The organism is Lysobacter antibioticus HS124 (assembly GCF_000336385.2).
In the GTDB taxonomy this organism is placed as follows: domain Bacteria; phylum Pseudomonadota; class Gammaproteobacteria; order Xanthomonadales; family Xanthomonadaceae; genus Lysobacter; species Lysobacter firmicutimachus.
The window spans coordinates 1-56,312 of record NZ_HG424466.1 but is presented as its reverse complement, the minus strand read 5'-3'; the positions used below and the strand labels follow the sequence as shown (position 1 = coordinate 56,312).

Sequence of the window (56,312 nt, the reverse complement as noted above, 5' to 3'; positions counted from 1 at the left end):
GATCGGACGCGGACGCCGGCGGCAGCGGAACTGGCTGACCGGCGCCCCGCGGCCGATCTAAGCGGTCGGACCGTTCGGCTTACTTGAACGCGTTGAGCACGGTCAGCAGGCTGGTCAGGTTGTCGGACACGCCGGTCTGGGCGACCTTCTCGGTGGCGCCGGCGGCGGCGGTCGTGTCGACGGTGTAGATCTGCATCACGCCCTGGTTGGTCGCGGCCTGCGACAGCGTGTTCTGCTGCTGCTGCGCCGAAACCGCGTTCTCGAACAGGATGCTCGTCGAGTGCGCCATCGACTGGTAGATCGAGCCCATCGCGAAGGCGGGCGCTTCGCCGATGACCTTGACGTTGGACTGGGTGACGGCATCGGTGATTTGGTCGTTGACGGCGGTCGGGAAAGCCATGGTGAACTCCTTGAAGTGGTGTACGGCCCATGCCGTACGTTGGTTAGTAACGAAACGTCTATCGCGTTGTGAAGCCGATCATGGCGCCTTGCCGGCGTTGTTTTGATTGTTGTTCGGATCGGTTTTCGCGGCGGTTTTCGCGTTGTCGCTGCCGCCCTTGCTCGCCGGCTCGGATCGCGACGGCTCCGAGGGTTCGGTGCCTTGCGGCAGCAGTCCCTTGCTGCGCGCGGCTTCGATGACGGAATGCAGTTGCTGCGCCAGCGGCGCGAACTGCTGCTGGAAGCAGGCGTCGACTTCGGCGCGGATCAACCGTTGCAGCTGATGCGCGAACTGCGCCAGCGGCGGCTGCGCCGATTCGTCGCCGACCCGCGGCTTGGGCAAGCGCAGGTCTTCCAGCGAGGTGGCGCGTTCGACCGCGCCGAGAATATTGGCTTCGGCCTCGCGTTCGGAGCGGGTCGCGCTGCGCACGGTTTCCTGGGTTCGATTGAGGCCTTGCTCGATCACCTTCTGGATCCGCTCGCGCCCGGCCTCGACCACGCTGGCGGTCTTGGCCTGGACGATCCGCCCCGGGTCCGGGGCGCGAGGCGGCGGCGCGCTCGAGGCGCTCAGCAGGTTCGCGACCTGGCGGCATTTCTCGGCGTCCAGGTCCAAGTCGAACCATTTCTGCGCGAACACGCCGATCTGCCGATCCAGTTCGCTCGGCGGTTCGGCGGCCGGCACGGACGCGGCGGCGGCCGCGACGGTGGCCGGATGCGGCGCGGCCGCTGCGGCCGGCCGGGCGGTCAGCTCGGTACGCGCCATGTCAGTGCAGCCTCAATTGCGTGGCCAGCCGCTCCAGCGTCGCGCGCATGTCGGGCTGGCGCAGGCGCGCGAGCACGGCTTCGGCCAGATCCGTATCGGCCAGATCCGTATCTGCCAGATCCGCACCGGCCGGCCTCGCGGCAGGCGGCGCCACGCAGGCGGGCGGTGCCGCGGCGTCGCGCAGCGGGTCGAACAGGCCCTCCAGTTCCATGTGCAGCAGGCAGTGCAGATTCTCGTCCATGGCCAACTCCGGTCTTACAAGGGATTCGATACGCAATGCGGTTGCCGATCAGGCCGGCGCGGCGTTGCGCGTGACGGTGACGGCCGACGCCGGCGCCTTGTAGCCGGCGATGGCCACGGTGCTCGTGCGCGCGTCGGTATTGGCGGCCAGCGGGCCGACGCTGGTCTGCCAGTAAGCCGCCGCGACGGCACCGACCAGCTGCTGCAGTTGCGCGCCGACCTGGCTCTGCGCTCCGGCTCCGGCATCGAGCGGCACCAACGCATAGGCCAGCAACAGCACCGTGCGCAGGAAGGCGTCCTGTACGTCGGCATGCGTCGCGCCCTGACCGCCGCTGGCGAGCAGGTAGGCGCGCCAGTTGATGAACAGGTTCAAGGCCCGCGCCAAGGCGTCGAACCACAGACTGCGCAGGGCGCTGTCGCCGACCATCGCCTCGACCAGGGCGGCGAACGCGGCATAGCCCTGATCCGAGCTCAGGGCCGGGCCGATCGGCGCCAGCGCCGCGGCCAGCATCGGCTGCAGCACGTTCTGGCCCTGGCTCAGCAGGTCGGCGAGCGAATCGGAGCCGCGCACCAAGTCCATCAAGGCATCGATCTGGGCCGGTTCCAGCGCCTGCAGACCGGTGAACGCGAGCCGGTCGCCTAGAGCTTGCAGCGCATCGGTATCGACATAGCCGGGCCGGACGCTCCCGCTCTGGCCGATGCAGGCCGGCGCGCCTTCGTCCAGGCGGGTATCGAATGCGAGCAAGGGGTACCTGGCCCCGACGTAGCCGCGGTAATGGCAGGCCTGGCCGAGGCGGAACCCGAACGGGAACTGCGCTGCGGTCAGGGTCGCGTAGGCGCTCTGCGGCGTCGATGCGGGCGGCAGCGAAACCGCAGCGGCCGGCAAAGGCCGATCCAAGGCCTGGCACAACGCCATCGTGTCGCGCCGGCCGGCTTCGGCGACCAGACCGCGACTGCGTTCGCTGCCGGCTTCGTAGCGGCGCAGGATCAGACCATCGATGCTCAGCGTGGTGGCGCCGAACAACGTGTCGAACACGCCCAACGGGGCGATGTCGGCGCGCCCCGGGGCCAGCGCGGCCGATATGCGATCGGCATAAGCCGCGTAGAAACCGGCGTCGGGCAGACGCGGGGCATAGGCCATGGCATAGCCGATCGCCGAGCGGTTGTCCGCGGCCAGGCCGGCGCCGTCGGCGCAAGCGATCCTGTTGCACAACTGCAACGCGCGCGCATCCGCGGCGGCGCCGAAGCATTGGGACAGGCTCGTCGACTGCGCAGCGAGGAAGTCCAGCCAGACGCGATAGTCGCCGACGCCGCAGCCGCGCAGATCGATACCGATCGCCTCGCTCAGGCCGGGGTCCTGGAACACCGGCAGGACGCGTGCCCGCAACTGCTCGGCCAGCCCGCCCGGCCCGGCGCCCGGCGCGACCCGCACCAGCAACTTGTAAGCGGTCTGGCGGACGCCGTTGTAGGCCGCCACGACCGCATTGGCCGCAGCGACCTGATCCGGGTCCACGCCGATCTGGGCATGAGCGATGCCTTGTTGCTCCAGGCTGCGCAGGCTCATCGCGATCCATTGCATGTAGCGCGATTCGCCGCCGGGCGCGACGCGCAGGCGCTGCAGCGCGAGCGAGCGCATGCGGCAGGCGTCGTCGAGCGGCGTGTAGACGCCGGCATCGTAGATGCGGCCATTGAAGTAGCTCAACGCCGGCGTCAGCGATCGCAATGCGGATGCCGGAGCGTCGTTCCGCGCCATCCGTTGCAGTCGCTCGAGCGCGCGGCGCACGCTGCGATACAGCACCGGATCGGTCGCCGACGCACCACCGAGCGCGTCCAGCCCCAACGGACCGACCAGGCACTGGCAGGCGATGTACAGGTTCTCCGCGGCGCACTCGCCGCGCCGATAGTGCCTGCGATCGGCGCTGGCGGCCAGCACGGCCAGGGGATTGCGCCGTTCCATCGATTGCAGCGCCTGGACGAACAGCGCCAACGTGCCGTGCGCGCGCTGCCGAGCATCGGCGCCGCCGCCGAACAGGCCGAGCAGCGACAGCGGCAATCCCTGCACGACCTCGACCGTGGTCTGGACCTCGGTCTGGCTGCCGCCGTCCCGGCGGCGATAGCTCACCGGCAAGATCAACGACGCGCTCGCGCTCACGCCCGGCGCATCGACCGGCAAGATGGCGTCGAGCCGGCTGCCGTAATCGAAGCGGTAGCGCGGCAACTCGATCGCGGGCAAAGCGAAATAGGCCATGGCCGGGTCCTGTCAGAGCGCTGGGCGCGTGGCCTAGGCGCTCTTGCGGTTCTGCAGCAGCGAGGAGTACTTGGAAATGCTCTGGTCGATGCGGTCGATGGCGAAGCTGGCCGACTCGGCCTCCATCGCGCCGGATGCGGCGGCGACCGCGGCGGCCGCGCCCATGAGGATCTCGGTGGCGAGAATGCCAAGCGCGTCTTCGGCGGCTTTTTCCAGTTGCCCCTCGACCAGATCCTGGGTCAGCTGCTTCATCAGCATGCCTTGCGCCGCCAGGGTGATCTTGCTGATGCCGTCGAAATAGCCGGCCGCCGACTGCGCGACCAGGCCCGCGGCCTGGCTGATCATCATGTCCGGCGCCGTGGCGATTTGCGCCGGCGCGTACGAGGCGGTTTCGGCGTTGGTGAACTGCACCGCCTGGACGATCTGCGGGTTCAAGGAGTCGGTCGCAGGCGGCGTCGCAGCCTCGCTTTGCTCGACGGCGCGATCGCGCGCCATGGTCAGCGGCGACTTGGGCGTCGCACCGCCGGTCGAACCGCCACCGGAGCCTGAACCGGCCGCCGAACCGCCGCTGTTGCCGCCGCCGCTGTTGCCGCCGCCGCTGCTGCTCGCGCCACCGCTGCTCGCGCCGCTACCGCTCCCGGCGCTGGCCGCCGATCCGCCGTTCGTGCCGGCGGCGGAAGCGGCGCCAGCGGCGCCAGCGGCGGCCGGATTCGCGCCGCTGTCCGTCGTCGCAGCCGCCGCGGGCGCAGCGGCCGCTCCGGTGGCGGCCGGCGCGGCCGCAGCGGGCGTCGCCGCAACCGCAGGCGCGGAATCGCTCGCCGCCGTCGTGGCCGCCGCCGGCGATGCCGGTGCGGCGGTCGTCGCGGCGGCCGCGGGCGCAGCGGGCGCCGGCGGCGTCTTCTTCTTGCCGAACCATCTCATCGCTGCTCTCCCGCGTTATCGGATCGCCACGGCGAATGCGCGCCGGGCCGGCGCTGCGCGCGTCACGACTTCTCCCCGATCGACATGATCAGCGCGACCGCCTTGGACACCACCGCCGTCGAGATCTGGTTCAAGGCCTGTTGGCTGTACACCGCGTTCTGCAGCGAAAGCCCAGCCGAATGGCTGGATACCTGGTACAGCGAAGCGATCGCCTGCGCGGGCGCTTCGGCGACGACTTTTACGTTGGTCTGGGTGACTGCATCGGTGATCTGCGAATTGACGGGGGTTTCGGGAGCGGCCATGAGCCTGTCCTTGATCGGTCGGTGGAGGAAACGTCTGCAGGACCGACGTCCTGAGCCGCATGACGGTGTCGCGTGGGTCTAACGGGAGGAACGCAATCCCCGGCGGCCTGTGAAGCCGGGCCCAAGGGATGCGTCCGGAATCGGGGCTCGGGCGCGGATCGGCCTCGCCTCAGTCGCCGACCGCGGTCCGCAGCCGGTTGCGCAGCAACTCCACGCGCTTGCGCGCCAGCGGTTGGTTGATGTGCAGCCGCGCGGCGATTTCCGGGTAAGGCAGATCGTCGATGAAACGGTAGGCGAACAGCCGGCGCTGCTCGCGGCTCATCTTCGACACCGCCGCGATCACCCGCTCGAGTTGTTCGTCGAGCTCGAGCTGTTGCAACGCCGATATGCCGTCGTGGGCGAAACCGGCCGCGTCGTTGTCGATGTCGCGGTTGCGGTCGAACACCTCGCGGTCGCGGTTGCGCTGGCGCACGCTGTCCAGAAAGACATGGCGCATGACCACGAACAGGATGCCGCTGGGGTCGGTGATCGTCTGCGGCGAATTGCGCATGAACAGCCACGCCTTCATCGCGGTGTTGCCCAGCAGTTCTTCGGCGCGGTCGCGCTGGCCCTCGGCGAACCGCCGCGCGCGCGCTTCCAGCTCCGGCAAATTCTCGCGCCAGGCGATGGTGAACATCGCGTCGGCGGCGGCGTAATCGCCGAGTTCTGTTTCGTTACGTTCCATCACTCGCCTCTCCTGTGTCGAGCACGTGAGGCGAGTCTGGTTAGGGGGTCGGGGGATAGCTGTTACTTGGGTGACACGCGCCTGCCGGCTCCGGCACGGAACTGCGTACCCCGTCGCGGTACGCGATTTCCATGCGGATCGAAGTCCGCCGTCGACGCGCGTTCGCGCGCATTCGCGCGGCGCGCCGGGCCCGCGCGCGCCGCGGCGCGCGCGTGCGCACAAACCCGTCGCGCTTCACGCAACGCTTGTGTGGTGCGGCACGGCGTACCGCGATCGCAGTGCGGCCGCGACGGCGCGGAAATGCAGCGCCCCCATCGGCAATAAGATCGGCGCCGGCCGGGCCCGCGCGGCTTCGCTGTCGCGCTCAGGCGGCGCGAGCGGCCCCCGGGCCCAAGCCGACGCTGCGCATCGCGCCGTCCCAGCCCCAGGTAACGATGCAACAGGCGGCCACGACCAGGCCCCAGGTCAGGCTGCCTTCGGGCAGCAAGTCGACGCCGGCGGCGAACGCCGTCCACCATTGCGCGCCGCCGAGCGCAGCCGTCGCCACGCCGGCGAGCCCCAGGCCGGCCAGCAGCCCCTGCTGCAGCCAGCGCTCCAACCGGTCGCTGTTCTGCGTCGCCGCTTCGACGCTGCGCGCGACCTGCTGGGCGAAACCATAGGGAATCGGCTCCATCACCGGCGCACGCAAGGCGCGGCTGAGCAGACGATACTGGGCCAGGCGCGGATCGTCGGCGTCCATCGGCGCGCCGTCGCGCTCCTCGCGCATGGCCCGCTCCTGCAATCGCCATTCGCGGGCGACGGCCGGATCGCGGGCATCGGAAGGATCGACAGGGGGCTGCGTGCGGTTCATGCGAATTCTCCCAACCGGGCTTCCAGGCGCTGGCGCAGCCGCGCCCGGCTCCGGAACAGGTGGCTTTTAATCGTACCCTCGGCGAGGCCGGTCATCGCGGCGATCTCGCCGATCGGCAGTTCTTCCAAGTGATACAGGGTCAACAGGGTGCGTTGCAGGGGCGGCAGGGCCTCGATCTCGGCGTGCAGGCCGGCGGCGATCTCTTCGTCGGCGCAGGCTGCCTCCAGGTCGAAGCCGTCGCTGACGCTGTCCAGCGGCGACAGCGCATCGTCGTCATCGGCGACCTCCACGATCGGAATCCGCTTGCGCTCCAAGTGGCGCTTGGCCACCGAGTAGGCGACCTGGCCGATCCAGGACTTGAGCGGACTCTCGTGACGGTACTGGTGCAAACACTGGTGCACCCGCAGGAACGCCTCCTGGCACAGCTCGCGGGTATCGTCCGGGTGCCGCACCATGCGCTGGATGATGTGCCAGCACAGGCCCTGGTACTCGCGCACCAGACGCTCGAATGCGCCTGGGGCGCGCTCGAGCACGGCGGTCACCAGCAGGCGGTCGGGATGGTCGGATTCACCGGTCATCCGATCAAGGATGCGGACATGGCGGGATCGGTTGCAGTGACGTCGATACCCGGTCAAATATGACACATAACATACCCAAGACGTGACGTCGGGCGTTTCCCGGCCCGCCGGATCGGCTGCAACCGACTCCGGCCCGGCCGTATCTCTTGCTCCGAACCCACCCGACCCACTGCCGAGGCACCCCATGGATCTCGAAGTCCTGATTCCGATCACCCTGTTCATCTGCATCGTCATGGCGATCAAGATCGCCGTCGAGGCGCGCTTCCGCAGCAAACTGCTGTCTACCGGCGGCGCCGACGAACTGCTGCGCTCGATGGCCCGCGACGAAGACCAGCGCCGCCGCCACGGCGCGCTGCGCTGGGGCATCGTCCTGGTCCTGCTCGCCGCCGCATTCGGCGTGATCGAGGCCGCCGGCTGGCGCGAGGTCACCCCGGGCATGGTCGCGGTGCTGCTGGCTGCCTGCGGCCTGGGCAATCTGGCGTACTACTTCATCTCGCGCCGGCTGGGCTGACGCGACCGCCATCGCAACCGGACCGGACCGCGGTCGCCGCTTGCCGCGGTCCGTCCGAAAATCGCTAGGCACTCGGCAGCGCCGCGGCGATGATCGCCGCGTCGCCCGCCCGAGAATGCCGCATGCGTCCGCCGTCGCCGTTGCTCGCCCTCTTGCTTTCGCTCGGCCTGGCGATCGGTGGCGATGCCGCCGCCGCGCCGCCGCCGGACCGGCGCATCGCCCTGACCGTGGACGACCTGCCCTGGGTCCCGCTGCCCTCGATCGCCACCGCCGACGCCTTGCCCGGGCATCGGCGCCTGGTCGCCGCGATCGCGGGCGCGGGCGTGCCGGTGGTCGGCTTCGTCAACGAAGGCAAGCTCGAGGACCGCGGACAGATCGAGGCCCAGCGCCTGCAGATGCTGCGCGACTGGCTCGACGCCGGCGCCGAGCTCGGCAATCACAGTTACGGTCATTCCGATCTGCATGCGGTGGGGCTGGAGGCCTATCAAGCCGACATCCTGCGCGGCGAGCGCCGGCTCAAGGCCCTGGCGCGCGAAAGCGGCCGCCCGGCACCGCGCTGGTTCCGCCATCCGTATCTGCGCGCCGGCCGCAGCGCGTCCGACAAGGCGAAGCTGCAGGCCTTTCTTAGCGAACACGGTTACCGCATCGCCCCGGTGACGGAGGGCAACTCCGACTGGATCTGGGCCGGCGCCTACCTGCGCCTCGAGCAGCGCGGCGACACCCGCCTCCAGGCGCGCCTGCGCCGCGACTACCTGCGCCACATGGGCGCCAAGCTCGACTACTACGAAAGCCAGTCGATCGCCCTGCTCGGCTACAACCTCCCGCAGGTGTGGCTGATCCACGCCAACCTGCTCAATGCCGACACCTACGGCGACTTGATCGCGATGGCGCGCAAGCGCGGCTACCGCTTCATCGGCCTGGACGAAGCGCTGCGCGACCCCGCCTACGAACGCGCCGACGCCTATTTCGGCCCGGCCGGCCCGAGTTGGCTGCACCGCTGGGCGATCGGCGAACGCAAACCGGCAGCATTCTTCGCCGGCGAACCGCGGACACCGGACTGGGTGCTGAACCTGGCCGGGGTGGAGTCGGAATAGCCCGGCGCGTGCGCGGGAACGCGCTGCCCTCCTGATTCCGGGCCTGCATCCCCCGAGGGCCAAGGTCGAGAAAGGTCCGTGCGCTCTGCCGGCCTTCCCCGCCGCCGTCACCCCCGCTCCAACGCCGTGCGCAGCACCGGCAGCGTCGTCACGTCGTCCACGCCCTTCAGCGCCGCGACCCGTTCGCGCAGGTCCGCCAGTTCGCCGGGGCCGACGGTCTCCACCAACACCATCAGATCGATCTCGCCGGCGACGCTGTGGATCGAACGCACCTGCGCCAGTTCGACCAAGGGCGGCACGACGTCGTCGCAGCTGAAACCCTCGCCATAGCGCAGCAGCAACCAGGCCCGCAACGGATCGCCGCCGCTGCCCAGGCGCACCGTGTACTGGGCGATCACCCCGGCCGACTCCAATCGCTGCATGCGTTCTTGCACCGAACTGCGCGCCAGCCCCACCGCTTTGGCCAAGGCCACGGTCGACAGGCGGGCGTTGTCCTGCAACAGGGCGATCAGTTTGCGGTCGGTATCGTCGAGGATCTTCATGGTCGCAACGCAGGGCGCCGTCGCAAGTCGCGCCGGCCGGCCCGGCATTTTGCCGGGTTGAGACCGGCCTGTGGGAGCGCCCACAGTGGCCTCCCGTCCGCGCCACGCCCCAGCCCATGGAGACTCGCCCCATGTCCGACCTCGCTCATGCCGCCCTGATTCCGATCGACGTGCAACGCGGCTTCGACTACGCGCCGTGGGGACGCCGCAACAATCCGGCGATGGAAGCCAACGGCCGGCGCCTGCTCGCCGCCTGGCGCGAAACCGCTCGGCCGCTGATCCACGTCCGCCACGACTCGATCCTGCCCGATTCCACCCTGCACCCCTCGCATCCGGGCAACGGATTCCGCGACGGCTTCGAGCCGCGTGCGGGCGAGCCGTTGGTGACCAAGTCGGTCAACGCCGCCTTCATCGGCACCGACCTGGACCTGCGTCTGCGCCGCCTCGGCGTCGACACCGTGGTCCTGTTCGGCGTCAGCACCGACATGTGCGTATCCACCACCGCGCGAGTCGCGGCCAACCTTGGCTACCGCGTCCTGCTGGTCGGCGACGCCTGTTTCTGCTTCGACCTCGTCGATGCCGACGGGCGCACCGTCGATGCGGATACCGTCAGCCGCGCGCACTTGGCGACCTTGCACGCCGAATTCGCCGAAGTCTTGGACACCGAGACGCTGTTGTCGCGGCTGCGTTCCGACTGAGCCTCGCGGATTCGACGGGAGCGCCGCGAAATCGAATTCGATGGCGCAGCGCACGCCGGAAACCGACAGCCGTCGGCTTCCGGCTCACCCTTCATCGCCGTCCGAACGGCGATCGGCCGATGCGCGCGATGCACATGCAACGCCGCATCGATGCGCGCATCGCACCGCGTGCATCCGTTCGTGCGGCGACGAACGGTCTTGCATAACGAATTTCTCACGAGTATCGTGCGCCTCCATCGTCCTCGCGACGCAATCGCCAACGACCGCCTTCCCATGCTCAATCATTTCGACATCGCCAAGCAGAACGCGCCGGGGCCGCTGTGCCACGCGTCGTTCGACTGCGCCTCGTCGAAGCGCGGTCGGCAGCAGGAACTGCACACGCCGGACTGACTCCCATTCGCCATGGGAGATCGGTCGCTCCGATCTCCCGAGGAACGCGAACGCCCTCGGACTAACGCCGGGGGCGTTTTCGTTTCGGCGTTCGCAAAGGGATTTCACGAAAAAGTCGGAAACGGCTGGATTTTCGCCACTTCTTACGTTCCCCGAAGCATCCGAGAGGAAAGGGGACAGGCCATCGAGGCGCATCAGCGCCGTGCTCCGGTGCTTCGGCACGGGCCGTGCGTAGGGAATCGCAGAACAAGGGCGCTTGCGCCCGAACGCATTGCCGCCTGGCGACAGGCGGCAATACGAAGCATCCGCAAGGCAAGGACTACAGCGGCACGGGTTCTCATCCCGTCCGGTGCGCGCGGCTGTGCCGTGGCGTATGCCGAAGTCCGAGCCGGGATGTTTCTCGACGACGCTAGCTCAACGGTGGAGCAGCGGCGCAAGCCGCGGATCATCGGTTCGAATCCGATGCGTCGCCTTTCGGATATAGCTCAGTGGGTAGAGCGACAGCTCAATTGCTGTTGGTCGCGGGTTCGACTCCCGCTGTCCACCGTCCTTTCACGACGGCTTAGAAACAGGAACGAAAGTTCCGCACCAGGAAACGCCCCCCGCGGCGTTCCGCAGCGCGCCGCCGGCCTGGGGCGCAACGGAACCCCGCAACGGCGACGGCGCCGGACCCGCGTCCTCGACGCGGCCTCCGGCGCGGCGCCTGCCGCAGCGACAGGGAACGTCGCCGCGACCGGCACGCACCGGCCCCGCAGGCAGCACGCGGGTTTCGCGCCGACGGCGTCGGGGGCGTTTCCACTTATTCGGCGATACGCGCATGCGCATCGCCCCAACGTCCCGGCGACGAACCGATTCGGTCGCCACGGATGCCACCACGGATCGGATCACCGGAACGACAAGGAGACATCGCATGTTCTGGAACAAGAAGGTCGTGGTCGGCGATGCCGAGCGCGTCTTGGTTTACCGCAATCGCCGTATCGAGCGCGTGCTCGGCCCGGGCGTACATAGGCTTCGCAACTTCGGCAACGGCCTGGAGCTGGTCGCGCACGCGATCGCCAACACCGCTTACGCCGGCAACGACGGCGAGGCGTTGATCGCCGGCCTGCGCGAGCGCCTGTACGAGGACTTCGTCCTGGCCGACATCGGCAGCGACGAAGTCGGCCTGATGCTGCGCAACGGCCGCATCGCCGATGTGCTCAATCCCGGCACGCGCCGCCTGTACTGGAAGGGACTGGGCGATATCCGGGTGCGCGCGATCGCGTTGCAGGACGGTCTGGAGATCGAGCGTGAGCTCGTCGACGGCCTGCGCCAGATCGGCTGGCTGGAGCGCGTCGCCGTGTACGGCAACGTGCCCTCCGAGTCCGCCGGCCTGCTGTTCGTCGACGGCAAGTTCGTGCGCGAGCTGGCGGCGGGCGCGTACGCGTTCTGGAACCTGCGCAAGAACGTCGCGGTCGAGACCGTGGAGCTGCGCGTGCAGGCGATGGAAGTCTCGGGCCAGGAGCTGTTGACCCGCGACAAGGTGTCCTTGCGGGTCAACCTGGCCGCGAGCCTGCGCGTGACCGACCCGGTCGCCGCGCGCACCCGCGTCGCCAAGTACGCCGAGCACGTCTACCGCGAGCTGCAGTACGGCCTGCGCAAGGCGGTCTCGGCCAAGACTCTGGACGAACTGCTGGGCGACAAGGCCTCGCTCGACGCCGACATCTTCGGCTACGTGCGCGGCCAGGTCCGCGAGTTCGGCATCGAGGTGCTCGGCGTGGGCGTCAAGGACGTGATCCTGCCGGGCGAGATGAAGGAGATCCTCAACGGCGTGGTGCAGGCGGAGAAAACGGCTCAGGCCAACGTGATCCGCCGCCGCGAGGAGGCCAACGCGACCCGCAACCTGCTCAACACCGCCAAGCTGATCGAGGACAGCCCGGTGCTGATGCGCCTGAAGGAGCTCGAGGCGCTGGAGAAGATCACCGAGAAGATCGACAAGTTGACCGTGTTCGGCGGTCTGGAGGGAGTCATGAAGCAACTGGTCAGCCTCAAGGGCCATGGCTGAAAGCAGGACCGGACGGCACTGCCGTCCGGATTCCGATAGCGCCGGGGTCCTAACCCCCCAACGCACGCCGCTCCCACAGGAGCGGCCATCGTCGTCGTGCGCCCTGGCGTCGCGACGGCTTCTATCGGAATAAATCTTCTATGCGAAACGATATGTACGACCGGATACTGCAACGGAGCCGGCCAGTCGGCTGCGTGCGGCGCAAAAACCGGGCGCCGCGCGACATCGAGCAACGGCCGGCGAGAGAACCGTTGGGCCATCGCCTGCCGGGCTTGGACCGGCGCAGTCTGCGGCCGTTGCAACGCTATCTCGAAAAGCAGGTCGGCCGAACCTGGGACGAGGTCTACAGCGACCTGTACCGCCCGCTGGACCGCCGCGACCGATTGCGGCGCGACATCGAACGCAGTCTTCCCGATCTGGTGGCTGCGACTACGGTGCGGCGAGATCGGGGCGTGTATGCGCTTTGCTCTTGGTACGGCCTTCGTCCGCTGGCGGAGATCCGCCAGCGTCTGTACGTCGATCCCGACAGCGGCCGACTGCTGCGCAATCAGCCGGCGCTGGACGCCGATGCGCAGCGGCGCCGCGCGCGGAATCAGAGGTTGCTCGAACAGCGCGTCGGGTGGCAGCCGGAGTTCCGAACTCTGGGTGCGATGACCCAACTGCATCGAATCGATGGCATCTGGTACGAAGTGCGGCTGGCCCAGGTGCCGTCGCCGGCGCCCCGCCCGGCGACGGGCGCGCGCTCGCGCAGCATGAAGCAGGCATTCGCCTACGACATGCTGTTGCAGCAAGCGGTCCATCGCTGCAACGGCGCGCGCTGCAGCCGCTACGGGCGTTGCGACCTGTACGCCTGCGAGAAGCGACAGCTGAACCATCGGGAACTGGTCGAGCATCGATTGAAGAACGACACCGCACCGGAAATCTACGACGCCTACTTCCGTTGCCGCCCCCGGCGACGGCCGGGCAAGTACCGCGGACCGATCCGCGCCGGCGGTCGACACAAGGAACACTGATATGAGTACATCAAGCTACGAACTGCTGCACGCCGAAGAGGGCTCGGTCCCGGTCAAGGGCTGGGTACGCGGGGTGACGGTCGACGAAGGAGCGCGGCGCCAGTTGCGCAACATCGCCGCCCTGCCCCACGTCGGGCCCTGGATCGCGGTAATGCCGGACGCCCACCTGGGCAAGGGGGCGACCGTGGGCTCGGTGGTGCCGACCCGCGGCGCGATCATCCCGGCCGCGGTCGGCGTCGACCTGGGCTGCGGCATGGCCGCGGTGCGCACGACCCTGCGCGCCCAGGATCTGCCCGACAGTCTGGCCAAGCTGCGCTCGGCGATCGAGCACTGCATCCCGGTCGGCAACGGCCGCGGCGGCGAACACCGTCGTTTGCCCGACAGCCATGCCACCCGCCTGGCCAAATCCGGGCTGGCGGCGCGGCTGGATGCGATCCACGCCAAACACCGCAAGCTGCGCACCGACAAGCTGGACAAGCAGATCGGCACCCTCGGCGGCGGCAACCACTTCATCGAGATCTGTCTCGACGAGGCCGGCGCGGTGTGGGTGATGCTGCACTCGGGGTCGCGCGGCACCGGCAACTTGATCGGCAGCTACTTCATCGAGCTGGCGCGATTGAAGCTGGAACGGCGCGTGCTCGGCTTCCATCTGCCGGACAAGGACCTGGCCTTCCTGCTCGAAGGCGAGCCGTTGTTCGAGGACTACGTCGAAGCCGTCGGCTGGGCGCAGGACTACGCTCGCCACAACCGCGAGGCGATGATGGAACGAGTGCTGCACGCGATGCGGGTCCAGCTGCCGAAGTTCCAGTTGAAAAAGACCGCGGTCAATTGCCACCACAACTATGTCCAGCGCGAGGAGCACTTCGGCGAGTCGTTGTGGGTGACCCGCAAGGGCGCGGTCAGCGCCCGTGAGGGGGAACTCGGCATCATCCCCGGCAGCATGGGCGCGCGCAGCTACATCGTGCGCGGCAAGGGCAACGCGGACAGCTTCCACAGCTGCAGCCACGGCGCCGGCCGACTGATGAGCCGTGCCGAAGCGCGGCGGAAGATCACTCTCAAAGACCATCGTGCGGCCACGGCCCACGTGGAATGCCGCAAGGACGCGGCGGTCATCGACGAGTCGCCGGCGGCGTACAAGCCGATCGAAGCGGTGATGGCGGCGCAGTCCGATCTGGTCGAGGTGGTCCACACCTTGCGCCAGGTGGTCTGCATCAAGGGTTGAGCGCGCATTGCGCTCGCGGCGCCGTCCGTTCGGGCGGCGCTTTTTTCGCGTGCGTGACGAGCCGCACATCGATTCAGGATGCCGCGCACCCGTGGTTCAGATTCGCATCGCAATGCGCGCGTGATCCACGCCGAAATGAAAGCTTTCGGCGTCGCCGCTTTGCGTGTTTGCGACTGAGTTCGCGCTCGCTGTGTGCGTTGGCCGGATTTGGCCGCGCTTATCTTCACGTAAAGACGATATTGTTCGGATGCAAGAGCAATGCCAACGGATTTCGCCCATGACGCATACGGATGTCGATTGGCTCTGTGCGGCACCGCCGCGACGGTCGTACCAAGGCGCCGGTCCGGGCGGCGGCGACTGCATTCCTCACCGGGTGCGCGAGTTGGCCATCGCTTACGGCTTGGGCGCGCGAGCGCATCACGGCGAGCGTCATTGGGAAGATATCTGCGATCAGCTCGCTGTCGGCTGGGAGCGCCTGTGCGGGCGCGAACCGGTGCCGTGGGCGCAGGTCGAGTCCGATGTCGAAGGCGCCTGGCGCCTGGTCCAGACCGGCTGAGCAGCGCCGCGCCGCCGCCTAAAATCCCCGCCGGCGCGTCCCTGCGCGGCGAGCGGCACATCCGCTGATCCGCGTCGAGAGCGGACCGGGTCGAGTAAAGCGATGCGTGCTGCGTCGGCGCGGTCAGGCCCTTGCCGGCTGCGACCGGCGCCATGACCACTTCAGATTGACGCCGAGCGTGCCGAGCACGATCAGCGCCACGCCCAGGCTCTGCACCGGCGCCAGCGCATGGCCGTAGATCAGGTAATCCAGCAGCAGCGCGATCACCGGATAGATGAAGGCGACCACCGCGATGGTCGCGACCTGCAGGCGCGGGTACGAGGAATAGAACAGTACGTAGCACACGCCGCTGTGGATTAGGCCCAGGCCGGCCAGCCAGAACCAGTGCGCGCCCGGCTTCCACACCGATGCGTAATCGGCCAACGGGGCCAACATCGCCACGCCGACCAGGCACTGGATCAGCACCACGGCCAGCGGCCGCTCGCGGCTGATCTTGCGCGACAGCAGCAGCGAAGCGCCGCACAGGATCGCGGCGACGAAGGTCAGGCCGACGCCGATCAGATAGCCGCTGCCGGCGTTGTTCCAGAGTTTGAACGGATCGGCCGAACACAGCACGCCGACGAAGGCGATCGCCGTCCAGCCCAGGTCGGCGGCGCGGGTGCGTTCGCCGTAGAACAACGCGGCCATGCCCAACACCACGAACGGAAAGAAGTGGTAGACCATGGTCGCCACGCCGATCGACGAGCGTGCCATGCCGGCGAACAGGGCGACCCAGTTCAGCACCAGCAACACGCCGCTGACGATCGCCGAGCGGATCAACGCGCGCTCGCCGAGCAGGCCACGGAACAAGCCGCGCGCGCTGCCCCAGGCGATCAGGAATACGCAGCCGAACACACAGCGAAACAGCACCGCGGTGATCGCGTCCTGGCCGCTTTCGTGCACGAACACGCCGACCGAGCCGATCAACAGCTCGGCGACCAGCAGTTGGATCAAGGCGCCGCGCGAATCGGCGGCGGGCGCGACGGTAGCGGCGACGGTGCTCATGGGCAATGGACGCGGCGGATCGTGGGAAGGCCAGGGTAGGCCGACGCTGCGGACCGATACAGATTCAGTTAGGATCGATTTCGACCGGTACAGATTTGCCTCTTTCCCCTCTCCTGCTTGCGGCGACCGCAGGAAATGCGGAGCGCAGAGGGCCGGGTCGAGGGCGGCTCAGCGGCGCTGGAATTTTCGGCCTCTACCGGTCCTCACCCCACCCCCGCTCCCACAAACGGAGACGGCTTTGGCTCTCGCAAGGTTGACGATGTCCCAGGACCTGCTCTACGAACGCCTCGCCGAGCGCATGCGCCGGCAGATCCAGCGCGGCGTGCTGCGCGCCGGCGAACGCCTGCCTTCGCTGCGCCGGCTTGGCCGCGATCAGCGAATCAGCCTGGCGACCGCGGTCGAGGCTTACCAGCAGCTCGAGCGCGAAGGCCTGATCGAGGCCCGTCCGCGCTCGGGCTATTACGTGCGCGCGGCCAGCGCGCCGGCGCCGCGCGCCGGGCGCATGCGCCACCTCGCGCGCGCGCCGATGCCGGTGCGCAACCCGGCCCTGCTCGGCGTGCTCGACGTGCAGGCGCGCCACGACTTGGTGCCGCTGCACTCGGCTTCACCGGCGATGTCGCTGCTGCCTAACGCCGCGCTGGCCGGCTCGGTGACGCGCGCGCTGCGCCGCGATCCCGACACCGCGCTGAACTACGCGCCGCCGCAGGGCTTGCGCCCGCTGCGCGAGCTCATCGCCCAGCGTTACGGCCAATGCGGGGTCGACCTGGACCCGGACGAGATCGTGATCACCGCCGGCGCGATGGAGGCCATCAGCCTCACCTTGCGCAGCCTGACCCGCCCCGGCGACATCGTGATCCTGGAAACGCCGACCTACCACGGCCTGCTGCAGGCGGTCGCCGCGCACGGCCTGCGCGTACTGGAGATCCCCAACCGGCCCGGCATCGGCATCGACCCGGCGCATGCTCGCGAACTGCTGGAGCGGCACGCGGTGCGCGCCGCGCTGCTGATTCCCAACTTCAGCAATCCGCTCGGCAGCCTCACCAGCGAAGCGGCCAAGCGCGAACTGGTCGCCGTCTGCGCCGCGCACGGGACCATCGTGATCGAGGACGATCTGTACGGGGAGTTGGCCTACTCCGGCGAACGGCCCTCGCCGATGCGCCGCTACGACGACGGCGAACATGTGGTGGTGTGCGGCTCGTATTCGAAGATGCTCTCGCCCGGTCTGCGGGTCGGCTGGATGACCGGCGCCCGCCGCACGGCCGAGCTGCTGCGCACCAAGAGCTTCTCGACCGTGGCGACCGCGGCGCTGCCGCAAATGGCGCTGGTCGACTACCTGGCCCGTCACGACATGGAACGCGGCCTGCGCCGGCTGCGCCGCGCTCTGGCCGACAATTCCCTGGCCTATCGCCAGGCCGTGCTTGAGCACTGGCCCGACGGCACCTGCGTCGCCGAACCCGCCGGCGGACTGACTCTTTGGGTGGAACTGCCCGAACGGGTCGAAGGCCAGGCGCTGTTCGAAGCCGCGCTGGCCGCCGGCATCGGCATCCTGCCCGGGCATCTGTTCTCCAATCGCGGCGACTATCGCCATCATGTCCGGCTCAGCTGCGGCTATCCCCTGAACGACCGCATCGATGCGGCGATGCGCTCGCTCGGCGATATCGCCAAACGGCTGGCGCGTTCGCGCTGAGATCCGCGCAAAGAAAACGGGCCGCGCATGGCGGCCCGTCGGAATGCGCGGCGCGCTGCGGCTCAGGCCGACAGCAGGTTCGGCAGGAATTGCTCCAGCGCCGCTTTCACCTGATCCACGGTCAAATCCGGTTGCGAAATCGCGCGCATCGCCAAGCCTTCGATCAGGCTCTGCAGGATCAGCACGCGAGTGGCGACCTGATCCTGCGGCACGCCCAGGCCGCCGTCCTCGCGGCTGCGCGCGAACCAGGCCGCCAGATCGGCGCGGAACACCCGGTCCGAGGCATGGGTGGCCGCGGCGATCTCAGCGTCGCGGGTGGCCTCGGCGGTGAGTTCGAGGAACAACGCCGCGCTGGTAATGTTCGGGTCGTTGGCCTGCCACTGCTGGAACACCTCGGCGATGCCCGCGACCAGGTCGCTGGTCGCGTGCAGCTTGGCGATGTCCGAACGCGCTTCTTCCAACTGGCGCTCGATGATCGCCAGGATGATGTCGTTCTTGCCCTTGAAGTAGCGATAGATCAGGCCGGCGCTCATGCCGGCCGTCTCGGCGATGTTGGCCATGCTGGCGGCGTGGAAGCCGTGCACGACGAAACATTTCTGCGCAGCGACCAGAATGCGCTCGCGCTGGGCTTGCGCGCGCGCTTCGGCCTTGGCGGTGGGCTTGCCCGGAGTGCTCATGGGCTGCGCTCGTTCCAGCCACCTCCGAGCACCTTGTACAGAGTCACCCGGTTGGCTTGTTCGGCCAGACGGGTCGACACCAGGCCCTGTTGCGCGGCGTAGAGCGTGCGCTGCGCGTCGAGCTGATTGAGGTAGCTGTCGCGGCCGGCCTTGTAGCGCGCGGTCGACAACTGATCGGCGCGGGCGGCGGCCTCGACCAGCGCTTCCTGGGCCTGGCGCTGCTCGGCCAGGGTCTTGGTCAGCGCCAGCGCGTCGGAGACGTCGCGAAAGCCGGCCTGGATCGCCTTCTCGTACTCGGCCAGGGCGATCTTCTGGTCGGCCTTGGCCGAGGCCAGGCCCGCGCGCAGCTTGCCGCCCTGGAAGATCGGGATATTGACCACCGGGGTCACCGACCACACCCGGGTATTGCCCTCGAACAGGCCCGACAGTTCGTTGCTGCCGCTGCCGAGGAAGCCGGTCAGGTTGATCGAGGGGAAGAACGCGGCGCGCGCCGCGCCGATATTGGCGTTCTGCGCGCGCAACAGGTGCTCGGCCTGGAGCACGTCGGGTCGGCGCAGCAGCACCTCCGACGGCAGGCCGGCCGGCAGCGCGGCCAGGCCGGTCACGCCCTCGGTCAGCTTCTGCGGCAGCAGCGCCGGGTCGACCTGTTCGCCGACCAGCAGATTGAGCGCGCTGGTGTCCTGCGCGACCAGCCCGGCGTAGCGCGCCGCATCGGCGCGCGCCTGTTCGACCTGGGTGCGGGCCTGGCTCAGCTCCAGCCCGGATACGGCGCCGAGCTCGCGCCGCTTCTGGGTCAGATCGTAGGCCGCCTGCTGGTTTTTCAGCGTGGCCTCCGACACCGACAGCAGTTCGCGGTCGGCGGCCAGCGTCAGGTAGGCGTTGGCGACTTCGGCGATCAAGCTGAGCTGGGCGGCGCGGCGGGCTTCTTCCTGGGCGAAGTAGCGCTGCAGCGCGGCCTGGCTGAGGCTGCGCACGCGGCCGAACAGGTCGAGTTCGAAGTTGGCGATCGAAGCGCCGGCGGTATAGGCGTCGGTAACGTTCTGGTTGTCGCCGCCGGTGCGTTCGAGCCGCGCGGTGGCGTTCAGCGCCGGCAGCCGGTCGGCGCGCTGGATGCGGTACTGGGCACGCGCCTTCTCGACGTTGAGCACGGCCACGCGCAGGTCCCGGTTGTTCTCCAACGCGCGACCGATCAGGTCTTCCAGGTTCTGGTCGACGAAGAAATCGCGCCAGCCGATGTCGGCCACCGCCGCGCCGCCGGCCGCGGCGGCCTCCTGCGAGGCCGCCGGATCGGAGCTCAGCGGCTGCGCGCCGACGAAGGACGGGGTGGTCGGCGGCAACGGCCATTCGGCCGGGATGCCGGCCTCGGCCGGCGGCAGCTTCGGCGCGAGGCTGACGCAGCCGGTGCCCGCCAGGGCGACCGCGATCGCCAGAGCGTGAAGGGAGAACTTACTCATGGCTGTGCGCTCCTTCCGCGGCCTGCGCCGAGGGCGCGTGCTTCTTCTTTCTGACGAACACTTTTTCCACCACGACGAAGAACAACGGCACGAAGAAGATGCCGAGGAAGGTGCCGACGACCATGCCGCCGAGCACGCCGGTGCCGATCGCGCGCTGTGCGCCGGAGCCCGCGCCGCTGGCCAGCGCCAGCGGCAGTACGCCCAGGCCGAACGCCAGCGAGGTCATGATGATCGGGCGCAAACGGTCGCCGACCGCGGCCAGGGTGGCCGAGATCAGGTCCATGCCCTTCTCCAGGTTCTCCTTGGCGAACTCCACGATCAGGATCGCGTTCTTGCTCGACAGGCCCACCGTGGTCAGCATCGCGACCTGGAAGTACACGTCGCGCTCCATGCCGCGCAGCCAGGTGGCCAGCACGGTGCCGAGGATGCCCATCGGCGCGATCAGCAGCACCGAGGTCGGGATCGCCCAGCTTTCGTACATCGCCGCCAGGCACAGGAACACGATCAGCAGCGACAGCGTGTACAGCAGCGGAGTCTGCGCGCCGGCCTGGCGTTCCTGGAACGACAGCCCGGTCCATTCCAGGCCGATGCCTTGCGGCAACTGCGCGACCAGCTTCTCGACCTCGGCCATGGCCTCGCCCGAGCTCACGCCCGGCTTGGCCTCGCCGTTGATTTCCAGCGCCGAGACGCCGTTGTAGCGCTCCAGACGCGGCGAACCGTACTCCCAGCGGGTGCTGGCGAAGGCCGAGAACGGCACCATGTCGCCCTTGTCGTTGCGCACGTACCAGCGGTTGAAGTCGCTGGGCGCCATGCGGAACGGCGCGTCGGCCTGGATGTAGACGCGCTTGACCCGGCCGCGGTCGACGAAGTCGTCGATGTACTGGCCGCCCCAGGCCGCCTGCAGGGTCGAGTTGATGTCGGCGATGTTCAGGCCCAGGGCCGAGGCCTTCTGGTTGTCGACATCGACCCGGAACTGCGGCGTGTCTTCCATGCCGTTGGGACGCACGTTCTGCAGCAGCGGGCTCTGCGCGGCCATGCCGAGGAACTGGTTGCGCGCGGCGACCAGCGCATCGTGGCCGAGCGCGCCGTTGTCCTTCAGGTAGAACACGAAGCCGTTGGAGTTGCCCAGTTCGAACACCGCCGGCGGCGCCAGCGCGAACACGAACGCGTCCTTGATCTGCATGAAGTTGCCCATGGCGCGGCCGACCACGCCGTTGACGCTGTTGTCCGGCATCGGCGTCTTGCCGAAGCTGGTCAGCCAACGCCAGCGGTCGCCCCAGGTCGCTTCGCGCTCTTCCCACGACTTCAGCTGCGAGAACGCCATGCCGGCGTTCTGGCCGTTGCCGGCGAAGCTGAAGCCCTGCACGGTGAACAGCGAGTCCACGGCCGGATCGTTGAGGAACTGATCCTCGACCTTCTTGAGCACTTCGCCGGTGCGTTCCTGGGTGGCGCCGACCGGCGCCTGGACGATGGTGAACAGGAAGCCCTGGTCTTCTTGCGGCAGGAACGAGGACGGCAGACGGAAGAACATCACGCCCATCAGCACGGCCATCGCCGCGAACACGGTCATGAAGCGGCCGGCGCGGGTGACGATGCCGTGCACCACACCCTGGTACTTCTTGTTGCTGCGGTCGAACTTGTCGTTGAACCAGCCGAAGAAGCCCTTGTCGGACGCATGGTGGCCCTTCTCGATCTGCTTGAGCATGGTCGCGCACAGCGCCGGCGTCAGCACGATCGCGACCAGCACCGACAGGCCCATCGCCGAGACGATGGTGACCGAGAACTGGCGGTAGATCACGCCGGTGGCGCCGCCGAGGAAGGCCATCGGCACGAACACTGCCGACAGCACCAGGCCGATGCCGACCAGGGCGCCGGTGATCTGGTCCATCGACTTGCGCGTGGCTTCCAGCGGGGTCAGCCCCTCCTCGCTCATCACGCGTTCGACGTTCTCGACCACGACGATGGCGTCGTCGACCAGCAGGCCGATCGCCAGCACCACCGCGAACATGGTCAGCATGTTGACCGAGTAGCCGAACAGCGCGAGCAGGCCGAAGGTGCCCAGCAGCACCACCGGCACCGCGATCGTCGGGATCAGGGTGGCGCGGAAGTTCTGCAGGAACAGGTACATGACCAGGAACACCAGCACGATCGCTTCGAGCAGGGTCTTGACCACTTCCTCGATGGCCACGCGCACGAACGGTGTGGTGTCGAACGGGGTGACCGCCTTCAGCCCCTTGGGGAACGAAGGCTTGAGCTGCTCCAGCTCGGCCTGGATCGCCTGCGCGGTGGCCAGGGCGTTGGCGCCGGTGGCCAGCGAGATCGCGATGCCGGTGGCCGGCTTGCCGTTGAAGCGGGCGATGGTGCTGTAGTCCTCCTGGCCCAGTTCGACCCGGGCCACGTCGGACAGCTTCAGCACCGCACCGTTGCCGTTGGCGCGCACGACGACGTTCTGGAACTGCTCGGCGGTCTGCAGGCGGTCCTGCGCGGTGATGGTGGCGTTGAGCTGCTGCCCCTTCACCGACGGCGTGCCGCCGAGCTGGCCGACCGCGACCTGGGCGTTCTGCGCGCGCAGGGCGGTGATGATGTCGTTCGGGGTCAGCTTATAGGTGTTGAGCTTGTCCGGGTCCAGCCAGATCCGCATCGCGTACTTGGTGCCGAACAGCTGGGTGCTGCCGACGCCGTCGACGCGGGCCAGCGGATCGACCAGATTGGCGGCGACGTAGTCGGCGATGTCGGCACCGTTCATGCTGCCGTCCTCGGACACGAAGCCGATCACCAGCAGGAACGCCGAATTGGCCTTGGACACGCTGACGCCCTGCTGCTGCACGATCTGCGGCAGCAACGGCGTGGCCAGCTGCAGCTTGTTCTGCACCTGGACCTGGGCGATGTCGGGATCGGTGCCGCTCTCGAAGGTCAGGGTGACGCCGGACTGGCCGTCGGACGAGCTGGTCGCCGACATGTACATCAGCCCGTCGATGCCCTTCATGTTCTGCTCGATGATCTGGGTCACCGAGTTTTCCACCGCCTTGGCCGAGGCGCCGGGATAGGACGCGTTCACCGATACCGTCGGCGGCGCGATGGTCGGGTACTGCGAGATCGGCAACTGCGTGATCGCAATCGCGCCGCCGATCATGATGATGATCGCCAAGACCCAGGCAAAGATCGGGCGATCGATAAAGAACCGTGCCATGAAATTCTCCGATTACTGCTGCGGCGCGGCGGCGGGCGCGGCGGCCGGCTTGGCCGGTTGCGCGCCCTTCTCGACCGCATCGACCGGCATGCCGGGGCCGATCTTCTGCAGGCCTTCGACGATCACCTTGTCGCCGGCCTTCAGCCCGCCCTCGACCAGCCACTTGTCGCCGATGGCCTGGCTGACCTGCACTTCGCGCGGCTCGACCTGGCCCTTGGCGTTGACCACCATCGCGGTGGCGGCGCCCTTGGGATCGCGCGACACGCCCTGCTGCGGCACCAGCAACGCGTTCTGGCGCACGCCGGTACCGAGCTGGGCGCGCACGTACATGCCCGGCATCAGGAGGTTGTCGGGATTGGGCACCACCACCCGCAGCAGGAAGCTGCCGGTGCCTTCGTCGACGGTGACTTCGGAGAACGCCAGCTTGCCGGCGTGCTCGTACGGGGTGCCGTCCTCGAGCAGGATGGTCACCGGCGTGCTGGCCTCGGTCAGGGTGCCGGCGGCGATCTGCTTGCGCAGGGCAAGCAGTTCGGCGCTGGACTGGCTGATGTCGACGTGGACCGGATCGAGCTGCTGCACCACCGCCAGCGGCTCGGCTTGATTGGCGGTGACCAGCGCGCCGGCGGTGACCGCCGACTTGCCGATCCGGCCGCTGATCGGCGCGGTGATGCGGGCGCGGCCGAGCACCACGCTGGTGCTCTGCACCTGGGCGCGGCCGGCGGCGACGTCGGCGCGGGCCTGCTTGAGCGTGGCGGTGGCGTTCTCGTCGTCCTGCTTGCTGACCGCGTCGATCTTGACCAGTTCGGTCGAGCGGCGGGCATTGAGCTGAGCCGAATTCAGCGCCGCCTCGGCGCGCGCCAGCGTCGCCTTGGCGCTCTCGGCATCGGCGGCGTAGGTCTTGTCGTCGAGCTGGTACAGCGGCTGGCCGGCCTTGACCAGACCGCCCTCGGTGAACAGGCGCTTCTCGACGATGCCGTTGACCTGCGGCCGCACCTCGGCGATCAGCGAAGCGCTGGTCCGCCCCGGCAGCTCGCGGGTCAGGGTGATGGTTTCCGGCTTCAGGGTCACCACGGTGACCTGACCCTTCTGGCCGCCCGGGCCACCGGGACCGCCCTGCTGGTCGCCGCCCCCACCGCAGGCGGCGAGCGCCAGGCAGAGCACGGAAACGGTGAGAATTGCCTTATAGGACATGGACTTGCGCGACGGCATGGGGGAGCCTCAGGTCGTTAGTGCGGCCAGGACGGACCGCGGGCACATCATAGAATGAACGATCATTCTCTTTTTTTGGGCGCGCGAGGTCAACCCGGCAAGGGCCTTTCGGGCTTGCCGGATGCGGGGTTTTGTTTCACATGGCGTCGACGCGGGTGGCGCCGGCTATGGACCGGCGCACCACCCCGAGGGGTAGGAGCGGCGCGAGCCGCGACCCCACATACCTCAATCTCGCCGCGCAGCTCTGCTGCTCCTGTAGGAGCGGCGTGAGCCGCGACCACCGAAGCACCGCAATACCACGTCCCCATCCGAAGCCACGTCGCGCACCAAAGACGATGCGCCCCCCACCGCGGCCCGACGCAGCCCCATCATTCCCGCCGCCCCGCCGCGACTCATGACCGGCGGAAATCCCGCGGGACGCCGCGCCTACGGGAACCGCCGTCATCCCACGCAACCGGCGGCCATCAACAACGGCCGCATGCGCAGAACCGATCCCGAATCCGCTCCAGCATCGGCCCCTCTCCCGGCGCACCGGCAAGCACGACATACACAACCCCGCGGTCCGCAAGCTCGTAAGCGGACAGCGTCATGGTCCGCCTTCCCCCTGCCCTAGTCTCATACACGCCGGAATCGATGGATATCAAATCGGCCCCCAGGCGCTCGGGCTTCGCGATCTTGCGAAAGCCCGGGTAATAAGGGTGCAGATCGACCGTGAGGCTGGCCCTGCTGGCGCCCACCCGGATCTCGCCCTGGGTCGCATCGATGCCATCGCGCAAGGAAACGGCGACCGGCTCGGAAGTCGCGATGCAAAGAGAGAACTGCGGGCTGACGACGTGCGTCTGGCTGGGATCTGCAGTGCAACCTGTTACCAATGCCATCGACAAAATCGCAAGAACCAGAGCGAGACACTTCTTCACAAGGAAAGCCCCCCTAACCCCGTGCTGCTTTCAGCTTCCATACCGCCTCTCTTGAAACCGATCTCCGCCTGCTACGCCGAGCACCGGCGCGATCTCACCCACGCAACCAATACCAAGGCAAGAGACAGAAACGCTATTGCCCATCTGGCCGGAGTCACTTCATTCAGCAAGATAGTCAGCGCCGTGCCAACTGCCATGAAGGCCGATGAGTGTGGATCGACCGACGCGATGGCGATGCGCATGGCGCCCGTGAAAGGGATCAGGAGCATGTAGCAGATGCACAGCCATATGGTCACCAGCCCGGCAGCTAGAGCCGTGACGTTCCGTGCAAGTAGGCAGACTGCCAGCGCAATTGCAGCCATGCCTAGGACGAGAATCAGAGGAGCGTTCATTTATGGCGTCCGAGGAGACTCAGGAAACCCCACGGGAAGCGAGTTCAAGCCAGCTCAACGGAAAGGTCGCCATGACCGGCTTGCAGCGCTACCGCCGCAAGCCCATGCTGTGCGCTCACATGCCAGAAGAACATCCACCGAACACTTGAACAATCGGAGCTTCCGAGGCGACAACCAGAGCAGACTTTGTTTCATCACCGCAGCCGCCGAGATGGCTGTAGAGAACCAACGCCTGACCGTTAGCCAGGAAGACAGAATACGATCCTTCGATGTCGTCCTTCTTGGCCCTCAGCAAGAAAAATCTCCGCCCCACCAGCCGATTTCTCGCCGAGGAGAAAAGCTCGATATCGCCCTCGAGCCCAACAACCTTCGAATGCCTCAGCAACTCGATAGCCTTCGACAGTTCGCTACCGCCCACTTCAACATAGGCCGATGGCTTGAGCTCATTCGCTTCCAGCGGAATTGGCGCACCGTGAGAGGACAGCCAATCAATCTCGTTGGAAGCAGCAGATTCAGCACTCCAGGGCAAAGACGAGCATCCACTCAACACCAGAATCGCCACCATGACAGCGAACGTTTCTTTTATATGCTGAACCATCCTAGCCTCACTGCTTTCCAACAAAGACTAGACAGGAGCCCTAACCGAAGGTGTTCTGATCAGTTATCACTTATCCCATTGACACAACCCCGATAGCTCTCTGATTCAAGATTCACCGACCATCGACCTGCCGCCGCATCTTGCCCAGCAGTTCATCGCGTCTATCTGACGACGGCATTCTTTCGACTGCCGCAATCGAACCCTGCTGCCGTGCGGGACTCATCGCTTTAAACGATGCCAAGTACTTTCGTTCTAGCTCCTTGTTACCTTCGAGCGCTCCGACCAGTGAGTAGTAAACTTGCTTCTCCGACTCACCATTCCGCGCAGCTTGCTCATACGATCCGGCCGCGTCCGTAAGGACTGCTGCACTAGAGCCATCACATTCATCACATGTACTGGTCGGCGCCCACCAGTAAACCCAAGTGAAGAAGATTGCGATCAAAATCAAAGCACCCGCTAGATATTTTCTCATATCTGCCTTCCGGATAGATAAACCTTCCAACCGCCGTCGGCATAGGGAATCACCGATCGAGTAAACGGAATTCTGATAGTTCTTTTAGGGCCGAGATCTTTCTCACCCCGAGTAACTGTCGGCGAATCTGCACCTCTAACAAACGTGTCTAGAACTTTCGACAGCTCCCTGGCGATATTATCCTCACCTTGAGCAGTGTTGCACGCATTGAGCTTGATAGGCATGCCAGGCTGCCATAGCCCACTTGCACCAATGAGATTTGCCAGCTCATAGGCATCCATATTTGCGACCCTCTTCCTGTTTGCATGAGCAAACACCTCAAGCCTGCCTGCAATATCCGGAGCAGCTACCGCAGCCGCATAATTAGGATCATCCGACGGCAACAAAATTAGTTTGGCCAAGCCAAATGGATCAGCGAACTTTAAAGGACTGTCGGCGACGTACGTGTAAGTGCTTATCCCACCCTCTAGACCGATCGGATCGCTCTGTACATACCGCCCGCTAGTCGCATCGTAATCCCGGAAGTAGTTGTAATTCAGCCCCGTAGCCGCATCGAACCGCTGCCCCGGGAACCGCAGATCGAACACGAATGCGGTGCCGTCCTGGTCCGGATCCTGGTTCGGCGCATCGTTGCCGAAGGCTTCGCCCTTGGCGTTCCAGCTCCAGATCGCGACGTTGCGCTCCGCATCGATCACCGCGCGCGGGGTGCCCAGGTGGTCGGGCTGGACGTAGTGCAGCTTCTGCGTCGTGCCGGCGCCAGTCAGCAGGCCGACCGGCGCGTCGTTTAGCCACACGGCCTGCTGTTGCGCCGCGCCGTTGGCGTCGTAGTCGCCGATCCAGTGGCCGGCTTCGTCGTACAGGGTGTAAACCGCCACCGCGCCGCTGGCGCCATTCGTAGCCGCGACCCGCTCGCCCCTGGCGTTGTAGCGGTAGCTGCGGTTCACGACCCCGCCCGACTTGACCTGGCTCATGCGGTCGTTGGCGTTGTAAATGAACTCCTTCGCCATGCCGCCGATGCTGGTGGTGTTGCCGACCGCGTCGTAGCCGCGGGCCACGCCGCCGACATCGGTCAGTCGGTGACTATCGGCTGGGTAGCCGTAGGTGGTCGTCGTGCCGGCGCGCTGCAGGCTGGTGCGGTTGCCGGTGGCGTCGTAGCCGTAAGTCTCCAGCGCGGTGCCGGTGGGGCCGTCGCGGGTGGTCTCGAGCCGGCCGAGGGTGTCGTAGTCGTACTTGGCCAGGAAGGCGCTGTGCAGGCCGTCCTTGAGCTCGGTCAGCTCGCCGGCTTCGTTGTAGCCGTAGTCCAGCGACAGACCGCCGCTAGCGGCATCGAAGACGGTCTTGGCGCGGTAATCGAGGTCGTAGCTGCGGCTGAGGCTGCGGCCGTTGCCGTAGGTCCAGCCGGCCACCGGGCCGAACGGCCGGTAGCTCGCGCCGGTCAGCAGCGCGGTGCGGGCGCCGCCCGCGGGCGTGACGTGGACCTGGGTCACCCGGCCGCCGGCGTCGCGGGTGTAGTCGGCGACGGCGCCGTCCGGGTAGGTGAGCGCCTGCAGGCGGCCGGCCGGGTCGTACGCGTAGCGCAGGGCGAAGCTGCGGCCGTCCACGGTCTGCAGCTTGCGCGTCACCCGGCCGAAGCGGTCGTAGCAGTACTTGAGCGCGGTGCCCTCGGTGCGCATCGCGGCGACCTGGCCGACGGCGAAGGTTTCCCCGGTCGCGCACTCTGGGTTGACGCTGTCGTAGTCGTACTCGACGTCGTTGCCGCCGCTGCCGTAGGAGATCGTCTTCGGCCGGCCCAGCGCGTCGTAGCCGTAGCTGTGGGCGACGGCGTCGTTGGCGTCCTGCTTGCTGGTCAGCTGGCCGGCGGCGTCGTAGCCGTAGATGGTGACGCCGGTGTCCGGGCTGGTCAGCCGGATCTGGTCGCCCAGGCCGTTGTAGCCGTAAGTCGTACTCAGGCCCTTGGGGTCGACGACCTGGGTCAGGCGATCGTTGGCGTCGTACTGCAACCGGGTTTCGACGGCGAGGCCGTTGACGTCTTGCAGGGTGCGCACCAGGCGATCGAGCGGGTCGTGGTCCTGGTCGGTGACCCGGCCAAGCGCATCGGTGGCCAGGTTCGGGTTGCCGCGGCTGTCGTAGGTGAAGAAGGTGGCGTTCTGGGCGGCGTCCTTCACCGCCTGGACTTCGTCGAGCAGGTTGAACACGCGCGAGAACGAGCGGGTGAGCGTACCGTTGGCGCTGCGGGTGTCCTCCTGGGTGCGGTTGCCGCGGCTGTCCAGGGTGTAGTGGATCGTATTGCCGGCCTCGTCGGCGACGTCGGTCAGGCGCCGGGCGGCGTCGTAGGTGTAGGCGAGGTAGGCACCGTCGGGCAAGGTCACTTTCTTGACCAGACCGGTCGGCCAGTAATCGACGCGCACGATCCGGTCGTCGGCCTCGCTGGCGTCGTCGGCGCCGCGGGTCTTGGCGGCGGCCAGCCGGCCGCGGGCGTTGAACTCGTAGTCGGTGCGCACGCCGTTGCCGTCGCGGGCCGAAAGCGCGCGGCCGGCGCCGTCGTAGCGCAGCACTTCCACCACGGTCTGGCCGAGTGCGTTCTCGACCTTCCACAGGTCGCCCTTGCGGTAGGCGCAGGTCGCCGGCGCCGCCGCGCAGGCGGCTTCGTCGTGGGCGTAGTAGTAGTAGCGCACGACATCGGCCACGTCGCTGCGCGGGCCGTCCACGGACAGCGGCAGGCCCGCGCGCGGGCAGGCACCGGCGGCGATGTCGGCCTGCTCGCAGTAGCGGTAGGCGGTGATGCGGGCCGGCAACTGGCCGCTGGGATCGATCTGGCTGGCGGTGAGCGTTTGGCCGCGGTCGTTGTAGGTCCAGACGCTCTTGGCGACCAGTTGGCCGTTAGCGTCGAGCCGGCGACGCTCCAACGGAACGCGGAAGCGGGCGTGCCAATCGGTCTGGGTGGTTCGGCGGTGGCCGGCGGTGTCGTTGGCCGCTTCTACAGACTGCGTCAGCAGGCCGCGCGCGTCGTAGTCGACGTCGTTGACGACGCCGTTGTCGTCGATGCGGTCGTAGCGGCCCGCGGCGTCGTACACATACTCCGTCTTGCGCGGCGCGCAGCCGGGGCACTCGGTGACGATCCGCCACGGCACGATGCGACCGTTGGCCGAGGTCAGATTGAGTTTCCGCTTCGCACCGGAGGGCAGGCCGATGGCGGTGTAGGCCATGTAGGTCCGGTTGCCATCGCGCTCGTAGTCCGCGCTGTACTGGTCCAGCGACCCGGCCAACTCGGTGCCCAGGGCCAGATCCCAGTTGTAGTGGGTCGAGGAGTAGCGCACGCCCGACTCGTCTTCGACGCCGGTCAGGGCTCCCCAGCGCGTAGTGCTGGAGCCCATGTAGCCGGCCTCGTCGTACCGGTACTTGACCGTGGAACCGTCCTGGTACTCTACGGTTTCCAGGCGGTTCTGCGCCGTATACGAGAACTTGATCGCTCGTCCGTCCGGCAGGTTGAGCTGCGAGATCAGATCGGCGGCGTTGTAGTCGAAGCCTAGCGTGCGGCCGGCGAAATCGCGGACCGTCTTCAGGCGGCCGGAGGCGTCGTACTCCAGGGTCTGCCGAAAGCCTTGCGGGTCGCGCAGCTCGGTCAACAGCCCGGCCGCGTTGAAGATTTCGAAATGACCGTCTTCGTCCTGGTACTCCCAGCCGTCGGCGAGCTGGCGAAGACGGTGATCGTTCCCCGGGTAGGAAGTCCAATACTCGCCGGATTCCGGCTTTTTGAAGTAGGCAATCTTGCCGTCGGGACGCGAGACGACGAACTGGTCCCTCAGGCTCCAAAATTTCCATAGCGCCCCACGGCTACCGTAGTTGAAAGTACGGTTTCCGCCCAAGGTGAACGAATGGGGCGGCAGCGGCGCCGGTGGCAACAGATAATTATAGGTCCAGGAAAACTCGAGCGGAAATGGGCCCTCGCCGCGGTACTCGACCTTGGACTCGAATTTATTGCCGTTGCCCGCGTTGATCGGATCGCCGAAGCATTGACCCGGGCACTTTGGCGCACCCGCATTCTTTGACGGCTGTGCTATCTGGCCCGATCGAAACGAACCGTAATACCAACTGTCTCCGTCACGAAGCCAGCCGGCATCGTAAGCGCCTACGCAGTGTCCCGATCCGCTATACCCATGCGCCTCAACAAAATCCTGGCAAGCCTGCTTGGCCTCAGCTTCCGTGGCGCACGTTGCTTCCACCTTGCGATGCGTCGGATATATGCTGTAGCTATATTCCTCCTCACATGCCAACGCAGGCCTGGGCAGAACCAGCAGAATCAAGCAAAGCCCAAGCAACAAACCCCAAGACAGCTGCGTACGAAACAAATGCCGAGCTTGCATGGCGAAGCCCTCCCTGGCGCCAAAGATCGGGAGAATTTGACACGTCGCGTGAGGCCCCGCAACCAATCCCGCTTGGCACATTAGACGCCATAACACCGTGCGAGTGCGTAGGCCCGGCCGTACGCAACTGGGCAGCCGAGGCCGCACGACTTCAGCGGGTCAGCCAAGTCACGATTCAGCGATACGGGTTGTAGGTATAGACCGGGCTGCTCGCCTCCGGGATGCGGAAGTAGTTCGCCGCCAGCGCGGCCGGATCGCTCGCCAACGCGCCGCGAGCCGGAACGTCGTCTTTGTCGTCCCAGCCCCAGGGCGCGTTGGCCGCATTCGCCGTGCAGCCGATCGCGCCACTGCCGCAACCGCCGCTCTTGTCGCCGGCGAAGTTGCCGTAGCCGGAGAACAGCCAGGTGTTGTTGCGCTGTTCCCATAGCCCACCCGGCTCGAAGATATCGATCAGCTTGTACTGGACATGGCGATCATCGGGGCCGGACGGTACTTCGGCCACGCTCGACGAGGGGTAATAGATCACGCCATCGCCGCGGATGTCATAGGCCGGCCACGCCTTGAGCCCATGCCCCTTGGCCTCTTGTGCGGTGACCGGATGCGGCAAACCCTGGTGAGCCAGGAAGGACAGCGTGCCGTCGACGTTCTCGGCATTGCCGGTCCAGTCGCTGCCGGCCGGAACATAGGAGAAAAAATCGGTATGGGCGACGGTGACCGCGGCCTTGAGCCGGCCATAGGTCGACCCGTCGCGGGCGATCGCGAACATCACACCCTCGGCATCGTTCTCGTGCTCAGTGTCGAAGAACGAGTCGGTCCAGTCGCGCGGATGAAAGAACAGGTAGGTGATGTACCAGTGCGTGGCGGTTTCGACCACCGAATAGTAAGCATGCGCCGCCAGCGGGTACGCCGCCTGGCCGGCGTGATCCCAGTTGTTGCGCGCGTCCAGGTCGCCATCGAAGTCGTAACGGGCAATGTAGTCGGCTGCGCCGCCGAGCGCATGCGCGCCGGTTTGGTCGACATCTTGGTAGTGCACCGGCGCCCAGCGCTGGGCCAATACGGCGCGGTCGGCGGCGGATTGCGCCGATAGCGCGAAGGCGGGATCGGCGAACACTGCGCACATCGCGGCCATCGCGGCCGTCGAAACGGAAGCAAACCGGACCGCCATCGCGACTCTCCTTGCGGGGGAAAGCCCCAGCATGGCCGCGAACCTGTGGCAGGAATGTGGCAAGCGGCGCAAAGGCAACCATGCGCGCCCCTTTCCCGTCTCACTTTAAAAAAAAAGGCTGGCGGGCGATGAACCGGCTGGCAAACGAGGGGGGGGGCGCGGCCCGGAGGCCGCGACGACGATGCTACGCAGCGCCATGCCGACGCACAAGCCGGCATACGCCGGGGTTCACGTCGCAACTCGCTCGCGCCGTGTGCCGCACGCTCGCGCGCGGCGTCTTATCAAGTGGCGGATGCCGCCGGCATCGCCGCGATCTGGCGCAAGGCCGCCTCGAACTGCTCGACCGGCTGTCCGCCCTGGATCAGGTGGCGGTCGTTGAGAATCACCGACGGCACCGCGCGTATGCCCTGGCTTTGGTAGAACCGCTCCTGCTCGCGCACCTGCGCCGCGTACTCGTCGGACTCCAACACCTGCCGCGCGCGCTGCGCGTCCAGGCCGACCAAGGCGGCGACAGCGGTCAGCACCGATGGCGAGGATACGTCCTGACCATCGGTGAAATACGCCTTGAGCAAGGCGTGCTTGAGCGCGCGCTCCTGCGCCGGGCCGACGGTGCCGGCCCAATGCAACAAGCGGTGCGCGTCGAAGGTGTTGTAGATGCGGTTACGGGCGTTGAACTCGAATCCCAGCGCGGCGCCGCGCTGGCGCAAGGCCTCGCGATTGCTGGCCAGCTGTTCGGGGCCCAGGCCGTACTTGTGCGCCAGATGCTGATCGACGTCCTCGCCTTCGGCGACCATTTGCGGGTTGAGTTCGAACGGTTGGAAATGCAGATCGACCTGGATCTCGTCGCCGACCCGCGCGATCGCCTGCTCCAACGCGTTCAGACCGACTGCGCACCAGGGGCAGACCACGTCGGAGACGAAGTCGATCTTGATCCGCGGGGGCGTGGATGCGGCGTGGCTCATGCTCGAACTCCGTACGCGAGGCTGTCGGGAAGACTCCCACGATGCGGCCGCGCCGCGGCCGGTTCAATCCGATGACGCTCGCATGCGCGGATCGATGCGTTCCATCGCCATCGGACTGCAGCCCGCATCGGCGCGCCTTCGGGGTGGATTTCACGTGGGCCTCACCGGACTTTGCCGCAACTGACCGTTGCTGCCGCAGCTATGGCGCGCACCTCGTGCGGCGCCCACACTGTCGGTCCGCGAATCCCCGCCGCGCGCCTTCGCCGTCCTGTTCGCACCTGTCCGCCACTTTTCGCGCTCGTTGCGCGTTTCCGCTTACTCCATCCCTACATGAGCGCTCCCGCCGTCTCCGCCACCGCCGGTTCCTCCGCCCGTCCGCTATGGCAGGACCGGGCGTGGGTACTGGCCGGCATCGTGCTGTCGGCGTTCACCCTGCGCACCGCGGTGACCTCGCTGACGCCGCTGCTGGAGGCGCTGGGCCACGAGTTCGGTTTCGGTTCGACCATGACCGGCGTGTTCGGCATGGTGCCGACCGCCGCATTCGCCTTGTTCGGCGTGGCTACGCCGGCGTTGGCGCATCGCATCGGCCTGGAACGCGCCGCCCTGCTGGCGATGGCGCTGGCCGCGGCGGGCCTGTTCGCACGCTCATTGGCCGGCGGCACCTGGCCCTTGCTCGCCGCCTCGGCGGTGGCGTTGGCCGGCATGGGCATCGGCAACGTGGTGCTGCCGCCGTTGGTCAAGCGCTATTTCGCCGACCGCGTCGGTACGCTCAGCACCGCCTACATCACCGTGTTGCAGCTCGGCACCATCCTGCCCGCGCTGGCCGCGGTGCCCCTGGCGCAGCAGGCCGGCTGGCGAGTCTCGCTGGGCTCCTGGTCGCTGGTCGCGGTGGCGGCCGCGCTGCCGTGGCTGGCGGTGTTGTGGCTGGAGAAGCGCGGCGACTCGGCGCAGGCTCGCGCCCTGGCCGACACGCACGATCGCGCGGTGCGCAGCGGCGACGAAGCGCCGGAACTGGCCGCACCGCCGGCGCCGAGCGCGCGCGGCCGGGTGTGGCGTTCGCCGGTGGCCTTGGGCATGACGTTGATGTTCGGCATGACCTCGCTGATCACCTACTCCATGTTCACCTGGCTGCCCAAGCTGCTGACCGAGGCCGGCGGCAGCGCAGCCCTGGGCGGCAGCATGGTCGCGCTGTTCTCGACCCTGGGCCTGGTCGGGGCGCTGTGCATTCCCTCGCTGGCGGTGCGCATCGCCAATCCGTTCCCGCTGGTGATCGGCTTCCTGCTGTGTTTCCTCGGCGGCTTCGCCGGCCTGTTGCTGGCGCCGATGCAGCTGACCTTCCTGTGGGTGGCGCTGGTCGGCCTGGGCCCCAGCACCTTTCCCTTGGCGCTGACCCTGATCAATCTGCGCACGCGCACGCCGGCCGGTTCGGCGGCCCTGTCGGGCTTCATGCAAGGCCTGGGCTACACCGTCAGCTGCCTGGGCCCGCTGCTGTTCGGTTGGCTGCACGACCTCAGCCACGGCTGGTCGTGGCCGTTCGCGATGCTCGCCGCCTGCCTGCTGGTGCTGGGCGCCGGCGCATATCTGGCCTGCAAGCCGCGCATGCTCGAAGACAGTTGGTAGAAGCTGCGGCGCGGCGCCGCATTCATCGGCGCGCGAACGCGCAGCGCGCTGGCGCGCTGCGCCGGACTGGAAGCCAGGCCACAGATTACAACTGTGCGCAGCATCGTTTTCCGGCAGCGTGTCACGTCGCAGCAGCGATCGCTCACGACAATGATCGAACGGGATCCATACGCATCTTTCAACGGATACAGACTTCCGAAGGAGATCGTTCGATGCATCTGCACCCTCTCGCTGCCGTCATCGGCGGCGCACTGTGCTTGGCCGTCGGCGCGGCCGGCGCCGCCGAGCGGCCCAGTCTCGACAGCCTGCGTTTCGAATTCGACCGGACCCAAGCCCTGGTGCTGGCGCAAGCCCAGCGCGCCGCCTATCCGGCATATTTCCGCCGCGCCTACGCACGCTATCCCAACCTGCCCGCCGGCACGCTGGAGGCGATGGCCTACGCCGAAACCGGTTGGAACCACGTCCGCCCCGACCCGGCGCAGGATCCGCACGATCTGCACATGCCGCGCTCCTACGGCGTCATGGGCCTGTACCACGGCGGCGGTTTCGCCGATCAGGTCGGCGAGGGCGCACGCCTGATCGGACGTACGGCGCAGCAGGTGATCGACGACCCGGAAAGCAACATCCTGGCCGCCGCCGCCCTGCTCGACCGCGCGCTCGCCGCCAGCCAGGGCGGTACGCGCAGCCGCGCGGTGGCACGCAGCGAAGACCTGGCGCCGGCACTGGCGCGCTACGCCGGCTACGGCGCCTCCGACGGCGGCTTGGCCGCCTATGCGCGGCAGAGTTTCGCCTTCGGCGTGCTGGACACGCTGCAGCGCGGCGTGGATGCGCAGGGCGTGCGCATCGTGCCCCAAGCCCTGCAGTTGGAGCGCGCATTCGCGCCGGAGCAACTGCGCAAGCTGCGCGCGCCGGCGCTGCGCGTCGATGCCGCCGACGGCAGCGTACGGGTCGACGATGCGTTCGCGCGCGAGGTGGCGGGCGAGGTGCGCCTCGCACCGGCCGGCGACGTCTCGACCAAGGCGGTGGACTTCGGCGAAGCGATCTGGAACCCGGCCAGCTCCAGCAACTACAGCACCGCCGGCAACGCGATGAGCGCGGTGATCCTGCACACCATGGAAGGCTCCTACGCCGGTTCGATCGCGTGGTTTCAGAATCCAAGCGCGCAGGTCTCGGCGCATTACCTGATCCGCAAGTCCGATGGTCAGATCACCCAGATGGTGCGCGAGCACCATCAGGCCTGGCACGCCAAGTACCACAACAATTACACCGTCGGCATCGAACACGACGGCCGCGCCGCGGATGCGGGCAACTGGTCGAGCGCGATGCTCAACGCGTCGGCGCGCTTGACCAAGAGCCTGTGCGCGCGACGCGGCATCGACTGCCGCACGGCCTGGAACGGCCCCGGCTACGACACCTGGCATCTGGTCCCGGACAGCGTGCGGATCAAGGGGCACGGCATGCTGAGCCAGAACCAGAACCGTTACGACCCCGGCAAGTACTTCCCCTGGACCAACTACTACACCCTGCTCAACGGCGGCGGCACGCCGAGCCCGGGCAAGTACTGGGTCGACACCTTCGCCGACGCCACCGGCTACAAGTGGCCGTCGACGCTGACTCCGCTGGGCACGCTCTACAAGGGCACCCACTACGTGTATTGCAAGGCGTGGGGGCAGGAAGTGCGGGTCGGCGACAGCTACAACCATTACTGGCTGAAGACCGATCTGGATGTCGGCCCGGCCGGGGCCTGGGTGTCGGCGTATTACCTGAGCCGCTGGGGCAACGACGAAGCCCGCGACAATAGCGGCGCGGTGATTCCGGATTGCTGATCGCGGGTCGTTGCCGGCCGGTTGCCGGGCGGCCCTGACGCCGCGCTGCCAGGTTCGCAGCGCGGCGTCGTTTGGCGGGTGGGCGCGGTTTCGGCCGGCGACTGCGTCGTTGCGGCGTCTGCGCGCGCTCGGTCGCGGCTTACGCCGCGCCTATAGACGGGTGGTGTCGCCTCCCCGCGATGCGTTGTCGTGGTGGTCGCTGCCGTCGTTGTCGCTATCGGCAGGAAGCGCCGCGACCTGCGCGCCCGCGGTCGCGGCTCGCGCCGCTATGGCCGGCGCGAAGCGGGGTCAGAACGCGTCGCTGCCGGGGCGGATGTCGATGCCGAGGGCGGCGCAGACGGCTTGCATGTTCTCGTCGTCGCGACGCAGGGCGATCCAACCGGCATAGGCGTCGCCGCCGGTGTCGCGGTTCCACAGGGTGTAGCCGTACTCGCGCAAACGGTCGTAGGCGCGGGCCATCAGCTCGGGCACGTCGGTGCCGGCGAGGAAGTCTTCGTCGCCCGGGTCCTCCACGCCCCAGTCCACGCGCAGGTTCCAGCGCGCGGCGAGCTGGGCGATCGCGTCGATGAAGGTCTCGGTGTCTTTCCAGTCGACGTAGTAGCCCGAGGTCCAGTCGATGATCTCCTGCACCTGATCGGCGACGTCGCCGCCCTCGCCTTCCTCGCGCGCCTCGCGGAAGCGGCCGAATTGCTGCAGCGCGGTGTCCTCGTCGCCGGGGTTGATCAGCAGCAGCAACTGCCAGACCAGGGCTTCGTCGTCGAACTCGCGGTCGTCGTCGGCGAAATCGTAGCCGTCGTCTTCGTAATCGGATTCGTTGTCGGGTGCGCTCATGGCCGGGTCGATCGGGGTCGGATTCGGGAAAACCGCGCAGATGGTGCGCGCTGGCGCGCGGCTTGGGAAGCGCGTCCGGCGGCTCGCCGCCCAGCCGCCCGATTGCGAATGCCGGGCACCGGCAAGCGCTGCTCCGAAAACGAAAAAGCCCGGCTTGCGCCGGGCTTTCGCGGCCGCTGCGCCCGAGGGCGCGGCGGCGAGGTCAACGCAGAACCCGTAGGTTCAGAGCGCCTGCACCTGGTCGGCCTGCAGGCCCTTCTGGCCCTGGGTCACGACGAAGGAGACCTTCTGGCCTTCCTGCAGGCTCTTGAAACCGGTGCCCTGGATCGCGCGGAAATGCACGAACACGTCATCGCCGCTCTCACGGCTGATGAAGCCAAAGCCCTTGGCATCGTTGAACCACTTGACGGTACCGACTTCACGATCCGACATTTGCTAACTCCTTGAACATACTTAACTATGGATATACCGCCATCGGCGGCGTTGAGCTGGTTGCAAGGAGGAAGCCAGGTGAAACGATGGAGTGGATCAGCGATCTACGGCATCGGGTCACGACCTACGGTGACCCTTGACGAACTCAGCACGCACACCGTAGTGGTGTCCAGCACGAAAATCAATTGGCGCAAGGCATGGATGTTCAGCCGTTGCGGCAATCTGAAGCCGGGTTCACAGTCCCCGGGAGCCGCCCCGGCGCCCCATCCGGCCGCCGCCGGGGCCATCCGGCTGCGGTAGGAGATTGATTTAGTTCGATTTTGTGCCGCAGGTCCGGGTCTGGGCCGGCGATCGCCGGATTCGCGCAAGGTTTCCCAACTGAACGCTGTTCATACTTCCTGGCCCATTAGCCAGGGACGATCCGATGCCGTTGCACGAACTGGACACCCGCCTGGCGCCCCCGACTGCGGCCGATTTCGCCGCGGCCCGGGCCGGCGCCCCGCCCCTGCCGGTGTCGCCGGCGCCCGACTTCGTCGCGATCGAGGCCGCCGCGGTCGAGTGCGGCAGCTTCGCCGCCCTGGTCCGGCGCCTGTCCCCGTGCCATTGCGGCACCTTGTTCGGCGCGGCCCACCTGGCCCGACGCCTGGCGCCGGCGCGCACGGTACGCAGCGCCGGCGCCCGACTCGACGACGGCGCTCCCCGCGCCCTGGTCGGCGACCTGGAAGTCGAAGGCGACTTGTCGGTCCGCGCGGCCCTGGTCGTGGCCGGCAACCTCAGCGTCCACGGCGTACTGCGCGACGCCGGGCCAGCCTCGCGCATCGTCGTGACCGGCCACGTGCGCGCCGGCCATATCGACAGCAGCGGCCGGATCCTCGCCGGCGGCGACGTCGCCGCGCGCGGCCTGATCCACGGCGAGCGCCACGACGATGCGCTGGAGGCCTTGGGCACGATCCGCGCCCGTGCGGTGGTGGGCGATGAACACCGCTTCGAAGCCGGCGCCGGCTTCGACGTCGAACAGCGCCCGCTGCACGCCGGCGCCTGCGGCGAGTATGTGTTCGACCGGCGCGACCCGCGGCATATGGATCAATTGCTGACCGCATTCGGCGAGCATTGGGTGCAGCGGCTGGCGCCGGCCACGCGCAGCTGAGCGCGCGGCTCAACCGCCCTCGCCGCTGTCGGCATCGGCCTGGGCCTGGGCGCGGCGCCAGATGCCGTACTCGGCGCGGTTGAGACGGAACTGCTGCAAAGCGAAAGTCGCCGCGCCGCGGTCGGCGGCGCTCGAGCCCGGATCGGCCGCGATCGCCAACAGCGCTTCCTTGAGCCGGTCGCTGCGGATGCGCGAGCCCTGGACGCCGGCGATGGCCTTGGCCCGAACGTCCGGCGAGGGGTCCAGGATCGCGCGGTGCAGCAGGTCTTCGGTCTGCTCGCCGTCGTCCCACTGCGCCAGTTGCAGCACCGCCTGCGCACGCAGGGACGGATCGGAATGGCGCGCCAGCACGGCCAGTTCGGCGATCACCGGCGCGGCGTCCTCGCTGGGCATGGTCGCCGGGGTCAGCATCGCCACCAGTTCGCCCATGCGCTGCGGGTCGCCGCCCTGGCCGAGCTTGGCCAGCACGGTCTCGCGCACTTCGGCGCGGTCCATCGGGTAGGCGGCGAGCAAGGCCAGGCCGTCGCGTTCGTCTTCGGCGCGGGTGCTCGCCGTCAACGACACGGCCAGGCGCAGCACCTCGTCGCCGGACACGGCGTTGAGCAGGGCCAGCAGTTCGCCGCGCGCGACCGGATCGGTCTGATTGCGGTAGCGCTCCATCAGGCCGCGCAGGAAGGCCGGGTCGGACGCGGCGCGGCGGCGCAAGGATTCGAAACTGACCCGCTCGCTGCCGATCGAAACGTAGTCCGGCGGCGATGCGGACGCATCGTGCGCGGGCGCCGTCGCCCTCGGCGCGGCCGCCGCGGGGTTTTCCGGCGCCGCGGGCGCCGCACCGACCTCGCGCCGCGCCACGTAGGCGCCGCCCAGCGCGGCGCCGAGCGCGGCCGAGGCCAGTGCGATCAACAGGACGGCGGCAGGTTTCATGTTGCGGCGGGGATTGGGAGATTGGGAGATTGGGGATTGGCAGTCGACGCAGCGAGGAACGCGGGGCATCGGGCAAAAGAATACGCTGCGGCGTCGGGGGGACGCCGCAGCGTACGCCGGACGCGCGGAACGGCCGGCGAAAACGCAGGACTCAGCCGATCAGCACGGCGGCGCGACGCGGCCGTCCGAGCCGGTGTAGGTGTAGGCGTCCGGAATGAATCGACCGCTGCCGATCCGGTTCCAGATGTTGCTGGTGCCGTACGTGCCGGTGACCGAGCTGCCGGTGGTCTGGCACTGGATGGTCACGCTGGCGCCGTCGGCGAGGCTGCCGACGATCGAGTACGAAGTGCCCGGGCCCGAGCGCACGTTGAGCGGGGTGCCGCTGGTGTTGACCTGGCCGTTGGCGCCGCCGCTGCTGCCGCAGGAGTTGCGGCTGGTGTAGTCGTTGCTGCCGAAGTACAGGATCTGGCTGCCGTTGAACTTGATCTTCTGCGCGCTGCCGTTGAGGCGTTCTTCGAAGTGCAGGTGGGCGCCGGTGGAGCCGCCGGTGTTGCCGACGGTGCCGATCTGCCGGCCCATCGCCACGTTCTGGCCGACCGAGACCGAGAACGAGTTCAGGTGCGCGTACAGCGTGGTCCAGCCGCCGCCGTGGTCGACGACCACGTACTTGCCGTAGCTGGTGCTGCCCAGGTTGCGCACGACCGTGACCGTGCCGGCGGCGGCGGCGACCACGGTGTCGCCCTCGTCGTTGGCGCGGTTGAAGTCGACCGAGTTGACCGGGTTGTGGTTGGTGCGGGTCTGGCCCGACCAGACTTGGCCGCACGGGAACGGCATCTGGAAGTTCGGTGCAGCCTGCGCCGCGGAGCCGAACAGGGCGGCGAAGGCGAACAGCGCGGCGGCGGTTCGGGTACGGAGGGAACGAGGCATGGCTTGATGCTCCAGGTGAGGTCGCGCCGTTGCCCACGGCGCGACGCGGGGGGAAATCAATGGACGATCTGCACGTCGTCCAGATAGAGGTTCACGTCGTAGCGGGTCTGTTCGCGCAGGAACCACACCGCATCCAGGCGCACGCTGGCGGCGTCGATGCTGCCGTTGCTGGCGCCGGCCCAGGCGTTCCACTGCGCCGGGTCGTCCAGCGCCCACTCCAGCCAGGTCCACTGCCCGCTCGGGATCGCGCGCGCGACCGCGCGCTCGGTGCCGTCGCTGTCGTCGATGCTGAGCGAGGCGGTCATGCCGCTGGCGCCGGTGTAGACCCAGAACCCGACCCGGCCGCGCGCGGTCACCAGTTCCAGGTTGTTGGCCGGGGTGCCGCCGCCGGACAGCAGCCGCACCGCCCAGGCCGCGCTCACCGCCGGGTCGTCTTTCAGCAGCACGCGCAACGAGCAGTTGCCGCTCTTGCGGGTGGCGCAGTCCTGCTGGGCCAGCGAGGCGGTCGAGATGCCGACGGTGCTGCCGGACAGGGTCGGTGCGCTGGCGAAGCGGCCGACGCCGTTCTCGAACCCGTCCATCAGCACGGTGCCGCCGCTGACCCCACCGTCGTTGGCGAGGAAGGCGTTGCGCATGCCGCCGGGCTGGTTGTTGCCGTTGAAGTAGTGATTGGCGATCCAGCGCCAGTCGCGGCCCTGGTTGGCGGCCCAGCGCTGGGTGCCCCACTGGCTCATGCCGCGGCCGTGGCCGAAGCAGCCGCGGTTGCGGCCGACTTCGTCGCTGAGGCAGGGCCAGTTGTTGCGCGGCGAGCCGTTGCGGCCGTTGCCGCAGCTGAGGTCGTTGTTGACGCAGGACAGACCGTCGGAGGGATCGTCCCAGGCATTGTTCTCGGCCGAGTACTCGCTGAAAGCGGCGGTGCGGCCGTCGCGGGTCAGCAGCACGCCGCGGGTGGCCGTGGCCGCGGCGACCGTGGCCGAGACGCTGTCGGCGTTGAACGCCTGACAAGCGGTGCTGGCACAGATGTCATAACGGCTGTTGACCGGATGGGCGACGTAATAGGCCGCGTAACTGCGGTAGGCGACCGCGCCGGCGGCCAGCGAGTCGGCGTCCCAGGACGGGATCCATTCTTCGTCGAGGCCGCGGCCCACATAGTCCTCGAACGCGTACACCGACACGCTGCTGCAGGAGCGGCCCGAGCAGTTGGTGCCGACCCGGATGCTGCTCGGCACCGGCACGCTGGCCGCCTGCGCCGCCAAGCGTTCGGCCAGGGCGCGCGAAGCCGGCCGCGCCGGGTCCAGCGCCGCATCGGCCTGGGCTGCAGCGACGGCGTCGATCTGCGCCCGATCCGCCGCCGACACCGGCCGCTGCCGGTCGGCGCGTTCGCGCGCGCGCGCCTGCACGTGGCGGCGGTCGACCACCGCGACGCCGACGCCGGGTTCGAGATCGACGATCAGATGGCGGCTGTCGTTGAGCAGGGGCAGGCCGCTCAGGCGCTGGCTGCGATAGCCGGCGCCGGCGACGCGCAGTTCGATGTCCGCCGGCAAGGCCTCGCGATCGGCGGCCTGCGCACGCGGCAAGCGCGCTTGCAGTTCGAAGTAGCCGGCCGCGTCGGTCAGGGCCTGCTCGCCCTGGCTGCTGCGCACGCGCGCGCCGGCCACCGGCGCGCCGTCGCCGCGATCGTAGACGTGACCGCTGAACACCGCGCAGTCGGCGCAGGCCGCGGCCTTCAAGGCCAGCAGGTCCAGGGCCTCGGACGGCGCCGACGGCGACAGCCAGACCGTGATCGGCAGGCTCGGCGCGGCGTCGACGTGCAACGGCAGGGTCAGCGGCTCGTAGCCGGGCGCGGCGACAGTCAGCCGGTAATCGCCCGCGGCCAGGCTCGCGACCCGGCCGCCTTGCGCACCGGCGTTCAATTCGAGCGCGCGCGCGCCGTCGCGCTGCAGTTGCAGCTGCGCGGGCAATGCGCGACCGGTGACCGCATCGCGGACGCGGATATCGAGCGGTCGGCGCGACGCCGCGGGGTCGGCGGCGAGGCCGGACGCGCGGGTCGGCGCGGCCGGCGGTGCGGCCGGGCGCGCCAGCCATTGCGCGAAGACCGCGCCGGCCAGCAGCAAGGCCAGCGGCGCCGGCCAGACCGGCACGCGGCGCGCGGATGCGCGCGGCGGGCCGCGGTGCGGAGTATCGGGCATGGATTCCCCTGTGCGCCGTGACGGCGCGGCGTGAACGTTCAACGGGAGACGACGCCCGACGGAACGCCGGGCGCCGAGGCGACCGGGCGCGCGCAGGCCGGGTGCGGGAAGCCGGCCTGCGCGACGCGCCGATCAGTACTTGACCTGGACGTCGTCCAGATAGACGTTGACGTCGTACGCGGTCTGGTCGCGGTAGAACCACACCGCATCCAGCTTCACCGTCGAGGCGGTGATCGCGCCGTCGGCGCCGCCGACCCAGGCGTCCCATTGCGCGGCGTCGTCCAGGCGCCACTCCAGGTAAGTCCAGGCATTGGCCGGAATCGCGCGACCGACCGAACGCTCGGTGCCGTCGCTGTCGTCGACGCCGAGCGCCGCGCTCAGGCCGGTGGCGCCGGTGTAGACCCAGAACCCGACCTTGCCGTTGGCGCGGTTGAGCGCGGCGTTGCTGGCCGGCGTGCCGCTGGCCGAGAGCAGGCGCACCGCCCAGTCCGACGCGGTCGCAGTGTCGTCCTTCAGCAGCACCCGCAGCGAGCATTCGCCGTTCTTGCGCGTGGTGCAGTTGCGCTCGGCCAGCGAGGCCGAGGAGATGCCGGTGGTGCTGCCCGAATACGCCGGCGCGGTGTCGAAGTGGCCGACCGAGCTCTCGAAGCTGTCGATCACGTTGCCGGTGCCGCTGCCCGGATTGAGCAGGTTGTAGTAACGCGCCCAATCCCAGTTGATGCCCGGGTCGGTGTGGGTCTGGCTGCTGTAATGCTGATGGCCCTTCACCTTCACGCTGGCCGGCAGCACGTTGATGCCGCTGCCGGCCGGGCCCTTGTAGGCGCTGGCGCAGCTGATCGCGCTGTAGGTCGCGCAGAAATGCCGGGTCAGCGCGGCCGAGGCGTTGTACATCGCCGCGGTGTACCAGCTGGCGTTGTTGATGAAGCCTTCGTGCTCGATGCCCAGGGTGGTCTTGTTGTGCACGCCCACATGGTGGGCGGCGCGGCTCTCGCGCACCATCTGGGTGATCTGGCCGTCGGAGCTGCGGATCAGGTAGTGCGCGCTGACGCTGTTGGGATTGTTCTGGAACCAGGAGATGCTGCCGGCGTAATAGCCCTGCATCGTGTGGATGGTGACCGAATCGTAGGACGTGCGGGTGGAGTGATAGGGCGAGGCCACCCACAGCGCCGGGCCGTAGTCGGTGCTCTTGGTATCGAAGTTGGCCGCCGCCGGCGCGGTCAGGGTTTCGCTGCGCGGGTCGATCGCATAGCCCGATGCGGCAGCGCCCACTGCCTCGACTTTGTCGTTGGCCACGTCCAGGCGCACGAACGGCGCGCGCAGCTGGACCAACTTGCGCGCGTCGAAGGCGCGCTCCCAGGCGACCGCGCGCGCCGGCACGACGATGCCGCGATCGTTGACGCCCTTGTCCTGCGCCAGCAGCACGTCGAAGGCGAAGCTGGAACGCGCATGGTCCTGGATCGCGCTCTTGGCCGCGGCGCCGCTGCGGGCGAAGCCGGCGTAGCGTTCCAGCGCCGCGCGGGTGGCCTCGACCGGCGCATCGGCGCGCAGGCCGTCGGCGCGCAGCTCGCGGTCGATCAGCGCGGCCGCGGCGAGGATGTTGGTCGACGGGTCGCGCTGCACGCGCGCGGCCGGCACGCCGAGCAGGCGCGCGCCCTCGCCGACTTGATCGGCGAAGCCTTCGCCTCGGTACAGACCCATCACGCCGTAGGACCGCGGCATGTGCTGGTGCTGCTCGCCGTAGCCGGCCGCCTCCGGCTGCAGGTGCTGCCAGCGGCTCATCACATAGGCCACCGACTCCAGGGTGCCGCGCGGAATCGAGGGATAGCGCGCATAGGCTTGGCGGAAGTAGTTCGCGTACAGGGCGCGGTCGACCCGCGCCAGGGATTCTTCGACCTGCAGGCGTTGCGCCAGGGCGCGGTCTTCGGCCGCGGCCGGCGGCCGCGACTGGGCCAGGACCGGCGCGGCCACGGCCGCGATCAGGCCGGCCATGGCCAGGACGAGGGTGGAGCGGAGCGGGTGCCGCACGGCAGCGGAACGGACACCGGAATATTCGTTCATGATATTTATCCCCAAGAGAATTAAAAATTCCCGCGCCGCCCTTGTACTGCATTTGCCTGACCGGCAAGTGCTGCGCGATGGGTCGTGCGGTAGCAAAGTCGCGTTCCGCGACTGCGATCACTCGTGAATTGAGCGCGGCGGCGGAAGGCGGCAGAACGCCGACCGCCTTGGCGGTATGGACGCGATGCAGCGCCGCAAGCGCGCCCCGGCGAAATGCGCGAACGCGTCGTGCGCCACCGCCGGCGCACCTGGGGTAAACCCTAATGTTGCCGATTTGTGACATTGGATAGCGTGTCGCGGTTTAGGCACATCCGTTGCCGTAGCGACTTGGGGAGAAAGACATGAGTGGAGGAATCGGCGGCGTCAGCTGGCAGACGTTCAATCGCCTGCCGCCGGAAGACCAGCAGGCGATCCGCGACTCGGTCGCGCGCCAGGAGGCCGTGCAGAGCGAGCCCGCGGCGCCGGCCAGCGCGCCCGGCGCCGAGACGCCGCCGGCGCTGAAGCCGGCCGAGGCGAAGACGCCGGAGCAGGCGGTGGCCTCGATCAACGACCTGCCCTTGCCCAAGACCGACGACCTCAACGGCATGCCCGCGCCGGTGTACCAGTCGATCTACCAGCCGCGAGTGACCCAGTTCACCACCACCCGGCGCGAGGAAGCGCAGGCGGCGCTGGACCGCTTCGAGCCGAAGTGGGAGGACTACCGCGACAGCGGCCTCAACGGCGCCACCGCGAGCTACGAATACGGCGAGGCGCGCGACGCGTTCAACGACAACCCCTACGTCAAGGAACTCAAGCGCATCGTCGGCGAGGCCACCGACAAGCCGACCGAAGTGCCGGCCTACCTGCGCAACGATCCTTCGACCCGGACCAATCCCGAAGCGGTCACCAACCTGCCGATCGATACCGCGCGCACTGCGCTGAAGAACTTCGGCGTCGAGCTGCCGCCGAACCCGACTCCGCAGCAGATCGCGGCCGGTTACGAACTGCTCGGCGCGATGCCGCAGGACCTGCTCGCCTATGCGATCAACCCCGGCACCCAGGTCACCTACAACGCGCCGCTCGGCGGCATCGGCACGCCGTCGTTCATTCCGGTGCGCGCCGAAGCGGGCTTCAGCTTCGAAGGCAAGGTCGAGCTGTCCGACGTGCAGACCGGCGTCGACTTCCAGGAAACCCAGCAGTTCAAGACCTCGGTGCAGTTGCAGAGCGAGGCCGGCGTCGACGTCGGCAAGACGCCGCTGAACAAGCTCTACCGGGCCGCGACCTTGCTGCGCCAGGTGTCGCCCGAGGCCAAGGAGCTGATCGAAGGCTCGCCGCTGCTGAAGAACGTGGTCAAGGGCCTGCCGATTTCCGGCCACTACACCGAGTTCGAAGGCACTCGCCTGAGCTACGAAGCCACGGTGACCACGCAACAGGGGACCAAGCTCGCCGGCGGCGACATGAGCGGCATGCCCAACCCGCTGGACCCGCTCAACATGCCCACCGGCACCTCGGTGCTGATGCGCGGCCAGGACCTGCAGGGCTCGGATTTCGCGGTGAACTACAAGGCCTTCACCCTGGCCGGCAACCACACCGAACTCGACGGCGCCGGCTTCGGCGTGCGCAAGCTAGAAGGCTCGGTGGTCGAGGTGTATGCCGGCCCGATCCAGACCGTGGAGAACGCGACCTTCTTCGGCCTCGGCCGCGCCGGCACTGCGGCGATCGGGCTCAGCGTCGACACCAGCATGGAAAACCGCTCGCTGAGCACCGCGCGCATCGACCTGGCCACGCCGGAAGGCCAGCAGGCTTACCAGAACTTCATGAACGGCGGCCGCGTGCCGGACTGGAACCCGCCCGGCGTGCAGCGTTCGGGCACCAGCGAGGTGCTCAACGCCGAACACGCCACCCGCCTGGGCATCGACCTGGGCCCGCTGTCGTGGCAGGCCGGCGGCAACAGCCAGCTGACCATCACCCGCAACGTCTGGCAGGACGGCACGATCGATCAGCAGAACACCTACACCTCGGCCGACGGCATGACCAGCGACGTGCAGTTCCAAGTCGGTCGCGACGGCAAGCCGATCGACAGCAAGACCGAGTGGAAGATCGTGCTGAGCGATTTCAACCCGATCCTCACCTCCTACCTCAACGCCGCCTACCGGCCCGACCAGGTCAACAAGGACTTCGACGGCGAACAGCACGTGCAACTGGAGTTCACCAGCGCCGAACTGATGGAGCTGCGCGACCGCAGCCGCGCCCACGTCGGCTCGGTCGGCGGCAAGGAGCATCTGGCCGACCTGGATTCGGGCCGGGTCACGCCGTGGAACACCAACGTCGCCGAGCACCTGGCCGTGGCCAAGACCTCGGACGAAGTGTTCGCGGTGTTGAGCAACGACTTCCATACCAGCCAGATCCCCGAGGACCTGCTGGCGATGGTGTTCGAGCAGGGCAACCGCGCGGTACCGGGCACGATCCGGCTCAAGGACGCCGGCTGACGGACGTCGGCCAGCGGCATGCGCGGCGCAGCCAGGCCCGGCCATGCCGGGCCTGGTCGTATCCGCGCTGACGATCGACATCGGCGCCCGCCCCGCACGCGGCGCGCGGACGCAACGTGCGCATCGCTAGCGCGCGCGGCGGGCCTTGCGGGCGCGCCGGCCCAGGATCGCAAAGCGGGGACGCCGCCACCGCCGTCGCGCCGCCGCGGGCGAAACCCGGCGCCCATCGCGACCGAGCGCGATGCGCACCGCGGCGCAGGCGATCCCCGCGCACAGCAACGACACCAGCGCCTGCGCGCCGACTTCCAGGACGAAGCGCAGCGGCTGTTCGGCGAACGCGAACGCAGCGCGGCGCTGGCGCACCACACCGGTCACGGCGGTGACGAGCAGATTGGCCGTGCCCCACAGCGCGGTGCTGGCGCAGACCAACGCCAGCAGCGCCGCGACCACGCGCGCAGCGGCGCCGACCGGCGCGGAACCGACGGACGGCGACTCAACGCCGCTCATCAGCGGCACGTCGCGACGGCCCGGACGGACCGGCGCGACGGTGGCAACGATGGAAGGCCGGGCGGAAGACGACGAGCGCCGGTCGCTCCCCGGCGGCGGGCGGCGCTGCATGCCGAGCTCGCGACTTGGGGGCCGGCAGTGTCGGCGATGCACGCGCAGCGACCAAGCCCCGGACGCCCCGTTTCGCGAACGGAGCCACATTGCGTCGCCGTCGATGCGTCGAAACGAGACTTTGGCACTGGGGTGGGATTTGGGATTTGGGATTTGGGATTTGGGATTTGGGATTTGGGATCGCATGTTGAAAGCGTGATGTCGTTGCAAGCGCTTCGCATCAAAAAACACACGCCTTCCAACGCAACTCACCTACCAGCCCCTCTTTTCCAAGGGAGGAACACAAAAACGACCTCCCTCAGCCCCATTCCCCGCTCCCGAATCCCTAATCCCCAACCCCCCCTAAGGCACAAACTTCACGTCCGAAGGCGCGAACGCCGGCAGCGTTTGCAAGGTGGCGCCGAGCAGGCCGCTGTCGGGGTCGCGCGCGATCACCACCAGCGAACCGCTGTGCTGGTTCGCCACGACCAGATGACGCCCGTCCGGCGTCAGGGCGAATTCGCGCGGGCCGCGGCCTTCGCTGCTGCGGCGTTGCAGCGGACTGAGCCGGCCGCTGCCGGCCTCGACCGCGTAGACGGCGATGTGGTTGTCCTCGCCGCGATTGCTCGCATACAGAAAACGACCGTCGGCCGACAAATGCAGCGCGGCGGCGGCATTGCCCTCGCGCCGGCCCGGGTCCAGGGCCAGCGTCTGCACGATGCGCAAGCGATCCTCGTCGCGTTCCAGCACGACGACCTCGCCGCTCATCTCCAGGCTCAGATAGGCGCGCCGCCCCGAAGCGTCGAACAACAGATGGCGCGGCCCGCTGCCGGGCGGCAACGCCAGATGCGGCGTCTCCGCCGCGCGCAGCGGCCGCTCGGCGCTGCGTGCCGGGTCGTAGCGATAGACATAGACCTTGTCCGCCCCCAGATCGGCAGCGAGCAGATAGCGGCCGTCCGGGGTCGGCACCGCCGCGTGCACGTGGGTCGAGGCCTGTCGCTCGGGGTCGGCACCGCTGGCCAGATGGGTCATCACCTGCACCGCCGGCTGCAAGCGTCCTTCGCCGTCGACCGGCAGCACCGCCAGCGTGCCGCCGGGCGCGGCCGCGACCGCGTAATTGGCGACGAACAAGTACTTGCCATCGGCGCTGGCGCTCGCATGAGCGGGCTCGTCGCCGAGCGTATTGGCCTGCGACAGGCGCTGCGACCGCGCGTTGCCGCGGGCCAGGAGGTAACTGCTGGCGCGACCGACCGGATCGGCCGACGCCGGCCCGTTCTCGTTGAGCGCGAACAAATGCCGGCCGTCGGCGGAAAACGTAAGCCAGGACGGATTGTCGGTTTCGATCACTTCCAAGGGCTGCGGATCGATCCGCCCCTGGACCGAATCGAAGCGATGGCGCGCGATGCCGCGACACTGCGGGCCGGTATAGCAACCGATCAGCAGCTCGGTCGCACGATCGTGGGCGGCGGCGGCGGCGGGCGTGGCGGCAACACTCATCGTCAGACTCCAGGCAAGCAGGACGGATCGCAGGTTCATAGAAGTTCCGGCGTAACGGCGCGAGGTCCGATCCTGCACCAAGGCCGGCCGGATCGCCATGCCGTGTGCCGCGCATGCAGCGTCGGCGCGGCGCACGGATTTACACGCGCCGCTCTCGGGCGGCGCAGACGATTGCGCGGCAAGGGGTTCGCAGCACCGAAACGGCAACACGCGCCGGTGCCGGCGGCCGCATCGCCCGGCGCCGGCTAGCGCGCGTAGGCGTACTCGACCTCGACTTGCGCGGTCGTTTCGCTGCCGCGCACGGGTGCGTCGGCAGCGTAGTTGTAGGCGCGGGCGCCGTACTGACGTGCGGTCGGCGGTTGCGGCGTCCACCACGGGCGGTCGTCTTCGATCCGCACCGCGACCGGCCCGAGCAGGCGCCAGCCCGCAGCGGCCGCCAGCGTCTCGGCCTTGCGCTGCGCGTCTTGCAGCGCCAGCCGGCGCGCCTGGTTGGCGTACTCGGGCAGGCGCTGCGACAGCGGCTGGACCTGATCGAGCCCGTCGATGCCCAGCTCGGCCAAACGCTGCTGCAAACGCATCAAGGCCTCGCGGCTGCGCAAGCGCAGTGCGAACCGGGTCTGGTAGCGATAACGCGTCGCCGGCGCGTCGTCGCGCCGCTGCAGGCCCGGCGCGTCGGCCGCGGTTTCGTCCAGCTCGGCGCGCTGCGCCGCGATCGCATCGCGCGCCAGCGCCACGGCCTGCTCGTGCCGCAGCCGCGCCACGCCCGGCTCGGCCGCTTCGCTGACCACGACGAAGGCGAATCCGAACAGATCCGGCTCGAACGCGACCCGGCCGAAACCGGCGACGCGGAAGCGGCCGCCCTGCTGCGCAGGCACGGCGCCAGGCCGAACGGCGTCCTGTTCCGCGGCCGCCGCCCCCGCCGCGGCAACGGTCGGGCCGACGGCGGCCGGGCCAGCCGCGGACAGGCCCGCGCCGAACAGGCCGGCACCCAGCAGGTAAGTCCACAGTGGATTCATCGCGACATCGCCAGGGACGCAGAGGGCAAACGAAGCTTACCCCTCCCTCCCCGACCGCGGGACTGGGCCGGTGACGGCCACGCGCGTATCCTGACCGCCGCCGGCCGTGCCGGCACGCCGTCCGGCTGATCCTCAGCCCGCAGCATCCGCAAGCCCAACCGAACCGAGCCTTTCGCATGACCGACACCCCGCCCGACCGCCTCTCCAACGACCCGCGCAGCCCGTTCCACGACCCGGCCGTGCTCGAACGCGGCATCGGCATCCGCTTCAACGGCGCGGAGAAGACCAATGTCGAGGAATACTGCATCAGCGAAGGCTGGGTGCGCCTGCCGGTCGGCAAGTCGCTCGATCGCCGCGGCAATCCGATGACGATGAAACACAAGGGCCAGGTCGAGGCCTACTACCTGACCGCGGCTTCCGACGCCGAGTAATCGCGGCCGCTGCGCCGCCTTCGCGGGCGGGGCCGGCGCCCCACCCGCTGGCATGCCTCCTACTGGCCTGCCTGCCGCTGGCACGCCTGCCGCCGGCACGCCTGCAATCGGCATTTCCGGCCGCGGATTTTCTCGGCGGCCGATGTCCAAAATCGCCGTCCTGGATCGTCGAATCAGCAAACGCCCGCACCACCGCGGGCGCGCCGAACTCCAGGAGCCGCCATGTCCCCCGCTTTCAGCCTGATCGCCTTCAAGTTCGTCCTGCTCGCCGGCCTCGCCGCCTGGTTGAGCCTGGTCGCGTTCAACAACCTCGTCGCGTTCCGCAACGGCGTGTTCGCCATCGGCCAGATCATGCGCATGGCGCCGCTGGACCAAGCCCCGGCGATCCAGACCCCGCTGCAGCGACGCCGGGTCGAGGCGGCGCACTGGCACCGCGCGGTGTTCGCCCTGGTGTTGATCGCCGAAGCGGTCAGCGCGGCGCTGCTGTGGGCCGCGGCGTTCGGATACGCCGGCGCCAGCGCCGAGCCCGTCGCGTTGGCGACGCTCGCGCTGACCGCGTTGATGGCCACCAGCTTGCTGATGCTGCTCGGCGGCAGCTGGTTCGCCTACTACATCCGCCAGGACAATCTGCAGACCATGCACTTCGTGCTGATCGGGGTCGCTGCGGTGGCGACGATCGCGGTGAATCTGCGGGTTTAAGCGACCGCAGCGGGGTTCGCCGGCCCGCTCAGGCGGCGGCCGTTCGCCATTGCGCCAGCAGGCGGCGCATGTCGGCGGCCAGTTCGGGAATCGGTTGCGGCAGGCGCTGGGCGGCCTCGATCAGGCGGCAGGCGCGCGCGGTTTCGCCGCCAGCGGCGACATGCAGGGCGCGGGCGTAATCGCCCAGCGGCGCCGGCGCGTCCAGCACCGGGGCCAACCACAGGCTCGCTTCGCCGCCGGTGCCGCGCATCAGCAGCAGCTGCGCCAGTTGGAAGCGGGCCACGACGAACTCCGGCATCCGCCCCAGCACCACCCGCAGACGCTGCTCGGCGCGCTCGTACAGGCCGACCTGGGCGTGCTGGATCGCCAGCAGGTACTCGGCGTGCAGATTGTCCGGATCGCGCTCGAGCACCTGTTGCAGCAAGCGCACGGCTTCGACATCGCGCGCTTGCGCGATGGCGGTGTGGGCGCGCGCCAGCAGCGCGGTCAGGTCGGTGCGTGGTTCGGGCATGGTCCGGGCATTGTCCGATGAGGTCAGGACCGCGCGCTCCCCGGCGCGGCCCGGATCGGAACGCCTATTGTGCCGTGCCGGCCGGCAACGAAAAACCGACTGCGTCATAAGCGCGAACGCCGCCCCGCGCGGGCGGGACGGCGTTCGCGGCGAATCCGCCGGGCGCGGCTCAGGCCAGGGCTTCGCGGCGGTGGTAGCCCATCGCGTAGAACAGCACCGTCAGCAGGATCAGGAACGCCGGGCCGACGATCAGCGCCACCCGGGTGTCGGGGAAGTAGGCCATCAGCCCGATCACCAGCGCCAGGAAAGCCAGCGCGACCCACGAACCGAGCGGGTACATCGGCGCCTTGAACGCCAGCGCGGCGCGCTCGGCCTCGCTGAGGCGGGCGCGGAACTTCATGTGCGCCACCAGGATCACGCCCCAGGTCCAGATCGCGCCGAAGGTGGCGATCGAGGTCACCCACACGAACACCTTGGCCGGCGCCAGGTAGTTCAGCGCCACGCCGATCAGCAGCACCGCCACCGAGACCAGGATCGCCGCGCGCGGCACCCCGCCGGAGGTCCGCGCGAACAGCGCCGGCGCCTGCCGCTGCTGGGCCAGGTTGTAGAGCATGCGCCCGGTGCTGAAGATGCCGCTGTTGCAGGACGACAACGCCGCGGTCAGGACCACGAAGTTGATGATGCCGGCCGCCTCGCGGATGCCCATGCGCTCGAAGGTCATCACGAACGGGCTGCCGGTGGTGCCCAGCTCGTTCCAGGGGTACAGCGACAGGATCACGAACAGCGCGCCGACGTAGAAGATCACGATCCGCCAGAACACCGAGTTGATCGCATCCGGAATCGACTTGGCCGGATTGGCCGCCTCGCCCGCGGTCAGGCCGATCATCTCCACGCCCAGGTAGGCGAACATCACCATCTGCAGCGACATCAGCACGCCCTGCGCGCCGTTGGGGAAGAAGCCGCCGTGGCTCCACAGGTTGCTGATGCCGGTGGCGACGCCGTGGTTGCCGAAGCCGAACAGGATCATCGCCAGCCCGGCCAGGATCATCACCACGATGGTCACCACCTTGATCATCGCGAACCAGAACTCGAACTCGCCGTAGGCCTTGACCGCGATCAGATTGACCGAACCCATCGCCACCAGCGCCGCCAGCGCCCAGGCCCACTGCGGCGAGCCCGGGAACCAGACCTGCATGTACACGCCGACCGCGGTGATTTCGGCCACGCAGGTCACCAGCCACAGGAACCAGTAGTTCCAGCCGGTCAGATAGCCCGACAGCGGGCCGAGATAATCGCGGGCGTAGCGGCTGAACGAGCCGGCGACCGGGTGGTGCACGGCCATCTCGCCGAGGGCGCGCATGATGATGAAGATCGCCGCGCCGCCGAGCAGGTAGGCCAGCAGGATGCCGGGGCCGGCGAGCTTGATCGCATTGGCCGAGCCCAGGAACAGGCCGACGCCGATCGCCGCGCCGAGCGCCATCAATCGGATGTGGCGCTCGCTGAGGCCACGGTGAAGTTGCTGGTGATCGGTCATTCGCCCGGGCTCCCGCTGGCCGGCGCGACGACCGCACTGCGCTCAGCGCGGCCGGGCCGGGACCGGCGCAGCATACTCCGCGCGGCGCGGGTGCGGCAGGGTTGGGCGCCGTGCGCGCCTGCGCCCCGGCCCGCTCGCAGGGAAGGACCGACCTCTCAGCAACGGCAAGGCCCCTCTTCCGTTTACGGGAGCGGGGCTGGGGTAAGGGCGAGGCGCGCCTCAGCGCTTGAGCTTGTACCCCGTGCGGAAGATCCACCACACCGTCGCCAGGCACAGCAGCAGGAACCCGGCCGTCATGCCGACGCTGAGCCGGATATCCACATCCGACTGGCCGTAAAAGCTCCAACGGAAACCGTTGACCAGATACACCACCGGATTGAACAGCGACAGCGAGCGCCAGAACGGCGGCAGCATGTCGATCGAGTAGAAGCTGCCGCCCAGGAAGGTCAGCGGCATCACCACCATCATCGGGATCATCTGCAGCTTCTCGAAGCCGTCGGCCCAGACCCCGATGATGAAGCCGAACAGGCTGAAGGTGACCGCGGTCAGGATCAGGAAAACCGTCATCCACAGCGGATGCACGATCTGGAAATCGACGAAGAACCGCGCCGTGATCAGCATCAGCGTGCCCAGGATCACCGACTTGGTGGCCGCCGCGCCGACGTAGCCCGCCACCGCTTCGACGAAGGACACCGGCGCCGACAGCAACTCGTAGATCGTCCCCGACCACTTCGGCAGGTAGATGCCGAAGGAGGCGTTGGAAATGCTTTCGGTCAGCAAGGCCATCATCACCAGGCCCGGCACGATGAAAGCGCCGTAGCCGATGCCGTCGATCTCGACCATGCGCGAGCCGATCGCCGAACCGAACACGATGAAGTACAGCGAGGTCGACAGCACCGGGGTGGCGATGGACTGCATCAGGGTGCGGAAGGTGCGGTGCATCTCGAAGTAGTAGATCGCCCGGATCGCGTGCCAGTTCATGCCGCGCCCTCCGCTGCGTCGCCGCGGGAGGCGCCTTGCGCCGACGGCGACTTGACCAGATTGACGAAGATCTCCTCCAGCGAACTCTGCGTGGTGTGCAGGTCCTTGAAATCGATGCCGTGCTCGCCGAGCCGGCGCAACAGCGCGGCGATCCCGGTTTCCTCGGACTGGGCGTCGAAGGTGTAGGTCAGCTCGCCGCCGTCGGCCGACAAGGCCAGCGCCGGTTCGGCCAGCGACGGCGGCAACGCCGCCAACGGCGCCTGCAGTTGCAGGGTCAGCTGCTTCTTGCCCAGCTTGCGCATCAGCGCGCGCTTTTCCTCGACCAGCACGATCTCGCCGCGGTTGATGACGCCCACCCGGTCGGCCATCTCTTCGGCCTCGTCGATGTAATGGGTGGTGAGGATGATGGTGACGCCGCTGGCGCGCAGCCGCGACACCATCGCCCACATCTCGCGGCGCAACTCGACGTCGACGCCCGCGGTGGGCTCGTCGAGGAACAGGATGCTCGGCTCGTGCGACAGCGCCTTGGCGATCAGCACCCGCCGCTTCATGCCGCCGGACAGGGCCATGATCTTCTCGCCGCGCTTGTCCCACAGCGACAGCTCGCGCAGCACGCGCTCCAAGTAGGCCGCGTCAGGCGCCTTGCCGAACAGGCCGCGGCTGAACTTGACCGTGTCCCACACGGTTTCGAAGGCGTCGGTGTGCAGCTCCTGCGGCACCAGCCCGATCGTCGCGCGCGCGGCGCGGTAATCGCGGACGATATCGTGGCCGTCGGCGAGCACCGTCCCCTCGCTCGGGTTGACGATGCCGCAGACGATGCTGATCAACGTCGTCTTGCCGGCGCCGTTGGGCCCCAGCAAGGCGAAGATTTCGCCGCGACGGATGTCCAGGTCGACCCGCTTGAGCGCCTGGAAACCGCCGGCGTACGTCTTGGCCAGGCCGCGGATCGACACGATCGGCGCGGCGTCGCCGGGCGGAGCGGATGCAGCGGATGGAGCGGATGCAGACGACATGCGCGGGATAGCCTCCGTGATCGCGGGCCGGACGACGGTCGGGCGACCGCATGCATACGCCGCGCACCCGAGCCGCCGGGCGCTGCATTGCGATGCGGCCGCGGCCAGTGTACGAGCCGGCGCGCGGACGCGTCGCGCTCAGCGCTCGGCCAGATAGGCGTCGAGGCGCTCGAAGCACTCGCCCCAGCCCGGCACCACCTGCTGGGTCTGCACGTCTTCGCGCTCGCCGGCGCTGGCGAATTCCAGCTCCAACGTCACCTCGGTGTGGCCGTCGCTGCGCGCGGACAGGCTCACCCGGTTCAAGGACGGTTGCGGCGGGCGCGCCGGATCGTCCCAGTCGACCCAGTAC

51 protein-coding genes and 2 tRNA genes are annotated in these 56,312 nt (G+C 68.3%); 17 read left to right on the top strand and 36 right to left on the bottom strand.

What is annotated here, in order from left to right:
• Positions 1–79: 79 nt before the first annotated feature.
• The 5 genes from TX83_RS06210 to TX83_RS06190 all read right to left on the bottom strand — a co-directional run bounded on the left by TX83_RS06210 (position 80) and on the right by TX83_RS06190 (position 4,037).
• Positions 80–400 (bottom strand): RebB family R body protein, encoded by a 321-nt coding sequence (locus TX83_RS06210; RefSeq protein WP_064747070.1) that lies wholly within the window; start codon positions 398–400, stop codon positions 80–82.
• A gap of 78 nt (positions 401–478) precedes the next feature.
• Positions 479–1,201, bottom strand: a complete 723-nt coding sequence (locus TX83_RS06205) for a hypothetical protein (protein ID WP_064747069.1) — start codon at positions 1,199–1,201, stop codon at positions 479–481.
• Position 1,202: 1 nt separating this feature from the next.
• The gene (locus tag TX83_RS06200) at positions 1,203–1,442 is read right to left on the bottom strand and encodes a hypothetical protein (RefSeq protein WP_064747068.1); all 240 of its coding nucleotides are present in this window, start codon (positions 1,440–1,442) and stop codon (positions 1,203–1,205) included.
• 48 nt (positions 1,443–1,490) lie between these two features.
• Complete coding sequence (locus tag TX83_RS06195) at positions 1,491–3,689, bottom strand: hypothetical protein (protein ID WP_064747067.1); 2,199 nt, start codon at positions 3,687–3,689, stop codon at positions 1,491–1,493.
• A gap of 33 nt (positions 3,690–3,722) precedes the next feature.
• Positions 3,723–4,037 carry a hypothetical protein gene (locus tag TX83_RS06190; protein ID WP_261370036.1) on the bottom strand — a complete coding sequence of 105 codons (315 nt, stop codon included), beginning with the start codon at positions 4,035–4,037 and terminating at the stop codon, positions 3,723–3,725.
• Between TX83_RS06190 and TX83_RS22610 the strand changes: the two genes are divergently transcribed.
• Positions 4,036–4,698, top strand: a complete 663-nt coding sequence (locus tag TX83_RS22610; RefSeq protein WP_261370035.1) for a hypothetical protein — start codon at positions 4,036–4,038, stop codon at positions 4,696–4,698. The genes TX83_RS06190 and TX83_RS22610 overlap by 2 nt on opposite strands.
• On the opposite strand, the gene TX83_RS06180 is transcribed toward TX83_RS22610, so the two are convergent.
• The 4 genes from TX83_RS06180 to TX83_RS06165 all read right to left on the bottom strand — a co-directional run bounded on the left by TX83_RS06180 (position 4,673) and on the right by TX83_RS06165 (position 7,064).
• Positions 4,673–4,912 (bottom strand): RebB family R body protein, encoded by a 240-nt coding sequence (locus TX83_RS06180; protein ID WP_064747064.1) that lies wholly within the window; start codon positions 4,910–4,912, stop codon positions 4,673–4,675. The two genes, TX83_RS22610 and TX83_RS06180, sit on opposite strands and share 26 nt — an antisense overlap.
• 169 nt (positions 4,913–5,081) lie before the next feature.
• Positions 5,082–5,636, bottom strand: a complete 555-nt coding sequence (locus TX83_RS06175) for an RNA polymerase sigma factor (protein WP_064747063.1) — start codon at positions 5,634–5,636, stop codon at positions 5,082–5,084.
• Between the two features lie 364 nt (positions 5,637–6,000).
• Complete coding sequence (locus TX83_RS06170; protein ID WP_064747062.1) at positions 6,001–6,486, bottom strand: hypothetical protein; 486 nt, start codon at positions 6,484–6,486, stop codon at positions 6,001–6,003.
• A complete protein-coding gene (locus tag TX83_RS06165) occupies positions 6,483–7,064 on the bottom strand; it encodes an RNA polymerase sigma factor (protein ID WP_064747061.1) in 582 nt (193 codons plus the stop codon). Before TX83_RS06165 ends, TX83_RS06170 begins: the two co-directional genes overlap by 4 nt.
• 184 nt (positions 7,065–7,248) lie before the next feature.
• Here TX83_RS06165 and TX83_RS06160 point away from each other — a divergent pair, with 184 nt between their 5' ends.
• Both TX83_RS06160 and TX83_RS06155 read left to right on the top strand, forming a co-directional pair.
• Positions 7,249–7,575: a DUF6249 domain-containing protein gene (locus TX83_RS06160; RefSeq protein WP_064747060.1), complete on the top strand. Its 327-nt coding sequence runs from the start codon at positions 7,249–7,251 to the stop codon at positions 7,573–7,575.
• Positions 7,576–7,715: 140 nt separating this feature from the next.
• The gene (locus TX83_RS06155) at positions 7,716–8,669 is read left to right on the top strand and encodes a polysaccharide deacetylase family protein (protein ID WP_428992545.1); all 954 of its coding nucleotides are present in this window, start codon (positions 7,716–7,718) and stop codon (positions 8,667–8,669) included.
• A 107-nt stretch (positions 8,670–8,776) separates the two neighbouring features.
• Here the strand turns inward: TX83_RS06155 and TX83_RS06150 are convergent, their stop codons facing one another.
• Positions 8,777–9,211, bottom strand: coding sequence for an Lrp/AsnC family transcriptional regulator (locus TX83_RS06150; protein ID WP_064747059.1), 435 nt, complete (start codon positions 9,209–9,211; stop codon positions 8,777–8,779).
• A 131-nt stretch (positions 9,212–9,342) separates the two neighbouring features.
• On the opposite strand from TX83_RS06150, the gene TX83_RS06145 reads away from it, so the two are divergent.
• From TX83_RS06145 to TX83_RS06115, 7 genes are all read left to right on the top strand, one after another.
• Positions 9,343–9,909: a cysteine hydrolase family protein gene (locus tag TX83_RS06145; RefSeq protein ID WP_064747058.1), complete on the top strand. Its 567-nt coding sequence runs from the start codon at positions 9,343–9,345 to the stop codon at positions 9,907–9,909.
• A gap of 792 nt (positions 9,910–10,701) precedes the next feature.
• Positions 10,702–10,772 (top strand) — tRNA-OTHER (locus TX83_RS06140).
• A gap of 3 nt (positions 10,773–10,775) precedes the next feature.
• Positions 10,776–10,843 (top strand) — tRNA-Leu (locus TX83_RS06135).
• 366 nt (positions 10,844–11,209) lie between these two features.
• A complete protein-coding gene (locus tag TX83_RS06130) occupies positions 11,210–12,340 on the top strand; it encodes a slipin family protein (protein WP_064747057.1) in 1,131 nt (376 codons plus the stop codon).
• Positions 12,341–12,591: 251 nt separating this feature from the next.
• The gene (locus tag TX83_RS06125) at positions 12,592–13,353 is read left to right on the top strand and encodes a hypothetical protein (RefSeq protein ID WP_064747056.1); all 762 of its coding nucleotides are present in this window, start codon (positions 12,592–12,594) and stop codon (positions 13,351–13,353) included.
• 1 nt (position 13,354) lies between these two features.
• Positions 13,355–14,575 carry an RtcB family protein gene (locus TX83_RS06120; protein ID WP_064747054.1) on the top strand — a complete coding sequence of 407 codons (1,221 nt, stop codon included), beginning with the start codon at positions 13,355–13,357 and terminating at the stop codon, positions 14,573–14,575.
• Between the two features lie 277 nt (positions 14,576–14,852).
• The gene (locus TX83_RS06115; RefSeq protein ID WP_141233390.1) at positions 14,853–15,131 is read left to right on the top strand and encodes a hypothetical protein; all 279 of its coding nucleotides are present in this window, start codon (positions 14,853–14,855) and stop codon (positions 15,129–15,131) included.
• Positions 15,132–15,254: 123 nt separating this feature from the next.
• On the opposite strand, the gene TX83_RS06110 is transcribed toward TX83_RS06115, so the two are convergent.
• Positions 15,255–16,175 (bottom strand): DMT family transporter, encoded by a 921-nt coding sequence (locus tag TX83_RS06110; RefSeq protein WP_064747050.1) that lies wholly within the window; start codon positions 16,173–16,175, stop codon positions 15,255–15,257.
• A gap of 259 nt (positions 16,176–16,434) precedes the next feature.
• Here TX83_RS06110 and TX83_RS06105 point away from each other — a divergent pair, with 259 nt between their 5' ends.
• Positions 16,435–17,862 carry a PLP-dependent aminotransferase family protein gene (locus tag TX83_RS06105; protein WP_064747049.1) on the top strand — a complete coding sequence of 476 codons (1,428 nt, stop codon included), beginning with the start codon at positions 16,435–16,437 and terminating at the stop codon, positions 17,860–17,862.
• A 62-nt stretch (positions 17,863–17,924) separates the two neighbouring features.
• Here the strand turns inward: TX83_RS06105 and TX83_RS06100 are convergent, their stop codons facing one another.
• The 11 genes from TX83_RS06100 to TX83_RS06060 form a co-directional block, all read right to left on the bottom strand.
• On the bottom strand, positions 17,925–18,539 hold the full coding sequence (locus TX83_RS06100; RefSeq protein ID WP_064747047.1) for a TetR/AcrR family transcriptional regulator: 615 nt from the start codon (positions 18,537–18,539) through the stop codon (positions 17,925–17,927).
• Entirely contained in the window at positions 18,536–19,993 is a 1,458-nt protein-coding gene (locus tag TX83_RS06095; RefSeq protein ID WP_064747046.1) for an efflux transporter outer membrane subunit, read from the bottom strand. Before TX83_RS06095 ends, TX83_RS06100 begins: the two co-directional genes overlap by 4 nt.
• On the bottom strand, positions 19,986–23,183 hold the full coding sequence (locus TX83_RS06090; RefSeq protein WP_064747045.1) for an efflux RND transporter permease subunit: 3,198 nt from the start codon (positions 23,181–23,183) through the stop codon (positions 19,986–19,988). The genes TX83_RS06095 and TX83_RS06090 overlap by 8 nt, the downstream gene beginning before the upstream one ends.
• 12 nt (positions 23,184–23,195) lie before the next feature.
• Complete coding sequence (locus TX83_RS06085; RefSeq protein WP_064747084.1) at positions 23,196–24,374, bottom strand: efflux RND transporter periplasmic adaptor subunit; 1,179 nt, start codon at positions 24,372–24,374, stop codon at positions 23,196–23,198.
• Between the two features lie 482 nt (positions 24,375–24,856).
• The gene (locus TX83_RS06080) at positions 24,857–25,309 is read right to left on the bottom strand and encodes a hypothetical protein (protein WP_064747044.1); all 453 of its coding nucleotides are present in this window, start codon (positions 25,307–25,309) and stop codon (positions 24,857–24,859) included.
• A gap of 71 nt (positions 25,310–25,380) precedes the next feature.
• A complete protein-coding gene (locus tag TX83_RS23645) occupies positions 25,381–25,701 on the bottom strand; it encodes a hypothetical protein (RefSeq protein ID WP_064747043.1) in 321 nt (106 codons plus the stop codon).
• Between the two features lie 115 nt (positions 25,702–25,816).
• Positions 25,817–26,266, bottom strand: a complete 450-nt coding sequence (locus tag TX83_RS22605; protein WP_141233389.1) for a hypothetical protein — start codon at positions 26,264–26,266, stop codon at positions 25,817–25,819.
• A gap of 145 nt (positions 26,267–26,411) precedes the next feature.
• Positions 26,412–26,771 (bottom strand): hypothetical protein, encoded by a 360-nt coding sequence (locus TX83_RS22600; protein ID WP_141233388.1) that lies wholly within the window; start codon positions 26,769–26,771, stop codon positions 26,412–26,414.
• Positions 26,768–30,637, bottom strand: coding sequence for an RHS repeat protein (locus TX83_RS06070; protein WP_186442530.1), 3,870 nt, complete (start codon positions 30,635–30,637; stop codon positions 26,768–26,770). Before TX83_RS06070 ends, TX83_RS22600 begins: the two co-directional genes overlap by 4 nt.
• 673 nt (positions 30,638–31,310) lie before the next feature.
• Entirely contained in the window at positions 31,311–32,378 is a 1,068-nt protein-coding gene (locus tag TX83_RS06065) for a hypothetical protein (protein WP_222423727.1), read from the bottom strand.
• Between the two features lie 203 nt (positions 32,379–32,581).
• Positions 32,582–33,262: a DsbA family oxidoreductase gene (locus TX83_RS06060; RefSeq protein ID WP_064747040.1), complete on the bottom strand. Its 681-nt coding sequence runs from the start codon at positions 33,260–33,262 to the stop codon at positions 32,582–32,584.
• Positions 33,263–33,592: 330 nt separating this feature from the next.
• Here TX83_RS06060 and TX83_RS06055 point away from each other — a divergent pair, with 330 nt between their 5' ends.
• Both TX83_RS06055 and TX83_RS06050 read left to right on the top strand, forming a co-directional pair.
• Positions 33,593–34,882: a CynX/NimT family MFS transporter gene (locus TX83_RS06055; RefSeq protein WP_079248072.1), complete on the top strand. Its 1,290-nt coding sequence runs from the start codon at positions 33,593–33,595 to the stop codon at positions 34,880–34,882.
• 212 nt (positions 34,883–35,094) lie between these two features.
• Positions 35,095–36,708, top strand: coding sequence for an N-acetylmuramoyl-L-alanine amidase (locus TX83_RS06050; protein ID WP_064747039.1), 1,614 nt, complete (start codon positions 35,095–35,097; stop codon positions 36,706–36,708).
• A gap of 288 nt (positions 36,709–36,996) precedes the next feature.
• Here TX83_RS06050 and TX83_RS06045 read toward each other — a convergent pair whose 3' ends face one another.
• Entirely contained in the window at positions 36,997–37,539 is a 543-nt protein-coding gene (locus TX83_RS06045; protein WP_064747038.1) for a DUF6630 family protein, read from the bottom strand.
• A 222-nt stretch (positions 37,540–37,761) separates the two neighbouring features.
• A complete protein-coding gene (locus TX83_RS06040; protein WP_064747037.1) occupies positions 37,762–37,971 on the bottom strand; it encodes a cold-shock protein in 210 nt (69 codons plus the stop codon).
• A 424-nt stretch (positions 37,972–38,395) separates the two neighbouring features.
• On the opposite strand from TX83_RS06040, the gene TX83_RS06035 reads away from it, so the two are divergent.
• Positions 38,396–39,118, top strand: a complete 723-nt coding sequence (locus tag TX83_RS06035) for a polymer-forming cytoskeletal protein (protein WP_064747036.1) — start codon at positions 38,396–38,398, stop codon at positions 39,116–39,118.
• Between the two features lie 9 nt (positions 39,119–39,127).
• Here the strand turns inward: TX83_RS06035 and TX83_RS06030 are convergent, their stop codons facing one another.
• The 4 genes from TX83_RS06030 to TX83_RS23640 form a co-directional block, all read right to left on the bottom strand.
• The gene (locus TX83_RS06030) at positions 39,128–40,042 is read right to left on the bottom strand and encodes a HEAT repeat domain-containing protein (protein WP_064747035.1); all 915 of its coding nucleotides are present in this window, start codon (positions 40,040–40,042) and stop codon (positions 39,128–39,130) included.
• A 159-nt stretch (positions 40,043–40,201) separates the two neighbouring features.
• The gene (locus TX83_RS06025; RefSeq protein ID WP_064747034.1) at positions 40,202–40,969 is read right to left on the bottom strand and encodes a M23 family metallopeptidase; all 768 of its coding nucleotides are present in this window, start codon (positions 40,967–40,969) and stop codon (positions 40,202–40,204) included.
• A 56-nt stretch (positions 40,970–41,025) separates the two neighbouring features.
• On the bottom strand, positions 41,026–43,158 hold the full coding sequence (locus TX83_RS06020; RefSeq protein WP_064747033.1) for a SpoIID/LytB domain-containing protein: 2,133 nt from the start codon (positions 43,156–43,158) through the stop codon (positions 41,026–41,028).
• A 132-nt stretch (positions 43,159–43,290) separates the two neighbouring features.
• Entirely contained in the window at positions 43,291–45,216 is a 1,926-nt protein-coding gene (locus TX83_RS23640; RefSeq protein ID WP_064747032.1) for an N-acetylmuramoyl-L-alanine amidase, read from the bottom strand.
• A 341-nt stretch (positions 45,217–45,557) separates the two neighbouring features.
• On the opposite strand from TX83_RS23640, the gene TX83_RS06010 reads away from it, so the two are divergent.
• Complete coding sequence (locus tag TX83_RS06010) at positions 45,558–47,684, top strand: hypothetical protein (protein WP_064747031.1); 2,127 nt, start codon at positions 45,558–45,560, stop codon at positions 47,682–47,684.
• 126 nt (positions 47,685–47,810) lie between these two features.
• On the opposite strand, the gene TX83_RS06005 is transcribed toward TX83_RS06010, so the two are convergent.
• The 3 genes from TX83_RS06005 to TX83_RS05995 all read right to left on the bottom strand — a co-directional run bounded on the left by TX83_RS06005 (position 47,811) and on the right by TX83_RS05995 (position 50,794).
• The gene (locus TX83_RS06005; protein ID WP_064747030.1) at positions 47,811–48,302 is read right to left on the bottom strand and encodes a hypothetical protein; all 492 of its coding nucleotides are present in this window, start codon (positions 48,300–48,302) and stop codon (positions 47,811–47,813) included.
• Between the two features lie 342 nt (positions 48,303–48,644).
• Positions 48,645–49,778: a lactonase family protein gene (locus tag TX83_RS06000; RefSeq protein ID WP_261370034.1), complete on the bottom strand. Its 1,134-nt coding sequence runs from the start codon at positions 49,776–49,778 to the stop codon at positions 48,645–48,647.
• A 245-nt stretch (positions 49,779–50,023) separates the two neighbouring features.
• The gene (locus TX83_RS05995; protein WP_064747028.1) at positions 50,024–50,794 is read right to left on the bottom strand and encodes an SIMPL domain-containing protein; all 771 of its coding nucleotides are present in this window, start codon (positions 50,792–50,794) and stop codon (positions 50,024–50,026) included.
• A gap of 176 nt (positions 50,795–50,970) precedes the next feature.
• On the opposite strand from TX83_RS05995, the gene TX83_RS05990 reads away from it, so the two are divergent.
• Both TX83_RS05990 and TX83_RS05985 read left to right on the top strand, forming a co-directional pair.
• Positions 50,971–51,225 carry a DUF3297 family protein gene (locus TX83_RS05990; protein ID WP_064747027.1) on the top strand — a complete coding sequence of 85 codons (255 nt, stop codon included), beginning with the start codon at positions 50,971–50,973 and terminating at the stop codon, positions 51,223–51,225.
• A 222-nt stretch (positions 51,226–51,447) separates the two neighbouring features.
• On the top strand, positions 51,448–51,924 hold the full coding sequence (locus tag TX83_RS05985; RefSeq protein ID WP_064747026.1) for a DUF2165 family protein: 477 nt from the start codon (positions 51,448–51,450) through the stop codon (positions 51,922–51,924).
• 28 nt (positions 51,925–51,952) lie between these two features.
• On the opposite strand, the gene TX83_RS05980 is transcribed toward TX83_RS05985, so the two are convergent.
• The 5 genes from TX83_RS05980 to TX83_RS05960 all read right to left on the bottom strand — a co-directional run.
• On the bottom strand, positions 51,953–52,435 hold the full coding sequence (locus tag TX83_RS05980) for a tetratricopeptide repeat protein (protein ID WP_064747025.1): 483 nt from the start codon (positions 52,433–52,435) through the stop codon (positions 51,953–51,955).
• Between the two features lie 169 nt (positions 52,436–52,604).
• The gene (locus TX83_RS05975; protein ID WP_064747024.1) at positions 52,605–53,969 is read right to left on the bottom strand and encodes an amino acid permease; all 1,365 of its coding nucleotides are present in this window, start codon (positions 53,967–53,969) and stop codon (positions 52,605–52,607) included.
• A 219-nt stretch (positions 53,970–54,188) separates the two neighbouring features.
• Complete coding sequence (locus tag TX83_RS05970) at positions 54,189–54,950, bottom strand: ABC transporter permease (RefSeq protein ID WP_064747023.1); 762 nt, start codon at positions 54,948–54,950, stop codon at positions 54,189–54,191.
• Positions 54,947–55,963 carry an ABC transporter ATP-binding protein gene (locus TX83_RS05965; RefSeq protein WP_064747022.1) on the bottom strand — a complete coding sequence of 339 codons (1,017 nt, stop codon included), beginning with the start codon at positions 55,961–55,963 and terminating at the stop codon, positions 54,947–54,949. The genes TX83_RS05970 and TX83_RS05965 overlap by 4 nt, the downstream gene beginning before the upstream one ends.
• 138 nt (positions 55,964–56,101) lie before the next feature.
• Positions 56,102–56,312, bottom strand: a 211-nt coding sequence (locus tag TX83_RS05960) for an SRPBCC domain-containing protein (protein WP_141233386.1), incomplete at its 5' end; no start/stop codon positions are given.

Coding starts and splice junctions, on each gene's coding strand:
- TX83_RS06205 (WP_064747069.1), bottom strand. CDS start 1,201: ATGGCGCGTACCGAGCTGACCGCCCGGCCGGCCGCAGCGGCCGCGCCG.
- TX83_RS06000 (WP_261370034.1), bottom strand. CDS start 49,778: ATGAGTGTTGCCGCCACGCCCGCCGCCGCCGCCGCCCACGATCGTGCG.
- TX83_RS06100 (WP_064747047.1), bottom strand. CDS start 18,539: ATGAGCACTCCGGGCAAGCCCACCGCCAAGGCCGAAGCGCGCGCGCAA.
- TX83_RS06020 (WP_064747033.1), bottom strand. CDS start 43,158: ATGCCCGATACTCCGCACCGCGGCCCGCCGCGCGCATCCGCGCGCCGC.
- TX83_RS06200 (WP_064747068.1), bottom strand. CDS start 1,442: ATGGACGAGAATCTGCACTGCCTGCTGCACATGGAACTGGAGGGCCTG.
- TX83_RS06210 (WP_064747070.1), bottom strand. CDS start 400: ATGGCTTTCCCGACCGCCGTCAACGACCAAATCACCGATGCCGTCACC.
- TX83_RS06045 (WP_064747038.1), bottom strand. CDS start 37,539: ATGAGCGCACCCGACAACGAATCCGATTACGAAGACGACGGCTACGAT.
- TX83_RS06165 (WP_064747061.1), bottom strand. CDS start 7,064: ATGACCGGTGAATCCGACCATCCCGACCGCCTGCTGGTGACCGCCGTG.
- TX83_RS06120 (WP_064747054.1), top strand. CDS start 13,355: ATGAGTACATCAAGCTACGAACTGCTGCACGCCGAAGAGGGCTCGGTC.
- TX83_RS22600 (WP_141233388.1), bottom strand. CDS start 26,771: ATGAGAAAATATCTAGCGGGTGCTTTGATTTTGATCGCAATCTTCTTC.
- TX83_RS06145 (WP_064747058.1), top strand. CDS start 9,343: ATGTCCGACCTCGCTCATGCCGCCCTGATTCCGATCGACGTGCAACGC.
- TX83_RS05975 (WP_064747024.1), bottom strand. CDS start 53,969: ATGACCGATCACCAGCAACTTCACCGTGGCCTCAGCGAGCGCCACATC.
- TX83_RS06060 (WP_064747040.1), bottom strand. CDS start 33,262: ATGAGCCACGCCGCATCCACGCCCCCGCGGATCAAGATCGACTTCGTC.
- TX83_RS22610 (WP_261370035.1), top strand. CDS start 4,036: ATGTCCGGCGCCGTGGCGATTTGCGCCGGCGCGTACGAGGCGGTTTCG.
- TX83_RS06055 (WP_079248072.1), top strand. CDS start 33,593: ATGAGCGCTCCCGCCGTCTCCGCCACCGCCGGTTCCTCCGCCCGTCCG.
- TX83_RS23645 (WP_064747043.1), bottom strand. CDS start 25,701: ATGAACGCTCCTCTGATTCTCGTCCTAGGCATGGCTGCAATTGCGCTG.
- TX83_RS06025 (WP_064747034.1), bottom strand. CDS start 40,969: ATGCCTCGTTCCCTCCGTACCCGAACCGCCGCCGCGCTGTTCGCCTTC.
- TX83_RS06090 (WP_064747045.1), bottom strand. CDS start 23,183: ATGGCACGGTTCTTTATCGATCGCCCGATCTTTGCCTGGGTCTTGGCG.
- TX83_RS06030 (WP_064747035.1), bottom strand. CDS start 40,042: ATGAAACCTGCCGCCGTCCTGTTGATCGCACTGGCCTCGGCCGCGCTC.
- TX83_RS06010 (WP_064747031.1), top strand. CDS start 45,558: ATGAGTGGAGGAATCGGCGGCGTCAGCTGGCAGACGTTCAATCGCCTG.
- TX83_RS06195 (WP_064747067.1), bottom strand. CDS start 3,689: ATGGCCTATTTCGCTTTGCCCGCGATCGAGTTGCCGCGCTACCGCTTC.
- TX83_RS06050 (WP_064747039.1), top strand. CDS start 35,095: ATGCATCTGCACCCTCTCGCTGCCGTCATCGGCGGCGCACTGTGCTTG.
- TX83_RS05995 (WP_064747028.1), bottom strand. CDS start 50,794: ATGAATCCACTGTGGACTTACCTGCTGGGTGCCGGCCTGTTCGGCGCG.
- TX83_RS05980 (WP_064747025.1), bottom strand. CDS start 52,435: ATGCCCGAACCACGCACCGACCTGACCGCGCTGCTGGCGCGCGCCCAC.
- TX83_RS23640 (WP_064747032.1), bottom strand. CDS start 45,216: ATGAACGAATATTCCGGTGTCCGTTCCGCTGCCGTGCGGCACCCGCTC.
- TX83_RS22605 (WP_141233389.1), bottom strand. CDS start 26,266: ATGGTGGCGATTCTGGTGTTGAGTGGATGCTCGTCTTTGCCCTGGAGT.
- TX83_RS06105 (WP_064747049.1), top strand. CDS start 16,435: ATGTCCCAGGACCTGCTCTACGAACGCCTCGCCGAGCGCATGCGCCGG.
- TX83_RS06005 (WP_064747030.1), bottom strand. CDS start 48,302: ATGCAGCGCCGCCCGCCGCCGGGGAGCGACCGGCGCTCGTCGTCTTCC.
- TX83_RS06035 (WP_064747036.1), top strand. CDS start 38,396: ATGCCGTTGCACGAACTGGACACCCGCCTGGCGCCCCCGACTGCGGCC.
- TX83_RS06110 (WP_064747050.1), bottom strand. CDS start 16,175: ATGAGCACCGTCGCCGCTACCGTCGCGCCCGCCGCCGATTCGCGCGGC.
- TX83_RS06170 (WP_064747062.1), bottom strand. CDS start 6,486: ATGAACCGCACGCAGCCCCCTGTCGATCCTTCCGATGCCCGCGATCCG.
- TX83_RS05985 (WP_064747026.1), top strand. CDS start 51,448: ATGTCCCCCGCTTTCAGCCTGATCGCCTTCAAGTTCGTCCTGCTCGCC.
- TX83_RS06130 (WP_064747057.1), top strand. CDS start 11,210: ATGTTCTGGAACAAGAAGGTCGTGGTCGGCGATGCCGAGCGCGTCTTG.
- TX83_RS06085 (WP_064747084.1), bottom strand. CDS start 24,374: ATGTCCTATAAGGCAATTCTCACCGTTTCCGTGCTCTGCCTGGCGCTC.
- TX83_RS05965 (WP_064747022.1), bottom strand. CDS start 55,963: ATGTCGTCTGCATCCGCTCCATCCGCTGCATCCGCTCCGCCCGGCGAC.
- TX83_RS05990 (WP_064747027.1), top strand. CDS start 50,971: ATGACCGACACCCCGCCCGACCGCCTCTCCAACGACCCGCGCAGCCCG.
- TX83_RS06115 (WP_141233390.1), top strand. CDS start 14,853: ATGACGCATACGGATGTCGATTGGCTCTGTGCGGCACCGCCGCGACGG.
- TX83_RS06190 (WP_261370036.1), bottom strand. CDS start 4,037: ATGATGATCAGCCAGGCCGCGGGCCTGGTCGCGCAGTCGGCGGCCGGC.
- TX83_RS06040 (WP_064747037.1), bottom strand. CDS start 37,971: ATGTCGGATCGTGAAGTCGGTACCGTCAAGTGGTTCAACGATGCCAAG.
- TX83_RS06095 (WP_064747046.1), bottom strand. CDS start 19,993: ATGAGTAAGTTCTCCCTTCACGCTCTGGCGATCGCGGTCGCCCTGGCG.
- TX83_RS06150 (WP_064747059.1), bottom strand. CDS start 9,211: ATGAAGATCCTCGACGATACCGACCGCAAACTGATCGCCCTGTTGCAG.
- TX83_RS06160 (WP_064747060.1), top strand. CDS start 7,249: ATGGATCTCGAAGTCCTGATTCCGATCACCCTGTTCATCTGCATCGTC.
- TX83_RS06175 (WP_064747063.1), bottom strand. CDS start 5,636: ATGGAACGTAACGAAACAGAACTCGGCGATTACGCCGCCGCCGACGCG.
- TX83_RS05970 (WP_064747023.1), bottom strand. CDS start 54,950: ATGAACTGGCACGCGATCCGGGCGATCTACTACTTCGAGATGCACCGC.
- TX83_RS06180 (WP_064747064.1), bottom strand. CDS start 4,912: ATGGCCGCTCCCGAAACCCCCGTCAATTCGCAGATCACCGATGCAGTC.